The sequence below is a fragment of the Pseudomonas sp. 273 genome (assembly GCF_029201425.1).
In the GTDB taxonomy this organism is placed as follows: Bacteria; Pseudomonadota; Gammaproteobacteria; order Pseudomonadales; family Pseudomonadaceae; genus Pseudomonas; species Pseudomonas delhiensis.
Window position 1 is genome coordinate 223,957 of record NZ_CP116775.1, and the last position, 57,078, is coordinate 281,034.

The window sequence follows — 57,078 nt, forward strand, 5'->3', positions numbered from 1 at the left end:
TCCTGCCCTGGTGCTCGGCGAGCAAGGTGCTGGAAGCAAGCGAAACGGCGATGCGCGCCGAGCTCAGTGTGGCCAAGGGCAACCTGTCGCAGCGCTTCAGCACGCGCAACGTGCTGGTGCCCGGGCAGAGCATCGAGATGAACCTCGAGGACGGCCCGTTCTCCGAGCTGCACGGTGTGTGGACCTTCAAGGCTCTCGGCGACAAGGCCTGCAAGATCACCCTGGACCTGACCTTCGACTACGCCGGCGCCCTGGTCAAGGCGACCCTCGGGCCGCTGTTCACCCAGGCGGCCAACACCATGGTCGACGCCTTCTGCCAGCGCGCCAAGCAGCTGTATGGCTGAAGGGCGCAGCATCGCCGTCGAGGTGGTCTGCGCGCTGCCCGAGCGCCAGCGCCTGCTGCGCCTGAGCGTGCCCTACGGCACGCGGGTGCGCGAAGCGGTGAGGCTGTCCGGCATCGCGGCGCAGTTCCCCGAGTTGGACGTGCTCAACAGCCCGCTGGGCATCTTCGGCAAGGCGGTCGCCGATCCGGACGGCCGGGTGCTGGAGGAGGGCGAGCGGGTGGAAATCTACCGGCCGCTGATCGCCGACCCCAAGGAGGTGCGCAAGCAGCGCGCCGCCCGCGCCAAGGCGGGCAAGGCCTGAGGGAAACATGCGGACATGAAAAAGCCCGGTCGATGCCGGGCTTTTTCATGGGGGTACCTGTTACCGCGGGTTGGTTTCCAGCGGTTCCGGGGTGGGCACGGCGACCGGCTTGGCCTCGTCGACTTCGCGCTGCAGCTGTTCTTCCACCGAGCCCGGCTTGGCCGGCTCTTCCTTGGGCTGCTCCGGCTTCTGTTGCTGCGGCTGCTCGGGCGAGGCGGGGGTGGATTCCTTGCCGAGGATGGCCTCGTCGCGGCTGACGCCCGGGCGGAAGTCGCCGTTCAGGCCGATCAGCTGGTCGTTGCCGTTGAACATCAGGCTGACGCGCTCCTGCTGGCGCTGGCCGCCGCCGGGCTGGATGCTGTACAGGTAATCCCAGCGGTCGGCGTGGAAGGTATCCACGATCAGCGGGTTGCCCATGATGAAACGCACCTGCCGACGGGTCATTCCCGGCTTCAGTTGGTCTATCATGTCTTGTGTTACGACGTTGCCTTGCTGGATGTCGATCTTGTAGACCCCCGGGAACGAACAACCGGCGAGTGCGGCTAGTCCCATTGCGAATGCGAGACTGGTCAGCATGAGCTTGGTGTTTTGCATCGGGGGGTGACTTCCACTATCTTGGCTGGGCGACGAAACCCCGATCATACCCGCATTGAAGGATGCTGCGAAGCATTCCGCGCCGAGAAAGCACACATGGTTGAAAATAGCGAACTGCGCAAGGCCGGCCTGAAAGTCACCCTGCCGCGCGTCAAGATCCTGCAGATGCTCGATTCCGCCGAGCAACGCCACATGAGCGCCGAGGATGTCTACAAGGCGCTGATGGAGGCCGGCGAGGATGTCGGCCTGGCCACCGTGTACCGCGTGCTGACCCAATTCGAGGCAGCCGGCCTGGTGGTACGCCACAACTTCGACGGCGGCCACGCCGTGTTCGAGTTGGCTGACAGTGGCCACCACGACCACATGGTCTGCGTGGATACCGGCGAAGTCATCGAGTTCATGGACAGCGAGATCGAGAAGCGCCAGAAGGAGATCGTCAGGGAACGCGGCTTCGAACTGGTGGACCACAACCTGGTCCTGTACGTACGCAAGAAGAAATAAAGCCTTGCAACGAACGGAAAACGGCGGCCCTGGGGCCGCCGTTTTCATTTTCAGGGGGATTTCAGGTGAGATTGGCGTGTGGGAGAGGACCTTGTCCGCGATAGCCGGAGGTTCCGGCGCGATTCGCGGATGAGATCCGCTCCAGGTTGCCCATACGCCATGCCCTCGTAGGGCGCATAGCGCCTACGGAGTTATCCGCCGTTTTCATCGGGCAGCGGTGCGTTGGCCGGCGGCGGATAACCGCGAACGGTTATTCGCCCTACGCCCTGTGGCGCGCGAAATCGCGGACAGAGTCCGCTCCTGCAGTTCCAGGGAAGCACGGGTGTAGGAGCGGACTCCGTCCGCGATTGGCCGAGCCCCACGGCATTCCCGTGTTGGCGTTGCGTCAGCTGTGCAGCGCCCGGTCCACCATCTTGCGGGCGTGGGCCAGGGATTCCTTGGTCATGTCCACGCCGCCGAGCATGCGGGCGATTTCTTCTATGCGTTCGGCCTTCTTCAGGTTGGCCACCGCGGTGCGGGTTTCGCTGCTGCCGCGTTCCTTGTGCACGAACAGGTGCTGGTGGCCCTGGGCCGCGACCTGCGGCAGGTGGGTGACGGTCAGCACCTGGCCGCCTTCGCCGAGCCGGCGCAGCAGTTGGCCGACCACTTCCGCGGTGGGGCCGCCGATGCCGACGTCGACCTCGTCGAAGACCAGGGTGGGAACGCGCGAGGTCTGTGCGGTGATCACCTGGATGGCCAGGCTGATGCGTGACAGTTCGCCGCCGGAGGCCACCCGCGCCAGGCCCTTGAGCGGCTGCCCGGGGTTGGCGCTGACCAGGAATTCCAACTGCTCCAGGCCATTGGCCTGGGGTTCGGCGGCGGGGGTGTCGTCCAGTTCGATGGCGAAGCGCCCGCCGGGCATGCCCAGGCGTTGCATCTCGGTTTCCACCGAGGCGGCCAGCTGCGGGGCGGCCTGGCGGCGCAGGGTGCTCAGTTCCGCCGCCTTTTCCTGGTAGTGCCGCTGGTAGGCGGCCAGTTCCTCGGCCAGGCGCTCGGCGGCTTCGTCGTCGGCATTCAGCGCTTCCAGCTCTTCCAGCAGGCGTTGTTGCAGGGCCTGCAGGTCGTGGGGCTGTACGCGGTGCTTGCGGGCCAGGCCGTAGATGGCGTCCATGCGTTCTTCCAGTTGCTGCAGGCGGCCGGGGTCGGCGTCGAAGTTGTCGACGAAGCGGTTCAGCTCGCCCACCGCTTCCTCCACCTGGATCTGCGCGCTGGACAGCAGGTTGACCGCCTCGGCCAGCGCGGCGGGCTGGCTCTGGAAGGCGGTCAGGCGGTTGAGGCAGGCGGTCAGCACCGACAGCACGTTGCCGGCGTCGCTTTCGCTGCACATGTCCACCACCTGGCGGCAGGCGCCGAGCAGGGCGCCGGCGTTGCTCAGGGTCTTGTGCGCGGCCTCCAGCTCTTCCAGTTCGTTCTCGCCCAGGGCCAGGTTCTCCAGTTCGTCCAGCTGGTAGCTGAGCAACTGGTGGCGGGCGCGCTGCTCGTCGCCGCTGCGCGACAGGCGGTCGAGTTCGTGGCGCGTCTGCTTCCAGCGCTGCGCGGCCAGCTGTACCTGGCGCGCCAGGTCCTGGCTGCCGGCGTATTCGTCGAGCAGGCGGCGGTGGGTGTCGGCCTTGAGCAGCGACTGGTGCTCGTGCTGGCTGTGGATATCGATCAGCAGCTCGCCCAGGGCCTTGAGGTCGCCCAGGGTGCAGGGCGTGCCGTTGATGTAGCCGCGCGAGCGGCCCTCGGTGGTGATCACCCGGCGCAGGATGCACGGGCCGTCCTGCTCCAGGTCGCGCTCGGCGAGCCAGTCGCGGGCCTCGGCGATGGCGCCGACGTCGAAGCTGGCGAGGATGTCCGCCTTGTCCGCGCCGGGGCGCACCACGCCGCTGTCGGCGCGGTCGCCCAGGGCCAGGCCGAGGGCGTCGAGCATGATCGACTTGCCGGCGCCGGTCTCGCCGGTGATCACGGTCATGCCGGCGGCGAGCTCGAGATCGAGGTGCTCGACGATGGCGTAGTTGTGCACGGAGAGATGAACCAGCATGGAAGGCGGCTCCGGTGAAAAGGTCTGTTTATTTATACAGTATTTTTTGCCGCTGGCAATTCACCGCACCCCCTTGAACCCGCGCAAATGGCCCCCATATAGCCGGCAGAGCCGCGAGCCATTGGGTTCGCTTTGTTTTCAAAGGCTTTTTCTTTTTTAGGAGAGTGGCATGTCTGACGAGCAACAGACTCAGGGTTCGCACCTGAACGAGCAGCCGGAACCGGTTGCCGGCGACGACCTGAACGCCCGCGTGCTGGACCTCGAGGAACAGCTGGCCGCGGCCAAGGACCAGAGCCTGCGCGTCGCCGCCGAGCTGCAGAACGTGCGTCGCCGCGCCGAGCAGGACGTGGAGAAGGCGCACAAGTTCGCCCTGGAGAAGTTCTCCGGCGACCTGCTGCCGGTGGTCGACACCCTGGAGCGCGCGCTGGAGATGTCCAGCCCGGACGACGAGGCGATCAAGCCGATGCGCGAAGGCATCGAGCTGACCCTCAAGATGTTCCACGACACCCTCAAGCGCTACAACCTGGAGCCGGTCGACCCCCACGGCGAGCCGTTCAACCCCGAGCACCATCAGGCGATGGCGATGGAAGAGAGCGTGCACCTGGAGCCCGGCAGCGTGGTCAAGGTGTTCCAGAAGGGCTACCTGCTCAACGGTCGCCTGCTGCGCCCGGCCATGGTCGTGGTCAGCAAGGCACCCGAGCAAACCCCGCCTTCGATCGACGAGAAGGCTTGAAATCCGCCACCCGGTCCCCATCTGGGTAATCAACCGAGCACAAGGTCCGCAGCGGGATCAGCACGGAATCTAATTTCTGGAGAGTGAATATGGGCAAAATCATTGGTATCGACCTGGGGACCACCAACTCCTGCGTCTCCATCCTGGAAAACGGCAGCGTCAAGGTGATCGAGAACGCCGAAGGCGCTCGCACCACCCCGTCGATCATCGGCTACGCCAACGATGGCGAGATCCTGGTCGGCCAGCCGGCCAAGCGCCAGGCGGTCACCAACCCGAAGAACACCCTGTACGCGGTGAAGCGCCTGATCGGCCGTCGCTTCGAAGAAGACGTCGTGCAGAAAGACATCAAGATGGTGCCGTACAGCATCGTCAAGGCTGACAACGGCGACGCCTGGGTCGAAGCGAAAGGCCAGAAGATGGCCCCGCCGCAGGTCTCCGCCGAAGTCCTGAAGAAGATGAAGAAGACCGCCGAGGACTACCTGGGCGAGCCGGTCACCGAGGCGGTCATCACCGTGCCGGCCTACTTCAACGACAGCCAGCGCCAGGCCACCAAGGACGCCGGCCGCATCGCCGGCCTGGACGTCAAGCGCATCATCAACGAGCCGACCGCGGCCGCGCTGGCCTACGGCCTGGACAAGGCCAAGGGCGACCACACCATCATCGTCTACGACCTGGGCGGCGGTACCTTCGACGTCTCGGTGATCGAGATCGCCGAAGTCGACGGCGAGCACCAGTTCGAAGTGCTGGCCACCAACGGCGACACCTTCCTCGGCGGCGAAGACTTCGACCTGCGCCTGATCGACTACCTCGTCGACGAGTTCAAGAAAGAAACCGGCATGGACCTCAAGGGCGACCCGCTGGCCATGCAGCGCCTGAAGGAGGCTGCCGAGAAGGCCAAGATCGAGCTGTCCTCGACCCAGCAGACCGACGTCAACCTGCCGTACATCACCGCTGACGCCAGCGGCCCGAAACACCTGAACGTCAAGGTGTCGCGCGCCAAGCTGGAGTCCCTGGTGGAAGACCTGGTGACCCGCACCATCGAGCCCTGCCGCGTGGCCCTGAAGGACGCCGGCCTGGACGTGTCGAAGATCGACGAGGTGATCCTGGTCGGCGGCCAGACCCGCATGCCGCTGGTGCAGAAGACCGTCGCCGAGTTCTTCGGCAAGGAAGCGCGCAAGGACGTCAACCCGGACGAAGCCGTGGCCATGGGTGCTGCCATCCAGGGCGCCGTGCTGGCCGGTGACGTGAAGGACGTGCTGCTGCTCGACGTCACCCCGCTGACCCTGGGCATCGAGACCCTGGGTGGCGTGATGACCGCGCTGATCGACAAGAACACCACCATCCCGACCAAGAAGTCGCAGGTGTTCTCCACCGCCGACGACAACCAGGGCGCCGTGACCATCCACGTGCTGCAGGGCGAGCGCAAGCAGGCCGCGCAGAACAAGTCCCTCGGCAAGTTCGACCTGGCCGACATCCCGCCGGCCCCGCGCGGCGTGCCGCAGATCGAAGTGACCTTCGACATCGACGCCAACGGCATCCTGCACGTGGGCGCGAAGGACAAGGCCACCGGCAAGCAGCAGTCCATCGTGATCAAGGCCTCTTCGGGCCTGTCCGAGGACGAGATCCAGCAGATGGTGCGTGACGCCGAGGCCAACGCCGAGGAAGACCGCAAGTTCGAGGAGCTGGCCGCCGCCCGCAACCAGGGTGACGCGCTGGTCCACGCGACCCGCAAGATGGTCACCGAGGCTGGCGACAAGGCCACCGCCGAGGAGAAGGCTGCCATCGAGAAGGCGCTGGCCGACCTGGAAGCCGCCGTGAAGGGCGACGACAAGGCCGAGATCGAGGCGAAGATGAACGCGCTGTCCCAGGCGTCCACCCCGCTGGCGCAGAAGATGTACGCCGAACAGCCGCAGCCGGGCGCCGAAGCCCAGTCCGGCGAGGCTGACCACAAGGCCGGCGACGACGTGGTCGACGCCGAGTTCGAAGAGGTCAAGGAGAACAAGTAAGCCTCGTGCAAGCTTGCGCTCCGGCGCACCGACCAGCGTGTCGGTGCGCATGAAACGTCACGCGGGGGCTTGCTCCCGCGTCGGCGTGTCTGGGGGAGAGGTTTTCAAGGTGCAAAGAATTTATGGCCAAACGTGATTTCTATGAGGTACTGGGTGTCGAGCGTGGCGCCAGCGACGCGGACCTGAAGAAGGCCTACCGCCGGCTCGCCATGAAGTACCACCCGGACCGCAATCCCGGCGACAAGGCGGCCGAGGATAAATTCAAGGAGGCCAACGAGGCGTACGAGATCCTGTCCGACGCCAGCAAGCGCGCGGCCTACGACCAGTACGGCCATGCCGGCGTCGACCCGCAGATGGGCGGCGGCGCGGGGGCCGGCTTCGGCGGCGCGAGCTTCTCGGACATCTTCGGCGACGTCTTCAGCGACTTCTTCGGTGGTGGCGGCGGTGGCCGGGGCGGCCGCGGCGGCCCGCAGCGCGGCGCCGACCTGCGCTACACCCTCGACCTGGATCTGGAAGACGCGGTCCGCGGCACCACCGTGACCATCCGCGTACCGACCCTGGTCGGCTGCAAGACCTGCAGCGGCAGCGGCGCCAAGCCCGGCACCTCGCCGGTGACCTGCACCACCTGCGGCGGCATCGGCCAGGTGCGCATGCAGCAGGGCTTCTTCTCGGTGCAGCAGACCTGCCCGCGCTGCCATGGCAGCGGCAAGATGATCAGCGACCCCTGCGGTACCTGCCACGGCCAGGGCCGCGTGGAAGAGCAGAAGACGCTGTCGGTCAAGGTACCGGCCGGCGTCGACACCGGCGACCGCATCCGCCTCACCGGCGAGGGCGAGGCCGGGGCCCATGGCGGCCCGGCGGGCGACCTCTACGTGGTGGTCAACGTGCGCGAGCACGACATCTTCCAGCGCGACGGCAAGCACCTGTACTGCGAAGTGCCGATCAGCTTCGCCGATGCCGCCCTGGGCGGTGAGCTGGAAGTGCCGACCCTGGATGGCCGGGTGAAGCTGAAGATCCCCGAGGGCACCCAGACCGGCAAGCTGTTCCGCCTGCGCGGCAAGGGCGTGGCCCCGGTGCGCGGCGGCGGTGCCGGCGACCTGATGTGCCGCGTGGTGGTCGAGACCCCGGTGAACCTGGACAAGCGCCAGCGCGAACTGCTCGAGGAGTTCCGCAGCAGCCTGCAGGGCGACACCTCCCACTCGCCCCGCGCCAGTGGCTGGTTCGAAGGCATGAAGCGCTTCTTCGACGATCTCTAACCACGGCGGCAGGCGGCAGGCGGCAGGCTTCAGGAGCTGGTCGCCTGTAGCCTGCGGCCTGCAGCCTGGAGCTGTTTTTATGCGACGTATAGCCGTAATGGGCGCCGCCGGGCGCATGGGCAAGAACCTGATCGAGGCGGTGCAGCAGACCAACGGCAGTGCCGGCCTGACCGCCGCCATCGACCGTCCCGACAGCACCCTGGTGGGCGCCGACGCCGGCGAGCTGGCCGGCCTGGGCCGCATCGGCGTGCCGCTGTCGGGCGACCTGGCGAAGGTGGTCGACGAGTTCGACGTGCTGATCGACTTCACCCACCCCACCGTGACGCTGAAGAACCTGGAAGTCTGCCGCAAGGCCGGCAAGGCCATGGTCATCGGCACCACCGGTTTCTCCGTGGAAGAGAAGGCCCTGCTGGCCGAGGCCGCGAAGGACATCCCGATCGTCTTCGCCGCCAACTACAGCGTCGGCGTCAATCTCTGCCTGAAGCTGTTGGACACCGCCGCCCGCGTGCTGGGCGACGAAGTGGACATCGAGATCATCGAGGCCCACCACCGGCACAAGGTCGATGCGCCGTCCGGAACCGCCCTGCGCATGGGCGAGGTGGTGGCCAACGCCCTGGGGCGCGACCTGGAGAAGGTGGCGGTCTACGGTCGCGAGGGCCAGACCGGCGCGCGCGAGCGCGAGACCATCGGCTTCGCCACCGTGCGCGCCGGCGACGTGGTGGGCGACCACACCGTGCTGTTCGCCGCCGAGGGCGAGCGCGTGGAAATCACCCACAAGGCCTCCAGCCGCATGACCTTCGCCCGTGGCGCGGTGCGCGCGGCACTGTGGCTGGAAGGGCAGGGCAGCGGCCTGTACGACATGCAGGACGTGCTCGGCCTGCGCTGAGAGCCGGTCCGTGGGCGGCTGCGCATCGGCATGGCGAGGGTCGGATCGACCCGGTGGTAGCGCCATACGTCGTGCATAAGGTGGACCAATATGTCGCGTTTCTGTAAACTACAGATTTAGTGTGTCCACTAAAAGCAGCGCAGCATGAACCATACAAAAAGCGGGATGACCTCTTCTGATGTCATCCCGCTTTTTTACAACCTGCGCACGCCCAGCCAGGCTTGATTCACGGGAGGTCTTCTTGACTAAGCCAGCCATACTTGCACTTGCCGACGGCAGCATTTTTCGCGGTGAAGCCATCGGTGCCGACGGCCAGACCGTCGGAGAGGTGGTGTTCAACACCGCCATGACCGGCTACCAGGAAATCCTTACCGATCCTTCCTATGCCCAACAGATCGTCACCCTGACCTACCCGCACATCGGCAACACCGGGACCACCCCGGAAGACGCCGAGTCGAACAAGGTCTGGGCCGCCGGCCTGATCATCCGCGACCTGCCGCTGCTGGCCAGCAGCTGGCGCGACAAGCAGTCCCTGCCGGACTACCTGAAAGAGAACGGTACCGTCGCCATCGCCGGCATCGATACCCGCCGCCTGACGCGCATCCTGCGCGAGAAGGGCTCGCAGAACGGCTGCATCCTGGCCGGCGACGACGCCACCGAGGAAAAGGCGCTGGAACTGGCGCGCTCCTTCCCCGGCCTGAAAGGCATGGACCTGGCCAAGGTGGTGTCCTCCACCGAGCGCTACGAGTGGCGCTCCAGCGTGTGGAACCTGGAAACCGACAGCCACCCGGAAATCCCCGCCGCCGAGCTGCCCTACCACGTGGTCGCCTACGACTTCGGCGTCAAGCTGAACATCCTGCGCATGCTGGTCGCCCGCGGCTGCCGCCTGACCGTGGTGCCGGCGCAGACCCCGGCCAGCGAAGTGCTGGCGCTGAACCCGGACGGCATCTTCCTCTCCAACGGCCCCGGCGACCCCGAGCCGTGCGACTACGCCATCCAGGCCATCCGCGAGTTCCTCGACACCGAGATCCCGGTCTTCGGCATCTGCCTCGGCCACCAGCTGCTGGCCCTGGCCTCCGGCGCCAGGACCCTGAAGATGGGCCATGGCCACCACGGTGCCAACCACCCGGTGCAGGACCTGGATTCCGGCGTGGTGATGATCACCAGCCAGAACCACGGCTTCGCGGTGGACGAGGAAACCCTGCCGGGCAACCTGCGCGCCACCCACAAGTCGCTGTTCGACGGTACCCTGCAGGGCATCGAGCGCACCGACAAGGTGGCCTTCAGCTTCCAGGGCCACCCGGAAGCCAGCCCCGGCCCGCACGACGTGGCGCCGCTGTTCGACCGTTTCATCTCGGCCATGGCCGAGCGTCGCTGAGATCTGCGAAGAGGTAAGCGAAGATGATGCCGACCCTGGGAATCACCGACCTCTGGACCTACGTCCTGGGTACGCTGTTCATCGTCCTGCTGCCGGGCCCGAACTCGCTGTTCGTGCTGGCCACCGCCGCCCAGCGTGGCGTCGCCGGCGGCTACCGGGCGGCCAGCGCGGTGTTCCTGGGCGATGCCATCCTGATGCTGCTGTCGGCCCTGGGCATCGCCTCGCTGCTCAAGGCCGAGCCGATGCTGTTCCTCGGCCTGAAGTATGCCGGCGCCGCCTACCTGTTCTACCTGGGCCTGGGCATGCTCCGCGGCGGCTTGCAGAAGCTGCGCCAGCCGCTGGAACAGGCCGCCCCGGTGAAGGACGTGGACGTCGCCCAGCCGTTCCGCAAGGCGCTGCTGCTGAGCCTGTCCAACCCCAAGGCGATCCTCTTCTTCGTGTCCTTCTTCATCCAGTTCGTCGACCCCGGCTATGCCTACCCCGGCGTGTCGTTCCTGGTGCTGGGCACGATCCTCGAGGTCATCAGCGCCCTCTACCTCAGCTTCCTGATCTTTTCCGGTGTGCGCCTGGCGGCCTGGTTCCGCCGCCGGCAGCGGCTGGCGGCCGGCGCCTCGAGTGGCGTCGGCGCCCTGTTCGTCGGCTTCGGCGTGAAGCTGGCCAGCGCAACCCTTTCCTGAATATTGCAACGAGAGTCCCATGCCCAAGCGTACAGACATCAAGAGCATCCTGATCCTCGGTGCCGGCCCCATCGTCATCGGCCAGGCGTGCGAGTTCGACTACTCCGGCGCACAGGCCTGCAAGGCCCTGAAGGAAGAAGGCTTCCGCGTCATCCTGGTGAACTCCAACCCGGCCACCATCATGACCGACCCGGCCATGGCCGACGCCACCTACATCGAGCCGATCAAGTGGCAGACCGTGGCCAAGATCATCGAGAAGGAGCGCCCCGACGCGCTGCTGCCGACCATGGGCGGCCAGACCGCGCTGAACTGCGCGCTGGACCTCGAGCGCCACGGCGTGCTGGAGAAGTTCGGCGTCGAGATGATCGGCGCCAACGCCGACACCATCGACAAGGCCGAGGACCGTTCGCGCTTCGACAAGGCCATGAAGGCCATCGGCCTGGCCTGCCCGCGCTCGGGCATCGCCCACAGCATGGAAGAAGCCTACGGCGTGCTGGAGCAGGTCGGCTTCCCCTGCATCATCCGTCCGTCCTTCACCATGGGCGGCACCGGTGGCGGCATCGCCTACAACCGCGAGGAATTCGAGGAGATCTGCGCCCGCGGCCTGGACCTGTCGCCGACCAACGAGCTGCTGATCGACGAGTCGCTGATCGGCTGGAAGGAATACGAGATGGAGGTTGTCCGCGACAAGAAGGACAACTGCATCATCGTCTGCTCCATCGAGAACTTCGACCCCATGGGCGTGCACACCGGTGACTCCATCACCGTGGCCCCGGCGCAGACCCTGACCGACAAGGAATACCAGATCATGCGCAACGCCTCCCTGGCGGTGCTGCGCGAGATCGGCGTGGAGACCGGCGGTTCCAACGTGCAGTTCGGCATCTGCCCGGACACCGGGCGCATGGTCGTGATCGAGATGAACCCGCGGGTGTCGCGCTCCTCGGCCCTGGCCTCCAAGGCCACCGGCTTCCCGATCGCCAAGATCGCCGCCAAGCTGGCCGTCGGCTACACCCTCGACGAGCTGCAGAACGACATCACCGGCGGCCGTACCCCGGCCTCCTTCGAGCCGGCCATCGACTACGTCGTGACCAAGGTGCCGCGCTTCGCCTTCGAGAAGTTCCCGAAAGCCGACGCCCGCCTGACCACCCAGATGAAGTCCGTGGGCGAGGTCATGGCCATCGGCCGTACCTTCCAGGAGTCGGTGCAGAAAGCCCTGCGCGGCCTGGAAGTGGGCGTTGCCGGCTTCGATCCGAAGCTCGACCTGGCCGACCCGGAAGCCGAGGGCATCCTGCGCCGCGAGCTGACCGTGCCGGGCGCCGAGCGCATCTGGTACGTGGCCGACGCCTTCCGCGCCGGCAAGAGCATCGAGGAAGTCTTCGCCCTGACCAAGATCGACGAGTGGTTCCTGGTGCAGATCGAGGACCTGATCAAGGAAGAAGAGAAGGTCAAGACCCTCGGCCTGTCCGGCATCGACGCCGACCTGATGCGCAAGCTCAAGCGCAAGGGCTTCTCCGACGCGCGCCTGGCCAAGCTGCTCGGCGTGACCGAGAAGAACCTGCGCAACCACCGCCACAAGCTGAAGGTGCTGCCGGTCTACAAGCGCGTGGACACCTGCGCCGCCGAATTCGCCACCGACACCGCCTACATGTACTCGACCTACGAGGAAGAGTGCGAGGCCAACCCGTCCGGCCGCGACAAGATCATGATCCTGGGCGGAGGTCCGAACCGCATCGGCCAGGGCATCGAGTTCGACTACTGCTGCGTGCACGCCGCGCTGGCGATGCGCGAAGACGGCTACGAGACCATCATGGTCAACTGCAACCCGGAGACCGTCTCCACCGACTACGACACTTCCGACCGCCTGTACTTCGAGCCGGTGACCCTGGAAGACGTGCTGGAGATCGTCCGCGTCGAGCAGCCCAAGGGCGTGATCGTCCAGTACGGCGGCCAGACCCCGCTGAAACTCTGCCGCGCCCTGGAAGAAGCCGGCGTGCCGATCATCGGCACCAGCCCCGACGCCATCGACCGCGCCGAGGACCGCGAGCGCTTCCAGCAGATGGTCCAGCGCCTGAACCTGCGCCAGCCGGCCAACGCCACCGCGCGCAGCGAAGACGAGGCCCTGAGCCTGTCGAAGAACATCGGCTACCCGATGGTGGTGCGCCCGTCCTACGTGCTGGGCGGCCGGGCGATGGAAATCGTCTACCAGGAAGAAGAGCTCAAGCGCTACATGCGCGAGGCTGTGAAGGTCTCCAACGACAGCCCGGTGCTGCTGGACCGCTTCCTGAACTGCGCCATCGAAGTCGACATCGACGCGGTCTGCGACGGCGAGAACGTGGTGATCGGCGCCATCATGCAGCACATCGAGCAGGCCGGCGTGCACTCCGGTGACTCCGCGTGCTCGCTGCCGCCGTACTCGCTGCCCAGGCACATCCAGGACGAGATCCGCGAGCAGGTCAAGAAAATGGCCCTGGAGCTGGGCGTCGTCGGCCTGATGAACGTGCAGATGGCCGTGCAGGGCGAAGACATCTACGTCATCGAGGTGAACCCGCGCGCCTCGCGTACCGTGCCGTTCGTCTCCAAGTGCATCGGCGAGTCCCTGGCCAAGATCGCGGCCCGCGTCATGGCCGGCAAGAGCCTTGCCGAAGTCGGCTTCACCGAAGAGGTGATCCCGCCGTACTATAGCGTCAAGGAAGCGGTGTTCCCGTTCGCCAAGTTCCCTGGCGTCGACCCCATCCTCGGCCCGGAGATGAAGTCCACCGGCGAGGTCATGGGCGTGGGCGACAGCTTCGGCGAGGCTTTCGCCAAGGCCCAGCTGGGCGCCAGCGAAATCCTGCCGAACGCCGGTTGCGCCTTCATCAGCGTCCGCGAGGACGACAAGCCGCAGGCCGTCCAGGTCGCCCGTGACCTGGTCGCGCTGGGCTTCGAGGTGGTCGCCACCGCCGGTACCGCCAAGGTGATCGAAGCGGCCGGCCTGCCGGTCCGCCGGGTGAACAAGGTGACCGAAGGCCGTCCGCACGTGGTCGACATGATCAAGAACGACGAAGTCACCCTGATCATCAACACCACCGAAGGTCGCCAGTCGATCGCCGACTCCTATTCGATCCGTCGTAACGCCCTGCAGCACAAGATCTACTGCACCACCACCATCGCGGCGGGGCAGGCGATCTGCGAGGCGCTCAAGTTCGGTCCCGAGAAGACCGTTCGCCGGCTGCAGGATCTGCATGCAGGAATCAACGCATGAGCAAATTCCCGATGACCGTCCAGGGCGCCCGCGCCCTGGAAGAAGAACTGAAACACCTGAAGACCGTTCTGCGCCCGCAGATCACCCAGGCCATCGCCGAGGCGCGTGAGCTGGGCGACCTCAAGGAGAACGCCGAGTACCACGCGGCCCGCGAGCAGCAGGGCATGTCCGAGGCGCGCATCCGCGACATCGAGGCCAAGCTGTCCAACGCGCAGATCATCGACGTGACCACCATCCCGCATACCGGGAAGGTGATCTTCGGGACCACCGTGGACATCGCCAACGTCGAGACCGACGAGACCGTGACCTACCAGATCGTCGGCGACGACGAGGCCGACATCAAGCGCAGCAAGATCTCGGTCAACTCGCCGATTGCCCGTGCGCTGATCGGCAAGACCGAGGGCGACGCGGTGCTGGTCAGGACCCCTGGCGGCGACGTCGAGTACGAGATCGTTGAAGTCCGCCACGCCTGAGTCGCGTCCGCTGAAAGCCGCCGCAGCCAGCTGGTTGCTGGCCCAGACCTTCTGGGTCGGCGGCCTCTGGCTGTTGCGTTTCGTGGTCCTGCCGGCGCTGCAGAAGGTCGGCCTGGCGCCGCTGCTGGTGCAGTCGGTGGCCGATGCGCTGACGCCGCTGCTGGTCGGCTTCGCCGGTTTCTGCGCGCTGCTGCAGGCGCTGGTGCTGGTGACGGCGCAGGGCCTGGGCAGCCTCTGGCGCGAGATGCGCGGGCAGCTGCTGCTGACCGTGCTGGCGATGGTGGCGAGCTACCTGGTGGTGAACCAGTTGGCGCCGGATGCCCAGCGCTGGCTGCTGTTCAACTACCTGGTGCTGGCCCTGTGCGGCGTGCTGCTGGTGCTGCAACCGGTGCCGGGGCGGGACGCGGCGCGCTGAGCGCCGGCCGGCGGGGCCTTGGCCAGGGCGCCTGGGCGCCCGGCCTGCACTGTCACAGGCCGCTGTAGCGGCTGACGTTCGACAGGTTGCGGTTCGGCTTGGGATTGCGGCGGTAGACCAGGGCCATCTTGCCGATGGCCTGGACCAGCTCGCAGCTGCCGTTGCTGCACAGTTCGTCGATCAGCGCGCGGCGGTCGTCGCGCTCGGTGATGCGGAACTGTACCTTGATCAGTTCGTGATCGTTGAGCGCACGCTCGAGCTCGGCCATGACGCCTTCGGTAAGGCCGTTTTCGGCAACGGTCAATACAGGCTTCAGGTGGTGGCCGATAGATTTGAACTGTTTCTTCTGCTCCTGAGTGAGCGCCATAATCAGACCCCTGGGGAAAAAAGGCGGATATCTTACCCGAATTACGATTCGACCGGGTGCCGCTCAGACGAGGTAATACGTGGCCCGTTCCAAGACTAGCCATCGCTGGCTGAAAGAACACTTCGACGATCCTTACGTGAAGATGGCGCAACGCGACGGCTACCGCTCGCGCGCCAGCTACAAGCTGCTGGAGATCCAGGAGAAGGATCGCATCCTGCGCCCGGGCATGACCGTGGTCGACCTCGGCGCCGCGCCGGGCGGCTGGTCGCAGGTCACCAGCCGGGTGATCGGCGACAAGGGCACGCTGATCGCCTCGGACATCCTGCCGATGGACAGCATCCCGGACGTCACCTTCATCCAGGGCGACTTCACCGAGGATGCGGTGTTCGCCCAGCTGCTCCAGGCCATCGGCGAAAATCCGGTGGACCTTGTGATTTCCGATATGGCCCCCAATATGAGTGGACTGCCCGCCGTGGACATGCCCCGGGCCATGTTCCTCTGCGAGCTGGCGCTGGACCTGTGCACCCGGGTGTTGCGCCCGGGTGGCGATTTCCTGATCAAGATCTTCCAGGGCGAGGGCTTCGACGCTTACCTGAAGATGGTCCGCGAGAATTTCGAGAAGGTGCAGATGCGCAAGCCGCTGTCCTCCCGCGACCGTTCCCGCGAGCAATATCTGCTCGCGCGGGGCTTCCGCGGAGCCTAGACTGCGACGAATGGGCCGTCTGCCCGTCCACTCCACGCAAGTAGGGCTTGTACCGGCTTGCGCCGGGGTTCATAAAGGGTTACAGACGCCTCCTACGTCGCTAGGGGTTGTGTAGTAATTTGGCCGGAAGGAGTCTGGCCGTCGTGTGAAGCGGTTTCCAGGGCGGAGCCGGCTTCAGAGGGTAATCAATTGAACGACATGGCAAAGAACCTGATCCTGTGGTTGATCATCGCGGCGGTGCTGGTCACCGTGATGAACAACTTCTCCAGTCCGAGCGAGCCGCAGACGCTCAACTATTCGGACTTCATCCAGCAGGTGAAGGAAGGCAAGGTCGAGCGGGTTACCGTCGACGGCTACGTGATCACTGGCAAGCGCCAGGACGGGGATACCTTCAAGACCGTCCGCCCGGCGATCCAGGACAACGGCCTGATCGGCGACCTGGTCAACAACAACGTGGTCATCGAGGGCAAGCAGCCCGAGCAGCAGAGCATCTGGACGCAACTGCTGGTGGCGAGCTTCCCGATCCTGGTGATCATTGCCGTGTTCATGTTCTTCATGCGCCAGATGCAGGGCGGCGGCGGTGGCCGCGGCGGCCCGATGAGCTTCGGCAAGAGCAAGGCGCGCCTGCTGTCCGAGGACCAGGTCAAGACCACCTTCGCTGACGTCGCCGGCTGCGACGAGGCCAAGGAAGAGGTCAGCGAGCTGGTCGAGTTCCTCCGCGATCCGGGCAAGTTCCAGCGCCTGGGCGGCCGTATCCCGCGTGGCGTGCTGATGGTCGGCCCGCCCGGTACCGGCAAGACCCTGCTCGCCAAGGCCATCGCCGGCGAGGCCAAGGTGCCGTTCTTCACCATCTCCGGTTCCGACTTCGTCGAGATGTTCGTCGGCGTGGGCGCCTCCCGCGTGCGTGACATGTTCGACCAGGCCAAGAAACACGCACCCTGCATCATCTTCATCGACGAGATCGACGCCGTCGGCCGCCATCGTGGCGCCGGCCTGGGCGGCGGTCACGACGAGCGCGAGCAGACCCTCAACCAGCTGCTGGTGGAGATGGACGGCTTCGAGATGAACGACGGCATCATCGTCATCGCCGCGACCAACCGTCCGGACGTGCTCGACCCGGCGCTGCTGCGCCCGGGCCGCTTCGACCGCCAGGTGGTGGTCGGCCTGCCGGACATCCGCGGCCGCGAGCAGATCCTCAAGGTGCACATGCGCAAGGTCCCGCTGGGCGACAACGTCGACGCCGCGGTGATCGCCCGCGGTACCCCGGGCTTCTCCGGCGCCGACCTGGCCAACCTGGTCAACGAAGCCTCGCTGTTCGCCGCCCGTTCCAACAAGCGCATCGTCGACATGCGCGAGTTCGAGCTGGCCAAGGACAAGATCATGATGGGCGCCGAGCGCAAGACCATGGTCATGTCCGAGAAAGAGAAGAAGAACACCGCCTTCCACGAGGCCGGCCACGCCATCGTCGGCCGCCTGGTGCCGGAGCACGACCCGGTCTACAAGGTTTCCATCATCCCCCGCGGCCGCGCCCTGGGCGTGACCATGTTCCTCCCCGAGGAGGACCGCTACAGCCTGTCCAAGCGCGCCCTGGAAAGCCAGATCTGCTCGCTGTTCGGCGGCCGTATCGCGGAAGAGATGACCCTCGGCTTCGAAGGCGTCACCACCGGTGCCTCCAACGACATCATGCGTGCCACCCAGCTGGCGCGGAACATGGTCACCAAGTGGGGCCTGTCCGAGAAGCTCGGCCCGCTGATGTACGCCGAAGAGGAGGGCGAGGTGTTCCTCGGCCGCAGCGCCGGCAGCCAGCATGCCAACGTCTCTGGCGAGACTGCGAAGCTGATCGACCAGGAAGTGCGGCGCATCATCGACGACTGCTACGGCACCGCCAAGCGCCTGCTGGACGAGAACCGCGACAAGCTGGACATGATGGCCGACGCGCTGATGAAGTACGAGACCATCGACGCCGACCAGATCGAGGACATCATGGCCGGCCGCGTGCCGCGTGAGCCGCGCGACTGGCAGGGCGGCGGTTCCGGTTCCTCCGGTTCGGCGAGCGCCAGCCGCGACGAGGGGGGCCGCAAGGAAAACCCCATCGGGGGCCCCGCCGGCGAGCACTGAGAGCACCAGATGAGTTTCGAGCTGTACCCGACCCGGTTGCCTTGCGGCAACCGGGTTCTTGATTTAGGGCGTACCCATGTCATGGGTATCCTCAACGTCACCCCGGACTCCTTCTCCGATGGCGGCCGCTTCAGCCAGCGCGACGTCGCGTTGCGCCATGCCGCCGAGATGGTCGAGGCCGGCGCCAGCCTGATCGATGTGGGTGGCGAGTCGACCCGCCCGGGGGCGCGCCTGGTGTCGCCGACCGAGGAACTGGAGCGCGTGGCGCCGGTGGTGGAAGCCATCGCCCGCGAACTGGACGTGGTGATTTCCGTCGATACCTCGACGCCCGCCGTGATGCGCGAGACCGCGCGCCTGGGCGCCGGGCTGATCAACGACGTGCGCTCGCTGCAGCGCGATGGCGCATTGGATGCCGCGGTGGATGCCGGCCTGGCCGTGTGCCTGATGCACATGCGCGGCGAGCCGAGCACCATGCAGAACGACCCGCGCTACCCCGACATCCTGGCCGAGGTGCATGATTTCCTCGCCGAGCGCATCGCCGTCTGCGAGGCGGCGGGGATCGCGCGCGAGCGCCTGGTGCTCGACCCCGGCTTCGGCTTCGCCAAGACCCAGGCGCACAACCTGGTGTTGTTCCAGCGCATGGAGCGTCTGCTGGAACTGGGCTGCCCGCTGCTGGTCGGAGTGTCGCGCAAGAGCATGATCGGCCGCGCCCTGGGGCGCGAGGTCGGTGACCGCCTGTATGGCAGCCTGGCGCTGGCGGCGCTGGCCGTGGCCAAGGGTGCGCGGATCATCCGCGTGCACGACGTTGCCGAAACGGTGGATGTGGTCCGCATGATCGATGCGGTGGAACAAGCTAAGGAAGAAGGACAGACAGCATGAGCAGGAAATATTTCGGTACCGATGGCATCCGTGGCCGCGTCGGCACGCCGCCGATCACGCCGGACTTCGTGCTCAAGCTGGGCTGGGCGGTGGGTATGGCCTTCCGCCAGCAGGGCAAGTGCCGCGTGCTGGTGGGCAAGGACACGCGGATTTCCGGCTACATGTTCGAATCGGCCCTGGAGGCCGGCCTGTCGGCCGCCGGCGCCGACGTGATGCTGCTGGGCCCCATGCCGACCCCGGGCATCGCCTACCTGACGCGCACCTTCCACGCCGAGGCGGGCATCGTCATCAGCGCCTCGCACAACCCCCACGACGACAACGGCATCAAGTTCTTCTCCGGCCAGGGCACCAAGCTGCCGGATGAAGTCGAACTGATGATCGAGGAACTCATCGACACCCCCATGACCGTGGTGGATTCCGCGCGCCTGGGCAAGGTCTCGCGGATCAACGACGCCGCCGGCCGCTACATCGAGTTCTGCAAGAGCAGCGTGCCCACCAGCACCGATTTCTCCGGCCTGCGCTTGGTCGTCGACTGCGCCCACGGCGCCACCTACAAGGTCGCGCCCAGCGTGTTCCGCGAGCTGGGTGCCCAGGTCTCGGTGATCGGCGTGCAGCCCAACGGCCTGAACATCAACGACAACTGCGGTTCCACCCACGTCGCCGCGGTGCAGGCGGCGGTCATCGCCGAGCAGGCCGACATGGGCATCGCCTTCGACGGCGACGGCGACCGCGTGATGATGGTCGACCACACCGGCGCGGTGGTGGACGGCGACGAGATCCTCTTCCTGATCGCCCGCGACATGCAGGAGCGCAACCGCCTGCAGGGCGGCGTGGTCGGCACGCTGATGAGCAACCTGGGCCTGGAGCTGGCCCTGGCCGACCTGCAGATCCCCTTCACCCGGGCCAAGGTCGGTGACCGCTACGTGATGGCGGAAATGCTGGGGCGCGGCTGGCAACTGGGCGGCGAGAACTCCGGCCACGTGGTCTGCGCCCAACACACCACCACCGGGGATGCCATCATCGCCGCGCTGCAGGTGCTGATGGCGCTGAAGAGCCGCGGCCAGACCCTGGCCGAGGCGCGCCAGGGCATCCGCAAGTTCCCGCAGGTGCTGATCAACGTGCGCTACCAGGGCAAGGACGTCGATCCCATCGAGCATCCGGCGGTCAAGGAAGCCTGCGCGCGCGTCACCGAAAGCATGGCTGGCCGCGGCCGCGTGCTGCTGCGCAAGTCCGGCACCGAGCCGCTGGTGCGGGTGATGGTCGAGGGCGACGAAGAGAGCAGGGTGCGTGCCTACGCCGAACAGCTGGCGAAGGTCGTTACCGAGGTATGTGCTTGATTTCTCTTGTCAGTCTGATTTTTGTCGAGTAACATCTGCGCCCACTTTGCTCAGCGAGGTACAGCATGCGTCGACCCTTAGTGGCCGGGAACTGGAAAATGCACGGTACCCGCTCCAGTGTTGCGGAGCTGATCAAAGGCTTGCGACAACTGGCTCTGCCTACAGGTGTCGATGTGGCGGTTCTGCCGCCTTGTCTGTACATCAACCAGGTCCTGCAAGGGCTGGATGGCAAGTCGGTTGCGGTTGGTGCGCAGAATTGCGCAGTCGAGCCGATGCAAGGTGCCCTCACGGGTGAGGTTGCAGCCAGTCAGCTGGTCGATGCCGGTTGTTCCCTGGTTCTGGTGGGGCACTCCGAGCGCCGCCAGGTTCTGGGCGAAAGCGACGAGGTCATCGGTCGCAAGTTCGCGGCGGCGCAATCCTGTGGCCTGGTTCCGGTGTTGTGCGTGGGTGAGACCCGCGAGCAGCGCGAAGCCGGCAAGACCCTCGAGGTCGTGGGGCGCCAGCTGGGTTCGGTGATAGAGGATTTGGGCGTCGGGGCTTTCTCCCGCGCCGTAGTGGCTTACGAGCCCGTGTGGGCCATCGGGACGGGGCTGACCGCTTCGCCCGAGCAGGCTCAGGAAGTACATGCGGCCATCCGTGCGCAATTGGCGGCGGAAAATGCCGAGGTCGCCCGCGGGGTTCGCCTGCTTTATGGCGGTAGCGTCAAGGCGGCGAATGCGGTCGAGCTGTTCGGCATGCCGGACATCGATGGGGGGCTGATTGGTGGTGCCTCCCTGAATGCGGATGAGTTCGGTGCGATCTGTCGCGCCGCGGGAAGCTGAAGATGCTGGAAACAGTTGTAATCGTGATTCACCTGCTGATGGCGCTGGGTCTGGTTGTACTGGTCCTGCTTCAGCATGGCAAGGGTGCGGATGCCGGTGCCTCCTTTGGTTCCGGTGCCTCGGGTACCGTTTTCGGTAGCCAGGGTTCTGCAACCTTCCTCAGTCGTTTTACTGCTGTACTGGCTGCAGTTTTTTTCATTACCAGCTTGGGTTTAGCGTATTTCGCTAAAGAAAAAGCTGATATGATACGTCACATCGGACTTCCTGATCCGGCAGTGATGGAGCAGAAGCAGGAGAAGGTCCCGGCAACCTCCGACGTGCCGGCGACCCAGGGGCAGCAACAAGTCCCGGCAGCTGGCAACGGTGACGTGCCCGCAGCTCCTGAGCAGAAGTAAGGCAAAGGTTTTTGCCGAGGTGGTGGAATTGGTAGACACGCTACCTTGAGGTGGTAGTGGCCATAGGCTGTAGGGGTTCGAGTCCCCTCCTCGGTACCATATACGAAGCCCCGCACGCGGGGCTTTCGTTTCCGGTGCGTTGGTTGACCTGGATAAGGTGTAACCGTATAATTTCGCACCAGCTTTGACGCGGGATGGAGCAGTCTGGTAGCTCGTCGGGCTCATAACCCGAAGGTCGTTGGTTCAAATCCAGCTCCCGCAACCAGTTATGGCAGAGCCCCTTTTCAGGGGCTTTTTGCTAGCTGGACAGTCCGCGCCGCCGATGCAGGGCGGCCCTTTAGGGATGGGCGTTTCGCCCATTTTTCGTTTCTACGGCATACGCGAGGCGATCAGGTGTCGAGCAAGCTAGAACAGTTGCAGGCCTTGCTGGCCCCTGTGGTAGAGGCGCTCGGCTACGAGTGCTGGGGCCTCGAGTTCCTGTCCCAGGGACGTCATTCCCTGCTGAGGGTCTATATCGACAAGGCCGACGGCATCCTGATCGAGGACTGCGAAACCGTCAGTCGTCAGGTCAGCGGCGTGCTGGATGTCGAAGACCCGATCAGCGGCGAATACACCCTGGAGGTTTCCTCCCCGGGCATGGACCGTCCGCTGTTCACCCTCGAGCAGTTCGCCCGCTACGTTGGCGAGCAAGTGAAGATCAAGCTGCGCGTGCCCTTCGAGCGGCGGCGCAACTTCCAGGGCATCCTCCGCGGTGTGGAGGAGCAGGACGTGGTGGTCCTGGTGGAGGACCACGAATACCTGCTGCCGATCGATTCGATCGATAAGGCCAACATCATTCCCCGATTTGAGTGAGCCGCGGATCAAGCGGATTCCAATGGATTGAAAGGCGAGGCGTACGATGAGCAAAGAAGTACTGCTGGTTGTTGAGTCGGTGTCCAACGAGAAGGGCGTACCGCCCGGCGTGATTTTCGAAGCGCTGGAACTGGCTCTGGCGACCGCCACCAAGAAGCGTTTCGAGGACGAGGTCGACCTGCGCGTGCAGATCAACCGCGCCAACGGCAACTACGACACCTTCCGCCGCTGGACCGTGGTCGAAGACGAGGACTACTCCAACCCGGCCGCCGAGCTGACCGTCGAGGACGTGCAGGAAAGCCATCCGGGCACCAAGGCCGGCGACGTCATCGAAGAGAAGATCGAGTCCATCGAGTTCGGCCGCATCGCCGCCCAGACCGCCAAGCAGGTCATCGTGCAGAAGGTCCGCGAGGCCGAGCGCGCCCAAGTGGTCGACGCCTACCGCGAGAAGGTCGGCGAGATCATCTCCGGCACCGTCAAGAAGGTCACCCGCGACAACGTCATCGTCGACCTGGGCAACAACGCCGAAGCGCTGCTGGCCCGCGACCAGATCATCCCGCGCGAGACCTTCCGCGTCGGCACCCGCGTGCGTGCCCTGCTCAAGGAAATCCGCAGCGAGAACCGCGGCCCGCAACTGGTCCTCTCGCGCACCGCGCCGGAGATGCTGATCGAGCTGTTCCGCATCGAGGTGCCGGAAATCGCCGAGCAGCTGATCGATGTCATGGCCGCCGCCCGGGACCCGGGTTCGCGCGCCAAGATCGCGGTACGCTCCAAGGACAAGCGCATCGACCCGCAGGGTGCCTGCATCGGCATGCGTGGTTCGCGCGTTCAGGCCGTATCCGGCGAGCTGGGTGGTGAGCGCGTGGATATCGTGCTCTGGGACGACAACCCGGCGCAGTTCGTCATCAACGCCATGGCCCCGGCCGAAGTGGCGGCGATCATCGTCGACGAAGATACCCACACCATGGATATCGCCGTCGCCGAGGACAACCTGGCCCAGGCCATCGGCCGCAGCGGCCAGAACGTCCGCCTGGCCAGCCAACTGACCGGCTGGACGCTGAACGTGATGACCGAGGCCGACATCCAGGCCAAGCAGCAGGCCGAGACCGGTGACATCCTGCAGCGCTTCGTCGACGAGCTGGATGTCGACGAGGAGCTGGCCCAGGTGCTGGTCGAGGAAGGCTTCACCACCCTGGAAGAAATCGCCTACGTACCGATGGAAGAGATGCTCAACATCGACGGCTTCGACGAAGACATCGTCAACGAGCTGCGCTCGCGCGCCAAGGACCGTCTGTTGACCAAAGCCATCGCGACCGAGGAAAAACTTGCCGACGCGCAACCGGCCGAAGACCTGCTCAGCCTCGATGGCATGACCAAAGAGCTGGCCTTGGACCTGGTGCTGCGTGGCGTAACCACCCGTGAAGATCTTGCCGAGCAGTCGATCGACGACCTGCTCGACATCGACGGCATGGACGAAGAGCGTGCCGGCAAGTTGATCATGGCCGCCCGGGCCCATTGGTTCGAGTAAGCATTCGCGGCCTGAGGAGAGAAATGCATGACGCAAGTCACGGTGAAAGAACTGGCCAAAACGGTCGATACGCCGGTCGAGCGCCTGCTGCAGCAGATGCGCGAGGCGGGCCTGCCGCACAGCAGTGCCGAGCAGGTAGTGACCGACAACGAAAAGCAGGCTCTGCTGGCGCACCTCAAGGGTAGCCATGGCGACCGCCTGGAAGAACCGCGCAAGATCACCCTGCAGCGTAAGACCACTTCCACCCTGCGGGTGGCTGGCAGCAAGACGGTGAGCGTCGAGGTTCGCAAGAAGAAAACCTACGTCAAGCGCAGCCCCGACGAGATCGAGGCCGAGCGTCAGCGCGAGCTGGAAGAGCAGCGCGCAGCGGAAGAAGCTGCTCGCCTGAAGGCCGAGGAAGAAGCCCGTCAGAAGGCCGAGGCCGAAGCCCGCCGTCAGGCCGAGGAAGCGTCCCGTCGCCAGCCTGAACAGGCTCCGCAGCCGGCGGCGCCCGCAGTCGCTGCCGAGGCGCCGGCCGTTGCCGCTGCAGCTGCCGTTCCTGCTGCTCCCGCCGCCGCCGCTGCGGCTGCCGGCGATGAGCGCAAGAAGGAAGCCGAAGTGCGCCGTCCGCCGAAGCGTGGCGAGGAAGACGAGCGTCGTGATCGCAAGCATGCCCAGCATCGCCCGTCGATCAAGGAAAAGGAAAAGACCACTGCTCCGCGCGTTGTCCGCTCCGGCGTGGATGACGATGACAGTTTCGGTCGTCGTGGCGGCGGTCGCGGCAAGTCGAAGCTGAAGAAGCGTAACCAGCACGGGTTCCAGAGCCCGACAGGACCGATTGTGCGCGAAGTGAGTATCGGCGAGACCATCACAGTTGCTGAGCTGGCTCAGCAGATGTCGGTGAAGGGCGCCGAAGTCGTCAAGTTCATGTTCAAGATGGGCACCCCGGTGACCATCAACCAGGTACTCGACCAGGAGACCGCCCAGCTGATCGCCGAAGAACTCGGCCACAAGGTCAAGCTGGTCAGCGAGAACGCCCTGGAAGAGCAACTGGCCGAGTCGCTGAAGTTCGAAGGCGAGGCGGTATCACGTGCGCCGGTGGTGACCGTGATGGGCCACGTCGACCACGGCAAGACCTCGCTGCTCGACTACATCCGTCGTGCCAAGGTGGCCGCGGGCGAAGCCGGTGGCATCACCCAGCACATCGGCGCCTACCACGTGGAAACCGATCGCGGCATGGTCACCTTCCTCGACACCCCCGGCCACGCCGCGTTCACCGCGATGCGTGCCCGTGGTGCCCAGGCGACCGACATCGTCATCCTGGTGGTGGCGGCCGACGACGGCGTGATGCCGCAGACCCAGGAAGCCGTCCAGCACGCGAAAGCCGCTGGCGTGCCGATCGTGGTCGCGATCAACAAGATCGACAAGCCCGACGCCAACCCGGACAACATCAAGAACGGCCTGGCCGCGCTCGACGTGATCCCGGAGGAGTGGGGCGGCGACGCACCCTTCGTGCCGGTCTCGGCGAAGATGGGTACCGGTGTCGACGAACTGCTCGAAGCCGTACTGCTGCAGGCCGAAGTCCTGGAGCTCAAGGCCACCCCGTCGGCCCCCGGCCGTGGCGTGGTGGTCGAGTCGCGCCTGGACAAGGGCCGTGGCCCGGTGGCCACCGTGCTGGTCCAGGACGGTACCCTGCGCCAGGGCGACATGATCCTCTGCGGCGTCAACTATGGCCGCGTGCGCGCCATGCTCGACGAGAACGGCAAGCCGATCAAGGAAGCCGGCCCGTCCATCCCGGTCGAGATCCTCGGCCTGGACGGCACCCCGGATGCCGGTGACGAAGTGACCGTGGTCGCCGACGAGAAGAAGGCCCGCGAAGTCGCGCTGTTCCGCCAGGGCAAGTTCCGCGAGGTCAAGCTGGCCCGCCAGCAGTCGGCGAAGCTGGAAAACATCTTCGAGAGCATGGGCCAGGAAGAGAAGAAGACCCTCAACATCGTCCTCAAGGCCGACGTTCGGGGTTCCCTGGAAGCCCTGCAGGGCTCGCTCAGCGGCCTGGGCAACGAAGAAGTGCAGGTCCGCGTGGTCGGCGGCGGCGTCGGTGGCATCACCGAGTCCGATGCCAACCTGGCGCTGGCCTCCAACGCGGTGCTGTTCGGCTTCAACGTCCGTGCCGACGCCGGTGCGCGCAAGATCGTCGAGGCCGAAGGCCTGGACATGCGTTACTACAACGTGATCTACGACATCATCGAAGACGTCAAGAAAGCCCTCACCGGCATGCTCGGCAGCGATGTCCGCGAGAACATCCTGGGTATCGCCGAAGTGCGTGACGTGTTCCGTTCGCCGAAGTTCGGCGCGGTCGCCGGCTGCATGGTCACCGAGGGCCTGGTGCACCGCAACCGTCCGATCCGCGTACTGCGCGACGACGTGGTGATCTTCGAGGGCGAGCTGGAATCGCTGCGCCGCTTCAAGGACGACGTTGCCGAAGTCCGTGCCGGCATGGAGTGCGGTATCGGCGTGAAGAGCTACAACGACGTCCGCGTCGGCGACAAGATCGAAGTGTTCGAGAAGGTCGAAGTCGCTCGTACCCTGTAAGGGCAGACGAGCGTAATCGCAGCGCCCGGGCCGGCTATCCGCTGTCCCGGGCGTTTGCCGCTTATTCGTCCGGTGCCTTCGGGCTGCCGGAAGCAGGTTAGGAAAATGGCCAAAGAGTACAGCCGTACCCAGCGTATCGGCGATCAGATGCAGCGCGAACTGGCGCTGCTCATCCAGCGCGAGGTCAAGGACCCGCGCCTGGGCCTGGTGACCATCACCGGCGTCGACGTGGCGCGCGACCTGTCCCACGCCAAGGTGTTCATCACCGTGATGGGGCAGGACGACAATGCCGAGGTGATCAAGCAGAACACCTCGATCCTCAACGACGCCGCCGGTTTCCTGCGCATGCACCTGGGCAAGGCGATGAAGCTGCGCACCGTGCCGCAGCTGCATTTCAGCTACGACGCCAGTATCCGTCGCGGTGCCGAGCTGTCGGCGCTGATCGAGCGGGCGGTGGCCGAAGACCGTCGCCATGGTGGCGGTTCCGAGGAGTAAGGCGTGGCCCAGGTGAAACGTATCCGCCGTGCGGTCGACGGCGTGCTGGTGCTCGACAAGCCGCGCGGCATGAGCTCCAACCAGGCCCTGCAGAAGGTGCGCTGGCTGCTCAACGCCGAGAAGGCCGGGCACACCGGCAGCCTTGACCCCCTGGCCACCGGCGTGCTGCCGCTGTGCTTCGGCGAGGCGACCAAGTTCTCCCAGTACCTGCTCGATGCCGACAAGGGCTACGAGACCGTAGCCCGGCTGGGCGTCACCACCACCACCGGCGACGCCGAGGGCGAGGTGCTCGAGGAGCGCCAGGTGACCGTCGGTCGGGAGGCCCTGGAGGCCGTGCTGCCGCGGTTCCGCGGCGAGATAGAGCAGGTGCCGCCGATGTATTCGGCACTGAAGAAGGACGGCCAGCCGCTGTACAAGCTGGCCCGTGCAGGAGAGGTAGTGGAGCGCGAGGCGCGTTCTGTTACTATTGCGCGCCTGGAACTGCTGGCCTTCGAGGCGCCCTGCGCCACCCTGGCCGTTTCCTGCAGCAAGGGCACCTACATCCGCACCCTGGTCGAGGACATCGGCCGCGAGCTGGGCTGCGGTGCCCATGTGGCCGCGCTGCGCCGTACCCAGGCGGGCCCCTTCGGGCTGGCCCAGGCGGTGACGCTGGATGAGCTGGTGCAGGCCCACGCCGAGGGCGGCAACGAGGCCCTCGACCGCTTCCTGCTGCCGGTGGATGCCGGCCTGGAACACTGGCCGCTGCTGCAGCTGTCCGAGCACAGCGCCTACTACTGGCTGCATGGGCAGCCGGTACGCGCACCCGAGGCACCGAAGTTCGGCATGCTGCGGGTACAGGATCACGAGGGTCGCTTCATCGGTATCGGTGAGGTGACCGACGACGGGCGTATCGCGCCGCGTCGACTGATTCGGTCGTAAGGCCGGAAACCCGAGGGTGGCTGTCAACAGGCACGGTCACACCTCCTTTATGAACACAGGGAAAAGTCCCTGGCCTGTTACCTCAGAGGAAAGCCCATCATGGCACTGAGCGTCCAAGAGAAAGCCCAGATCGTAAACGAGTACAAGCAAGCTGAAGGCGACACCGGTTCCCCGGAAGTGCAGGTTGCCCTGCTGTCCGCCAACATCAACAAGCTGCAGGACCACTTCAAGGCCAACGGCAAAGACCACCACTCCCGTCGTGGCCTGATCCGCATGGTCAACCAGCGCCGCAAGCTGCTGGACTACCTGAAGAACAAGGACACTGCTCGTTACAGCGCCCTGATCGGTCGCCTGGGCCTGCGTCGCTAAGACGGCAAGCCTGAAGTGGGAAGCTGGGAGTCTGGAGTTGATGGGCGGTGCGAACCGGCCTTCGGCTTCGGGCTCCCGGCTTCTCGCTTTTTAGGGAATGTAATCGGGTCCGACTCCCGGCATTTCCACGATTTCCCCCAAGGCAACTAAGTGAAGGTAAAGACACCGTGAACCCGGTAACCAAGAAATTCCAGTTCGGTCAATCGACCGTAACCCTCGAGACTGGCCGCATCGCCCGCCAGGCCACCGGCGCCGTGCTGGTCAGCATGGACGACGTCACCGTGCTGGTCACCGTCGTGGGCGCCAAGCAGGCCGACCCGAACAAGGGCTTCTTCCCGCTGTCCGTCCACTACCAGGAGAAGACCTACGCAGCCGGCCGCATCCCCGGCGGCTTCTTCAAGCGTGAAGGCCGTCCTTCCGAGAAGGAAACCCTGACCTCGCGCCTGATCGACCGTCCGATCCGCCCGCTGTTCCCCGAAGGCTTCATGAACGAAGTGCAGGTCGTCTGCACCGTCGTTTCCACCGGCAAGAAGACCGATCCGGACATCGCCGCCATGATCGGCACCTCCGCCGCCCTGGCGATCTCCGGCATCCCCTTCGCCGGCCCGATCGGTGCCGCCCGCGTGGGCTTCCACCCGGAAGTCGGCTACATCCTCAACCCGACCTACGAGCAACTGCAGAGCTCCAGCCTCGACATGGTCGTGGCCGGTACCTCCGACGCCGTGCTGATGGTCGAGTCCGAAGCCGACGAGCTGACCGAAGACCAGATGCTGGGCGCCGTGCTGTACGCCCATGAAGAATTCCAGGCGGTCATCCGCGCCGTCGCCGAACTGGCGACCGAAGCCGGCAAGCCGACCTGGAACTGGAGCGCCCCGGCCGAGAACACCGCCCTGGTCAACGCCATCAAGGCCGAGTTCGGTGCTGCGATCTCCGAGGCCTACACCGTTACCATCAAGCAGGACCGCTACGCCGCCCTGGACGCCCTGCGCGAGGAAATCGTCGCCAGGTTCGCCGGCGAAGGCGAAGGCCAGTACCCGGCCAGCGAAGTCAAGGACGTGTTCGGCCTGCTGGAATACCGCACCGTTCGCGAGAACATCGTCAACGGCAAACCGCGTATCGACGGCCGCGACACCCGCACCGTGCGTCCGCTGAAGATCGAAGTCGGCGTGCTCGGCAAGACCCACGGTTCGGCCCTGTTCACCCGCGGCGAAACCCAGGCCCTGGTCGTCGCCACCCTCGGCACCGCCCGTGATGCGCAGCTGCTCGACACCCTCGAAGGCGAGCGCAAGGACCCCTTCATGCTGCACTACAACTTCCCGCCGTTCTCGGTGGGCGAGTGCGGCCGCATGGGCAGCCCGGGCCGTCGCGAAATCGGCCACGGCCGCCTGGCCCGCCGTGGCGTCGCCGCCATGCTGCCGGCGCAGGACGAGTTCCCCTACACCATCCGCGTGGTTTCCGAGATCACCGAATCCAACGGTTCCAGCTCCATGGCTTCCGTGTGCGGCGCTTCCCTGGCGCTGATGGACGCCGGCGTGCCGGTCAAGGCGCCGGTTGCCGGTATCGCCATGGGCCTGGTGAAGGAAGGTGACAAGTTCGCCGTCCTGACCGACATCCTGGGTGACGAAGACCACCTGGGCGACATGGACTTCAAGGTCGCCGGTACCGACAAGGGCGTCACCGCCCTGCAGATGGACATCAAGATCAACGGCATCACCGAAGAGATCATGGAGATCGCCCTGGAGCAGGCACTGGAAGCGCGCCTGAACATCCTCGGCCAGATGAACCAGGTCATCGCCCAGCCGCGCGCCGAGCTGTCGGAAAACGCCCCGACCATGCTGTCGATGAAGATCGATCCGGACAAGATCCGCGACGTCATCGGCAAGGGCGGCGCCACCATCCGCGGCATCTGCGAAGAGACCAAGGCCTCGATCGACATCGAGGACGACGGCAGCGTGAAGATCTACGGCGAGACCAAGGAGGCTGCCGAGGCCGCCAAGCAGCGCGTCCTGGGCATCACCGCGGAAGCCGAGATCGGCAAGATCTACGTCGGCAAGGTCGAGCGCATCGTCGACTTCGGCGCCTTCGTCAACATCCTGCCGGGCAAGGACGGCCTGGTGCACATCTCGCAGATCAGCGACAAGCGCATCGACAAGGTCACCGACGTGCTCAAGGAAGGCGAGGAAGTCAAGGTCTTGGTGCTGGACGTGGACAACCGCGGCCGCATCAAGCTGTCCATCAAGGACGTTGCCGCTGCCGAAGCTTCCGGCGTCTGAGGAACCCCGTCCACGATCTGCCGCGCACCGCGCGAGATCGTGAACAGGTTCCAAGCGGTAGCAAAATGAAAAGAGGGCCCCTTGCGGGCCCTCTTTTTTTGCCTGGACAATGGCGCCTCGCCAGCACGCAAGGAAAGCCAGGCCGATGGACAAGCACTACTGCCACTACCACCAGGCGCAGCCCGCCACCTGGTTCTGCCTGCCGTGCCAGCGCCACTACGGCGACTGCTGCGTGCCGTTGAACGCCGACGTGCCGGAATACGCCCCGGCCTGCCCGCTGTGCCGCAACGGCCTGCAGTACCTGGGCGCGGCCAACAGCGCCCAGCCGTTCTGGGAGCGCCTGCCGAAGTTCTTCGCCTACGCCCTGCAGCCGGGCCCGCTGATGTTCGCCGCGGCGCTGGCCCTGGCCAGCCTGTTCATGCCCAGCATGCTGCTGCTGTGGCTGGCCCTGCTGAGCGTGGCCACCAAGTACCTGCACAGCGTTATCGAGGCGGTCAGCCTGGGCAGCAACGACGCGCCCGGCCTGGGCGAGGCCTTCGACCTCTCCAGCCTGGGCGCCTTCCTGCGCCAGCTGGCGGTGTTCGTCGTGGCCGCGGTGCTGCTCTGGCTGGCCGCGGACTTCGACAATCCCTCGCTGTTCTGGGTGGTGAACGTCGCCCTGGTGCTGGTGCTGCCGGCCAGCGTCATCCGCCTGGCCCTGGACAAGAGCCTGGGCTCGGCGCTCAGCCCGGTGGAAGTCGGCCAGGTGATCGGCGCCATGGGTTGGCGCTACCTGATCCTCTGCGTCTTCCTGTTCATCCTCTGGCAATCGCCGAACTACCTGGCCTGGCTGCTCGGCTTCGGCCTGCCCAAGGTGGTGCTGATGCCGGTGCTGGTGGCGCTGCTCGGCTACTTCGGCGTGGTGATGTGCGCGATGATGGGGTACGCCGTGTTCCAGTACCAGGGCGCGCTGGGCTACGCGGTGGCCGGCGACGACGTCGTGGAAGGCTTCCCCGAGGCCGAATGGCGTCGGCGCCGGGCCCTGGCCGAAGCCGAGGTGCGGGTGAAGGAAGGGCAGGGCGGTGCTGCCATGGAGACCCTGGCGGCGGCCCTGCGCCAGGACCCCGAGGACCTGCGCCTGAACGAGCGCTACCACCAGTTGCTGTACGGGCTGAACGAGCGCGACGCCTGCCTGGCCCACCTGGCCCTCTACCTGCCCCTGGCGACGCGGCTGAACCCGCAGCTGGCGGCCAGCGCCCTGCTCAACGCCCGGCAGTTGCAGGCCGACTACCTGCCGGACGACCCGCTGGTGTGCGAGCGCATCGCCGAGGTGCTGCTGCAGCGCCACAAGGCCCGCGAAGCCCTCAGCCTGTTGCGCAACCTGCACCAGCGCTTCCCGCAGTACCCGCAGATTCCGCGGGCCTACCTGATGGCCGCGCGCGGCTTCGCCGAAGGCCTGGGGCAACTCGAGCCGGCCGGCAAGCTGCTGGCGTTCATCCGCCTGCGCTACCCGGACTCGCCGCTGCTCGCCGAGGTGGCCAGCCTGGAACAGGTGCTGGAGAAGATGGCCCGCCAGGGCGGCTAGGGCCATGCAGTTTGCACGGCCAGGCGGGGCCTACTGTGCAAATTGCCCATGTTCCGGTGTCGGTCTTTATATCCAACTGATTGAATAATAAGGAATTTATCTTTCCGCAAAAGCTGGCCCGGAGCTTGCGATATCCCTTGTGAAACTGCCGCCAGGCATGGTCGCAGTTCCTTGCAAAGTACAGGAGAGATCGCCATGAAACACCGTTTCAGCAAACTGGCCCTTGCCGCTGCCACCGCTTCCGCCCTGAGCTTCTCGCTCGCCAGCCCGGTGTTCGCGCAACCGACGACCCTCGCTGCGAATGACACCGTGCAGAAGACCGAGGAGGCGGTTTCCGATACCTGGATCACCAGCAAGGTGAAATCCAGCCTGATCGCCAACAAGGACATCAGCGGCACCAGCATCAAGGTGGAAACCAACAAGGGCGTGGTGGCCCTGTCCGGCACGGTCAAGACCGAGGCCGAACGCGACCTGGCGATCCAGACCGCGAAGGGCATCAAGGGCGTCACGGCGGTCTCCGCCGATGGCCTGAAGGCCGTGGACTGATTCATGTGGGCCCGGGTCGCCCCGGGCCCCCCGCGAACGGGAGTCCCCCATGAACACCGATGTGATCAAAGGCAAGTGGAAGCAGCTGTCCGGCACCCTCAGGGAGAAGTGGGGCAAGCTGACCGACGACGACCTGAAGGTGGCGGACGGACATGCCGAATACCTGGTCGGCAAGCTGCAGGAGCGTTACGGCTGGAGCCGTGACCGCGCCGAGCAGGAAGTGCGCGACTTCAGCGACCGCCTGTAACGCCGGGCGGCTTCGCACCAGGCCCCGTCGGCGCAAGCCGGCGGGGCCTTTTTCGTCAGCGCGCCAACTGCTCCTGGTAGAGCGCCAGCTGGCGCGTCTGTTCGGCCTCGGGGTAGCGCTGGCGAAGGAACTGCGCCAGTTCGCGCAGGCCCTGGCTGTCGCGCTGGGCGCCGAGGCGCTTGGCCAGTTGCAGCGTCATCTGCGGCAGTTGCGCCGGGTGCTGGCCGTTCTTCGCCAGGCGCCGCCAGGCCCCCAGGGCCCGCGGCCCGTCCTCCAGCTGCAGGAGCCTCTGCAGCAGGTGCAGTTGCACCACGGGGTGGGCCAGCTGGCGCTGTTTCTCCCCGGCGCTGTCGTCGGCCAGGCGGCGCAGCAGGCCGGCGGCCTCGTTCGGCGGCAGGGCGAACAATTGCTTGAGCACGGCGCCGAGCAGCGCGGCGTCCTGGCGGGACAGGGCCACGCCGTACAGGCGCTCGACCAGCAGCAGGCGCCCGGGGTGGCGCAGCAGCAGCTCCTGGCCGCGGCTCGCCGCCTGGTCCAGGGCGAAGCGGCCGATCAGCGCGTCCAGCGCCGCCAGGTCGCGCTTGAAGGCGGCGTCCGGGTCTTCCTTGGCCAGGTAGGCCTCGTCCACCTCCAGGCGCCCGAAGCGGCGCGGCAGCCACACCAGCAGGAAGCCCGAGGCCAGGCCGCCGAGGTGGGCGTAGTAGTTGACGTGGTCGGCGGCGCGCAGCAGGCCGTAGAGCTCCTTGCCCATCCACAGCGGCAGTATCCACAGCGCCGGCGCGCTGAAGTAGCCGAGCAGCGGCCCCAGCCAGTAGAAGAAGCGGATGCGCCGCAGCCCGTACACGCCGATGTACATGCCCATGAGCCCGGAGATGGCGCCGGAGGCGCCGATGCCGGTGACCCACACCGGGTCCAGCGCCCACCACAGCAGGCCGGAGCAGAGCCCGCTGACCAGGTACAGGGCCAGGTACTTGAGACGGCCCAGGGCGATTTCCAGGGCGAAGCCGAAGATGAACAGGAACACCATGTTGCCGGCCAGGTGCCAGAAGTCGCCGTGCAGGAACATGGAGCCGAACAGCCCCTGCAGGCTGAACTGCGCGGGGATGAAGCCGAAGCGCAGCGAACTCAGGCGGTCGCGCGCGGCCTCGGCGCTGGCCCGCGCCGATTGCCAGGCCGGGTCCTGCTGGAAGGCCGGCAGGCCGCGCAGCTCATGGCCGAACTCCAGGTCGCGGAGGATCAGCCAGGCCAGGTCCTGGCGGCGCAGGCCCTCGATGGCGCGCTTCTGGTTGTCGTCCAGCTTCTCGCGGCGCGCCAGCGCCTCGCCGAACAGCGCACGCTCGCGGCCCAGCAGGTCCAGCTCCAGGTAGACGCCCACGGCCTGTTCCTGGCGGGCCCGGTCGCCACCCTGGTAGACGAAGAAGATCAGGCAGTTGAGCAGGATCAGCAGCAGCGTCACCAGCGGCGGCTTCTTCCAGTCCAGCGGGTGTTCGGCGGGCACGATGAGCATGGGCGACCTGTCCTTGGCGGTGATGGCGCGAGACTATCACCGGCATCGGGCGCTGTCTGTCAGTTGCTGCGCTTGCTCTGGATGGCGTCGATGCGGTTGCCGCGCAAGCGCACGAAATACAGCATGCCGTTCCAGGGGCCGTAGATCCATTCCTCCACCCGCACCTCCTCGCGCTGGCCCCAGTCGCCGACGACGATGCGGTTGCCCAGGTAGGAGCGGTCCACTGGCTGGCCGCAGCGCTCGAGCACGTCGCCGGTGGTGTCGCCGCTGCTGATCAGGCGGCTGCCGCAGCGCAAGCTGTCGGCCTGCGCCGTGGCGGCGAGCAGCAGCAGGGGGAGGGCGAGGAGGCTGGGGCGCATGCGGGCTCCGCGGGTCAGTCGCGCTTGAATTCGATGCGCTTGAGGCGGTTGGCTTCGAAGGTGAGGATGTAGGTGGCGCCGTTGCGCGGGCCGTACACCCATTCCTCGACCTTGAACTCGCGGCGATCGTAGCCGCCCAGGGTGTAGCCGACGTCGTCGCGGTGGTCCGGCGCGCCGCACTTCTGCTCCACTTCCCAGGCGCGGTCGCCGACGCTGACCAGGGCGCTGCCGCAGCGCATGCTGTCGGCCCGGGCGGTGGCGCTGGCCAGCAGCAGGGCGGCGGCCAGCAGGGGCAGGAACTTCATCGGGGCTCGCCTCATTCGCTGTCGAGATGGAGCTGGGTGACGACCTCGCCGCCCTTTTCCACCTCGGCCTGGCTGACGTCGATCAGGTAGATGCGATCATCCCCCAGGCCGCCCTTGGTGACCAGATAGTCCTTGATGTGCGCGCCGCGCTCCTGGGCCAGCTTGCGCAACAGCAGCTGGCTGCCGCTCCAGGAGTCGAGCACCGCCTGGCGCAGCTTGGCGGTGCGCTCGTCCTTGTCCAGCTGCTGCCACTCGGCTGGCGGCTGTTTCTTCAGGCGCGTGCGGTAGATGCCTTCGAGCAAGGCCGGCTGCAGGTCTTCCGGCACCTCCAGTTGGCTGGCGTCGCTGGGCACCTTGTCGCCGCGGCGCTGCAGCATCTTGTAGTAGTTGCTGCGGAATTCCTGCTGCAGGCGCTGCTCGGCCAGCAGCGGGCCGTCGGCCGCGGCGGCGCTGACCCCTTCGACTTCCAGTTTCAGCGCCGGGCGCTGCTTGAGCGCGCCGGCGAGCTTGTCGAGGTTGCCCTGGGCGGCGGGCGTCAGCTCGCTGGAGCCGGCGGCGAAGGGCACGTTGCCCAGGTCCTCGTCGCCACCGCCGGCGGCCAGGCCGGCGATGAACTTGAAGGGCGCCTGCACGGCGCGCAGAACCAGGTTGCGCAGGGTCTGCCAGACGATGGGCATGACGCTGAACTGCGGGTTGTTCAGGTCGCCTTCCACCGGCAGCTGGATGTCGATGTTGCCGTTGGTGTCCTTGAGCAGGGCCACCGCCAGTTTCACCGGCAGGTCGACGGCGTCGGGGCTGTCGACCTTCTCGCCCAGCTGCAGGTGTTCCACCAGCACCTTGTTGTCGGCCTTCAGCTGGCCCTTGGTGATCTGGTAGTGCAGGTCGAGGTTGAGCCGGCCCTTGCGGATGCGGTAGCCGGCGAACTTGCCGGAGTAGGGCGTCAGGGTGGTCAGCTCGACGCGCTTGAAGCTGGTGGCGATGTCCAGTTTCTCCAGCGGCGAGAAGGGGTTGAGGCTGCCCTTGATGGTCACCGGGGCGTACTTGTCGACCTTGCCCTTGATGTCGACGCTGGCCGGCTGCGGGTTGCGGTTGTCGAGGGTGCCGATCTCGCCGCCCAGCTGCTGGATGGCGGTGGCGAAGTCCGGGCGCAGGGTCAGGTCGGCGAAGTTGGCCGAGCCGTCGTTGATGCGGATGCCGCCGATGTGGATGCCCAGGGGCTTGTCGCTGCCAGCCTTGGCCGGGCTGGCGGGGCCCTTGGCCGTCGGCTGTTCGGGCTGGGCGATGATCAGCTCGCTGACGTTGGTGCTGCGGTCCTCGTTGATGATGAAGCGCGCGTAGGGCTGCTCGAAGGACAGGCTCTGGATCACCAGGCTGTCGCCATGCTTGTAGGCCAGCCCGTCGAGGGTGAGCTTCTGCCATTTGACGAAGTCGCGGCTCTTGAGGGTGTCCAGGGTGTGCAACTGGCTGACCTCGGCGCTGCCGCCGACGCTGAAGGCCAGCGGCTCGGTGCTCTTGAGGTCGACGTCGAGCTTGCTGGCGAGGAAGCCGCTGCGCAGTTCCAGGCGGATGAAGGGCTCGAGGTACGACTGCGCCAGGCGCAGGTCGATGTCGCGGGTGGCGACCTTGAGTCTGGCGCTGACCGGGTTGGGGGTGACGCTGCCGCTGGCCTCGATCTGCCCGCGGTTGCCGATGCCGGTCTTCAGGCGCAGTTGCAGGGCCTGGGTCAGCGAGCTGTCGACGTCCTGCAGGTCGAGGTCCAGCGGGCCGACGTCCAGGGCCACCGGCTTGGCCGGCACGCGGTCGGCCAGGTGCACCTTGTAGCCGCGCAACTGGGTGTCGCGCAGCACCACGTGCCAGGGTTTCTGCGGCTCGGTCGGCTTGGCCGGCTCCGGCGGCGGGCTTGCCGGCTTGTCGGCGGCGGCCGCAGCCTGGTCGGCTTGGGCTTGGGCTTGGGCTTGGGCTTGGGCTTGGGCTTGGGCTTGGGCTTGGGCTTGGGCTTGGGCTTCAGGCTTGGTCTCGGGTTTCGCCGCGGCCCGGGTTTCGGTTTTCTCCGCCGGGGCCGTTTCGACCTTGGCGGGCGCCGGGCTGGCCGCAGCCGCTACGGGCGTGGCGGCCGGGGCGGCGGGCTCGGGTTTCGCCGCGGCATCGGCCGCGGGCGCCGGCGGTTCGGCGGGGGCCGGGCTCGGCGCCGGCTTGCGCGCGGGCTTCTGGAAGTCGGCGAAGAGCTTCTGCCAGTCGAGCTGGCCGTCCTTCTCGCGGGCGGCCCAGGTTTCCAGGCCCTGGCTGCGGATCTGGCCGACCACCACTTCGCGCTTGGCCAGGTCCATGCTGGTCTCGGCCACGTCGAGGCTGGCCAGGGTGACCAGCGGCTTGCCGGCCGGGCTCTTCAGGTCGAGGTCGCGCAGGTTGGCGCTGGTCTTCTCCAGCAGCAGCTGGGTGTCCTTGCTCAGGTCGAGCTTGTAGTCGGTGGCGACGCTGAGGATGCCTTTCTGCAGTTCCAGCGGAACGTTGTCGCGCACATAGGGCCACCAGGCCTTGAGCGGGATGCCCTGGATCGACAGGCTGCCGCTGGAGGCGAGCGGGGTCAGGCTGAGGTCGCCCTTCCAGTCGAGCTTGCCACCGTGCGGGCCGGTGCCGCTGAGGGTCATCTGCGCGCCGCTGTCGGGCAGGGTGCTGAGGTTGTTCAGCTCGAAGCCCAGCGGGTCGAAGACGAAGTCCACCTGCTCGCTCGGGCGGTTGTCCTGGAAGTGCACGCTGCCCTGGCTCAGGGCGATGCGCTGGATGCGCAGCGGGAAGGGCTTGCTGTCCGGCTGCTCGGGCTGCGGCTGGCTGGGCGGCAGCTTGAACAGGCGGGTGAGGTTGAGGCTGCCGTCCTCGGCGAACACCACTTCGCCATGGGGCTTGTCCAGTTGCACGTCGGCCAGGTGCAGCTGGCGCGTCCACAGGCTGTCCAGCTCGAGGTTGGCGTAGAGCCGCTCGAAGGCCACCTGCTCCTGGCCCGGCGCGCCGATGCGCAGGCCCCAGACGTTCAGCTCCAGGCTGAAGGGGTTCAGTTCGATGCGCTCGATGTGCGCCGGCACGGTGGCGTACTGGGCCAGTTGCTGGTTGGCCACGCGCAGGGCGATGCCGGGGAGTATCAGGAAGCCCAGCAGGCAATAGAGGAGGAACAGCAGCACCAGGGTGCCGATCGCGCGAATCAATCCTTTGGGCATAGCGGGAGTCGTCTTCCGTCGTGGCGTACCCTCGGAGTATGGCACGCGTGCAAAGTTCAAAATCCTGAGCCGTGGCAGTCGGTCGCGGCGATCAGGCCTGCAGGTTGTGCTGGCGGGCGAACTCCACCAGGTCCACCAGGCTGCTCAGCTGCAGTTTCTCGAGGATGCGCGTCTTGTAGGTGCTGACGGTCTTCTGGCTGAGGAACAGCTCCTCGGCGATCTGCTTGTTGCTCAGGCCGCGCACCAGGCTGCGCAGCACCACCAGCTCGCGCGGGGTGAGCATCGCCACCGGGTCGTCGCCGGGCTGCCCGGGCGCGCCCAGGGGGCGCTCGGGGAAGCAGCGGTAGCCGGCGACCAGCATGCGCGCGGCATTGAGGATGGCGGCGGTGTCCTTGTTCTTGCTGACGAAGCCGTGCCCGCCGGCGGCCTCCACGCGCCCGGCGTAGAGGCGCTCGTCCTGGGAGCTGAGCACCAGCAGGCGGATGTTCTCGTCGAAGATGTGCACCCGCGCCAGCAGGTCCATGCCGTCCATGCCCGGCAGGTTGAGGTCGAGGATGACCAGGTCGGGCTTTTGCTGGCGCACCAGGTTGAGCCCGGCGTTGCCGTCGTCGGCCTCGCCGACGATTTCGAACTGGGGGTCCTGGGCGAGCAGCGAGCGGATCGCCAGGCGCATGGCCGGGTGATCCTCCACCACGATGACGCGTTTGTTCATGGGCAATCCTTGAAGGCGCGATCCGCCCAATGAAGATAGCCCAGTTGGCGCGACCGTGCGGCCGCGCCCGGCGAGGTTCAGCGCTCCAGGGCCAGCGCGACGCCCTGGCCGCCGCCGATGCAGAGGGTGGCCAGGCCCTTCCTGGCATCGCGGCGGAGCATTTCGTGCAGCAGGGTGACCAGCACGCGGCAGCCCGAGGCGCCGATGGGGTGGCCCAGGGCGATGGCGCCGCCGTTGACGTTGACCCTGGCGGCGTCCCAGCCCAGCTCCTGGCCCACCGCCAGGGCCTGTGCGGCGAAGGCTTCGTTGGCCTCGATCAGGTCCAGCTCGGCGATCTGCCAGCCGGCCTTGTCCAGGCAACGGCGGGTGGCGGACACCGGGCCGATGCCCATGATCGCCGGGTCGACGCCGGCATTGGCGTAGGCGGCGATACGCGCCAGCACTGGCAGGCCCAGCTCGGCGGCCTTGGCGGCACTCATCAGCAGCACGGCGGCGGCGCCGTCGTTGAGCGTGGACGCATTGCCGGCGGTGACGCTGCCGTCCTTCCTGAAGGCCGGCTTGAGCTTGCCCAGGGCCTCGGCGCTGGTGCCGGCGCGGACCTGCTCGTCGACGGCGAAGCGCAGCGGCTCGCCCTTGCGCTGGGGAATCTCGATGGGGGTGATCTCCGCCTCGAAGCGCCCGGCGGCGATGGCCTCGGCGGCCTTGCGCTGGGACTCGGCGGCGAAGGCGTCCTGCGCTTCGCGGCTGATGCCGTACTTGTCCACCAGGTTCTCGGCGGTGATGCCCATGTGGTAGTCGTTGAAGGCGTCCCACAGGCCGTCGACGATCATGCTGTCGAGCAGCTGCGCATGGCCCATGCGCAGGCCGGTGCGGGCCTTGGGCAGCACGTAGGGCGACAGGCTCATGTTCTCCTGGCCGCCGGCGATGACCACCTCGGCATCACCGCAGCGGATGGCCTGGGCCGCCAGGTGCAGGGCCTTCAGGCCCGAGCCGCAGACCTTGTTGACGGTCATCGCCGGTACGCTGTTCGGCAGGCCGGCGGCGATGGCGGCCTGGCGCGCGGGGTTCTGCCCGGCGCCGGCGGTGAGGGTCTGGCCGAGGATGACTTCGTCGACCGCCTCGGGGGCCACGCCGGTCTGCTCGAGCAGGCGGCGGATCACCGCGGCGCCCAGTTCATGGGCCGGCAGGGCCGACAGGGAACCCTGGAAGCTGCCGATGGCGGTGCGGGTGGCAGCGACTATGACGACATCTTGCATGACACGAATCCTCAGCATGGGGCGGCGCGGGCCGCGGCGAACGAACCGGCATGGTTGCACAGCCCGTGCGTGGCGGGCCACTCCTCGAACCGGGTGGTCAGGCGCCGACCCCGAGGGTCAGCGCAGCGGCGGCAGGCCCATGCGCCGGCGCGCGCGGTGCAGCGAGCCGTTGCGCACCGCCCAGCGCAGCAGCGGCACGCTGCGCTTCACGCTGGCGCGGATCAGCTGGCGCTGCAGCGGGCGCAGGGAGAAGCCGAGCATGTCGGCGGCCCAGTCCGGCAGCAGGTCGATGCCGGCGCGCATCATCAGGGCGCTGAAGGGCCTGGCCAGGGAGCTGGGCGCCGGGGCGTCGAGCAGTACCTCGACCACGTCGCGGGTGCGCTCGTTGTAGCGCAACCGGGGGCGCATGCGTTCCAGGTACTCGGCCACCTCCTGGCGCGAGCGCGGCACGTCGCGGGCGCCCAGGCGCTCGGCGACCAGGGCGATCTCGTCGTAGTAGCGGTCCTGCTCGCTGCCGGGCAGGTCGGGGTTCAGGTAGCGCAGGTGCGACTTGAGGAAGCAGCTGACCTCGGCGACGTGCACCCAGGTCAGCAGGTCCGGGTCGCTGGCCGCGTAGGTCGTGCCGTCGGGCAGGGTGCCGCTGACGCCGTCGTGGATGCGCCGCACCCGGGCGATCAGCTTCTCGGCGTCGGCCACCGAGCCGTAGGTGGTGGTGGAGATGAACTGGCCGGTGCGGCGCAGGCGCCCGAGCATGTCGGCGCGGAAGTTGGAGTGGTCCCACACGCCGCCCAGGGCGGCGGGGTGGAGCATCTGCAGGAGCAGGGCGCTGATGCCGCCGATGAGCATGGAGCTGAAGTCGCCATGGACCTTCCAGCAGGCCGAGTCGGGGCCGAACAGCCCCGGGTCGCCCTTGGGGGATTCGAAGTCGACGCCCCCGAGGGCGAGTCCGGTCAGGCTCAGGACCTGGCTTTCGATATGACGGCGAACGGTTTCCATGGCGACGAGCTGCAAGCCTCAAGCGTCAAGCTACAAGTGGTGCACGCCATAAGCTTAACCGCAGGCACCCTGCCTTGCAGCTTGCAGCTTGCAGCTTGCAGCTTGCAGCTTGCAGCTTGCAGCTTGCAGCTGCTCCTCACCTATTGATGCGATTGTCGATCAGCCCCTGGACCACGCCGGGGTCGGCGAGGGTCGAGGTGTCGCCGAGGTTGTCCAGCTCGTTGCAGGCGATCTTGCGCAGGATGCGCCGCATGATCTTGCCCGAACGGGTCTTCGGCAGGCCCGGCGCCCACTGCAGCACCTCCGGCTTGGCGAAGCTGCCGATCTCCTTGCTGACCAGCGCCAGCAGCTCCTGCTTCAATTCGTCGCTGGGCTCGGTGCCGTTCATCGGCGTGACGAAGGCGTAGATGCCCTGGCCCTTGAGGTCGTGGGGGTAGCCCACCACCGCGGCCTCGGCGATGCCGTCGTGCAGCACCAGGGCGCTTTCCACCTCGGCGGTGCCGATGCGGTGGCCGGAGACGTTGATCACGTCGTCGACGCGCCCGGTGATCCAGTAGTAGCCGTCCTCGTCGCGGCGTGCGCCGTCGCCGGTGAAGTAGTAGCCGGGGTAGGGCTTGAAGTAGGTGTCGACCATGCGCTGGTGGTCGCCGTAGATGCTGCGGATCTGGCTCGGCCAACTGGCCTTGATGGCCAGCACGCCGGCGCCGGGGCCGTCGATCTCCTTGCCCTGTTCGTCCAGCAGCACCGGCTGCACGCCGAAGAACGGCAGGGTCGCCGAGCCGGGCTTGAGGGAGGTGGCGCCGGGCAGCGGGGTGATGAGGATGCTGCCGGTCTCGGTCTGCCACCAGGTGTCGACGATCGGGCAGCGCGTCTCGCCGACCACGTGGTAGTACCACTCCCAGGCCTCGGGGTTGATCGGCTCGCCCACCGAGCCGAGCAGGCGCAGGCTGGCGCGCGAGGTTTTCTTCACCGGTTCCTCGCCTTCGCGCATCAGGGCGCGGATGGCGGTGGGCGCGGTGTAGAAGATGTTCACCTGGTGCTTGTCGATCACCTGCCAGAAGCGCGAGGCGTCCGGGTAGCTGGGCACGCCCTCGAACATCAGGGTGGTGGCGCCGTTGGCCAGCGGGCCGTAGACGATGTAGCTGTGCCCGGTGACCCAGCCGACGTCGGCGGTGCACCAGTAGATGTCCCCCTCGTGGTAGTCGAACACGTACTTGTGCGTCATGGCAGCGCCCAGCAGGTAGCCGCCGGTGGTGTGCAGCACGCCCTTGGGCTTGCCGGTGGAGCCGGAGGTGTAGAGGATGAACAGCGGGTCCTCGGCGTCCATGGGCTCCGGCGGGCAGTCCTCGCTGGCGCCGTGCAGGGCCTCGTGGTACCAGAGGTCGCGGCCCTCGACCCAGGGCACCTTGCCCTGGGTGCGCTGCACCACCACCACGCTGGAGACGTTCGGGCAGTCCTGCAGGGCCTTTTCCACGTTCTGCTTGAGCGGGATGTACTTGCCGCCGCGCACGCCCTCGTCGGCGGTGATCACGGTGCGGCAGTCGGCGTCGAGGATGCGGTCGCGCAGGGAATCCGGCGAGAAGCCGCCGAACACCACCGAGTGGATGGCGCCGATGCGCGCGCAGGCCAGCATGGCGTAGGCCGCCTCGGGGATCATCGGCATGTAGATGCACACCCGGTCGCCCTTCTCCACGCCGCGGCTCTTGAGCACGTTGGCCAGGCGGCAGACGTGGCTGTGCAGCTTGCGGTAGGTGATGTGGGCGGACTCGGCGGGGTTGTCGCCTTCCCAGATGATGGCGACCTGTTCGCCGCGCTGTTCCAGGTGGCGGTCGATGCAGTTGTAGGCGACGTTGAGCTGGCCACCCTTGAACCAGCTTGCCTGGCCACGGGCCAGGTCGCCGTGGTGCACGGAGTGCCAGGGCTTGAACCAGTCGAGCAGGGCCCTGGCCTGTTCGCCCCAGAACACGTCCGGTTGTTCGATGGATTGGCGGTAGAGGCGCTGGTAGCCCTCCGCGTCGAGGTAGGCACGCTGGCGAACGGCGTCCGGCACCGGGTGAGCGGTGATTTCGAACATGACGATATCCTTGTTGTTGTGATGTCTTGGTAAGGCGTCTGGCTCAAGACTGGGCCAATGCGCGGCCCGGTTCAAGCCTTGGAGGGATGGCCGGCATTTCGGCCGGGGGCGTAGGGCGGATAACGCCTACGGCGTTATCCGCCGTTTGGCCTTGGTTCCCGGCGGCCCCGGGGTTGACCTGGGCGTTGGCTGTGGCCTCGGTGCATTGGCGGATAACCGCGAACGGTTATGCGCCCTACGGGATATGCCATGCCTCCCGGCGCGCTCCAACTGCGCCGAGGTACTTTGCGTAGGATGGGTATCGCTTCGCTCCACCCATCCTACGAGAAGCCATGCCTCCCGGCAGGTTGTAGGAGCGGGCCCTGCCCGCGATTTCGCGCGCAGGGCGCGCTCCTACAGGGGAGTGGCGCGGGTGGGGCGGCGTAGGAGCAACTGTCTCGCGCCCGCGCCGAGATGCTCTTCGTAGGAGCGAGCTTGCTCGCGAACTCTGGCCTCTCGCTCCTCCCTTAACCTTGCCATTCCCGCGAACGCGGGACGCGGCTCCATCGCGAACAGCGCTTGCGCTGGCCTGAAGGGGAATAACCCAATGATGTCGGGTTTGGGTGTAGCGCGCCGCTCCGAGTGTTCGGATATCTCTTGTTTCGCCCCCTCGGGCGAGTCACTTTGGCAATCGGTGGAAGGCCACCCCCGCCCAAAGTAACCAAAACGCTTGCCCCGACATACGGGCCCGATGGAGCCGGGCTACCCTCACGAATTCCCCCGCCACGGAGGCCCGCCCCGACAACACGTCCCTGTGCTGATCGGGGCTCTCGCGACATCCATGTCGCATGACCTCCTGAGCGCCGGTTTCGCTCGGCCTTCTGAAGGGGCGTTCCGGTGCGCTCGGATATTTCTCTGGAAACCCGTAGGGCGCATAACGCCTACGGCGTTATCCGCCATCGTCGTCGGGCATCGGTGTTTGGGCTAACGGCGGATAACCGCGAACGGTTATTCGCCCTACGAGTATGCCGGCTGACGCTGTGTTATCCGCTTGCTCGGGACAGCCCCCTCTCCCTTCAGGGCGGGGCGCGCAGCCGAGGGTTGGGGAGAGGGAGCGGACTTCGCCCACGCACCTCTGCCAACCCTGACGCCGCCCCCCCTCCCTAACCCTCCCCCGCAAGCGGGAGAGGGAACCGTCCGGCGTGATGCAAAACCGCGAAGCTCCCGGGCTCCCCGTAGGGCGGATAACGCCTATGGCGTTATCCGCCATGATCGCGGACAAGGTCCGCTCCTACGGTTCCAGGAGGCACGGGCGTAGGAGCGGACTCCGTCCGCGATCCGCGGCGGAAATGAAAACGCCGTTTCCCCTTGCGGAGGAAACGGCGCTTTTCCCAAGGCGGGAACTCAGCCGCGGTGACGGCCGCGGAAGTAGTCGATCAGGCCCTGGGTGGAGGCGTCCTCGGCGGGGCTCTCCTCGCTGCCGACCAGGCGCCCGTAGACGGCCTTGCCCAGCTCCTTGCCCAGCTCCACGCCCCACTGGTCGAAGGCGTTGATGCCCCAGAGGATGCTCTGCACGTAGACCTTGTGCTCGTACATGGCGATCAGCGCGCCCAGGCGGCGGGCGCTGATGCGTTCCAGCACCAGGGTGTTGCTCGGGCGGTTGCCGGGGATCACCTTGTGCGGCGCCAGGCGCTGCACCTCGGCCTCGTCCAGGCCCTTGGCGCGCAGCTCGGCCTCGGCCTCGGCGCGGGTCTTGCCCTGCATCAGCGCCTGGCTCTGCGACAGGCAGTTGGCGTACAGCCACTGGTGGTGGTCGGCCACCGGGTTGTAGCTGGACACCGGGACGATGAAGTCCGCCGGGATCAGCTGGGTGCCCTGGTGCAGCAACTGGTGGTAGGCGTGCTGGCCGTTGCAGCCGACGCCGCCCCAGATCACCGGGCCGGTGCCGGCGCTGACCGGGGTGCCGTCCTGGCGCACGCTCTTGCCGTTGGACTCCATGTCCAGCTGCTGCAGGTGGTCGGTGATGTTCCGCAGGTAGTAGTCGTAGGGCAGGATGGCGTGGCTGTGGGCGCCCCAGAAGTCGCCGTACCAGACGCCGAGCAGGCCCAGCAGCACCGGGATGTTGCGGGCGAAGGGCGCGCTCTGGAAGTGCTGGTCCATGCTGTGGGCGCCGGACAGCAGTTCCTTGAAGTTGTTGATGCCCACCGACATGGCGATCGGCAGGCCGATGGCCGACCACAGCGAGTAGCGCCCGCCGACCCAGTCCCACATGGGGAAGACGTTCTCTTCGCGGATGCCGAAGGCCACCGCCGCTTCCTTGTTGCTGGAAACCGCGATGAAGTGGCGGTACAGCTCTGCCTCGTTGCCGCCCTGGGCCAGGTACCAGGCGCGCGCGGCCTGGGCGTTCTTCAGCGTCTCCAGGGTGCCGAAGGACTTGGAGGAGACGATGAACAGGGTGGTCTCGGCGTTCAGCTTGCTGGTCAGCTCGCGGAACTCGCTGCCGTCGATGTTCGCCAGGTAGTGGCAGCGCACGCCCTTCTGGGCGAAGGGCAGCAGGGCCTCGGAGACCAGTTGCGGGCCGAGGAAGGAGCCGCCGATGCCGATGTTCACCACGTCGGTGATGGGCTTCTCGGTGTAGCCGCGCCACAGCCCGTTGTGCACGTAGGCGACCAGCTCGGTCATCTGGTGCAGCACGCGGTGTACTTCCGGCATCACGTCCACGCCGTCCACCAGCACCTTGTCGCCGATCGGCCGGCGCAGCGCGGTGTGCAGCACCGGGCGGCGCTCGGAGGCGTTGATCACCTCGCCGCGGAACATCGACTGGATGGCTTCGCCCAGCTGCGCCTCTTCCGCCAGCTTGACCAGCAGGCCGAGGGTGTCCTCGCGGATCAGGTTCTTCGAGAAGTCGAGGAACAGGCCGCAGGCGCTCAGGGAGAAGCGCTCGAAACGCTTCGGATCGCTGGCGAATGCCTGGCGCATGCTGAAGTTCTGCAGATCCTTGCGGTGCTCGGCCAGTGCCTGCCAGCTCTGCAGGCGGGTGGCATCCAGCGGGGTGAGGTGGTGTTCCATGCTTTACCTTCGGGGGTGTGACGTGCGTTGGAGCGTGAAAAAGCCCGGGGGTTCCGGGCTTTGACGGGTCAGGCGAGCTGCACCGGGATGGCGTTGCTGGTGTGGCTGAGCTGGTTGCCCGGGGCCATGTAGAGCATGCGCGGCTGGTAGTTGGCGAGCTCGGCGTCGCTGTATTGAGCATAAGCGCAGATGATCACCCGGTCACCCACCTTGGCCTTGTGCGCGGCGGCGCCGTTGACCGAGATCATCCGCGAGCCTTCCTCGCCGCGGATGGCGTAGGTGGTGAAGCGCTCGCCGTTGTCGACGTTGTAGATCTGGATCTGTTCGTACTCGCGGATACCGGCAAGGTCCAGCCACTCGCCATCGATGGCGCAGGAGCCTTCGTAGTCGAGGACGGCGTGGGTGACTTCGGCGCGGTGCAGCTTGGCCTTGAGCATGATGCTGTGCATGGCGGGCGCTCCTGTTGTGGTGGGGCTTGGCGCGAACGGCGGCAGAGTATGCCCAACCTGTTACCCGGCCTCAAGCCGCGTGCGGCGCGGCCTGGGGCAGGCAACGGCGGGTCAGTCGAGCTGCAGCGGCAGGTTGTCGATCAGGCGGGTGTTGCCGAGGAAGGCGGCGGCCAGGACCACCACCTGCTTGTCGCCGGCATTGGCCGGGCGCAGGCCCAGGGCCTCGCGGATTTCCAGGTAGTCCACGCGCAGGCCGGCGGCCTCGATCTGCCGGCGGCCTTCTTCCAGCAGCGCCGGGAAATCGCGCGAGCCGCCGCGCAGAGCGTCGGCGAGCTGCCGGAGGGTGCGCTGGATGACCGGCGCCCGGGCGCGCTCGTCCTCGTTCAGGTAGCCGTTGCGCGAGGACAGCGCCAGGCCGTCCTCGGCGCGCACGGTGGGTTCGCCGAAGATCTGCACGGGGATGTTCAGGTCGCGCACCAGCTTGCGGATCACCGCCAGTTGCTGGAAGTCCTTCTCGCCGAACAGCGCCATGTCTGGCTGCACCATGTTCAGCAGCTTGCAGACCACGGTGGCGACGCCGTCGAAGTGGCCCGGGCGGCTGCCGCCGCACAGCCCCTCGGAAACGCCGGGCACGCTGACCTTGGTCTGGCCTTCCATGCCGTCGGGGTACATCTCTTCCACGCCCGGGGCGAACAGCAGGTGGCAGCCGGCTTCCAGCAGCCTGGCCTGGTCGGCGGCGAGGGTGCGCGGGTACTTGTCCAGGTCCTCGCTGGGGCCGAACTGCAGCGGGTTGACGAAGATGCTGGCGACCACGAAGTCGGCACGCTGGCCGGCCTTGGCCACCAGGGCGGCGTGGCCGGCGTGCAGGTTGCCCATGGTCGGCACCAGGGCGATGCGCTTGCCTTCGCCGCGGGCACGGGCGACGGCGGCGCGCAGTTCGCGGACGGTCTTGACGGTGTTCATGCGGAGAATCCGTGTTCGGGGCCGGGGAAGGAGCCGTCTTTCACGGCCTTGACGTAGGCGGCGAAGGCGCCCTGGATGCTGTCCTGGCCCTGCATGAAGTTCTTCACGAACTTGGGCGCGCGGCCGGACAGCGACAGGCCGAGCATGTCGTGCATCACCAGTACCTGGCCGTCGGTGCCGGGGCCTGCGCCTATGCCGATCACCGGGATCTTCACCGCCTCGCTGATTTCCTGGCCCAGGGCACTGGGCACGCATTCCAGCAGCAGCATGGCGGCGCCGGCCTGCTCCAGGGCGATGGCATCGGCGCGCAGCTGGCGGGCCTGGGTTTCCTGGCGGCCCTGCACCTTGAAGCCGCCGAACAGGTTGACCGACTGCGGGGTGAGGCCCAGGTGCGCGCACACCGGCACGCCCATCTGCGCCAGGCGCACGATGGGCTCGGCCAGCCAGGCGCCGCCTTCGAGCTTGACCATGTGGGCGCCGGCCTGCATGACCTTGACCGAGTCGTCCAGCAGGCGCTGCAGCGAGGTGCCGGAGGCGAAGGGTAGGTCGGTGACTATCATCGCGCCCTGGTTGCCGCGTTTCACGCAGGCGGTGTGATAGGCCATTTCCTCGACCGTGACCGGCAGCGTGCTGTCGTGGCCTTGCAGCACCATGCCGAGGGAGTCGCCGATCAGCAGCATCTCCGCTCCCGCGGCGCTGGCCGCCTGGGCGAAGGTGGCATCGTAGGCTGTGAGCATCGCGATCTTCTCGCCGCTTTGCTTCAGGCCTTGCAGGGTGGTCAGGGTGACATCAGGCATGAAAACGGTCCTCGTTGGGCCGGCTGGCGCCGGCGCGGGGCACCTATAGTCCGTATGGGGGGAAGCGAAGTCAATCGCAGGTGTTACCGGACTGTTACGGCGTTACCGCCAACTGGGGTGACGATCAGGATAGCCGTTCGAGGCCCGCGAATGGGCAATCCGCCAGCAGTTCCGACAGGCTGCGGCCGCCGGGCAGGCGCAGCTGCGGCGCCAGGTCCGCCAGGGGGTAGAGGACGAAGGCGCGGGCGTGCATGTGGTAGTGCGGCACGGTCAGGCGCGGTTCGTCGAGCTGGCGCTCGCCGAACAGCAGGATGTCCAGGTCGAGGGTGCGTGGGCCCCAGCGCTCGTCCTTGCGCACGCGGCCCTGTTCCAGCTCGATGGCCTGCAGGGCGTCGAGCAGGGCGAGGGGGCGAGGTCGGTGTCCAGCGCGGCGACGGCGTTGACGTAGCGCGGCTGGTCCGGCGGGCCCAGCGGGTCGCTGATGTAGAAGGGCGAGACCGCGGCCACCGTGGTCTGCGGGATGGCCCGCAGGGCCTCGATGGCGGCGCGCAGCTGGCCCAGGGGATCGGAGAGGTTGCTGCCCAGGCCGAGATAGACGCGCTCGCTCACTCGTTGCCCGCCCCCTCGCTGCGCGGACCACGGCGCCGGCGGTTGCCACCGCCGCGGCGACGCTTGCGCGGGGCGGCGCCGCCATCGTCCTGGCTGGCCGCCAGGTTACGGATCATGCCGCGGCGTTCGCCGTCGCTGGCGTCCTGGTAGTCCGTCCACCAGTCGCCGAGGCCGCCGGTTTCCTCGCCGGCGCTCTCGCGCAGCAGCAGGAAGTCGTAGCCGGCGCGGAAGCGCGGGTTTTCCAGCAGCAGGTCGGCGCGCTTGCCCTGGCGTCGCGGCAGGCGTTCCTGCATGTCCCAGATCTCGCGGATCGGGATGGTGAAGCGCTTGGGCACGGCGGTGCGCTGGCACTGCTCGCTGATCAGTTCGTGGGCGGCTTCCTGCATCGCCGGGATCGGCGGCATGCCGCGGTCCTGCAGTTGCGCCACGCGCGCCGGCAGGGCCGGCCAGAGCAGGGCGGCGAAGAGGAAGGCGGGGGTGACCGGCTTGCCCTGGTGGATGCGCGCATCGGTGTTGGCCAGGGCCTGGCGGATCAGCTTGCCGGTGTAGTCCGGGTCGCGGGCCAGGGCCTTGGCGCTGGCCGGGAACAGCGGGGCGAACAGCTCGTATTCGAGCAGCAGCTCGAAGGTGCGCTCGCCGCGGCCGCTGAGGAACAGCTTGAGCACTTCGTCGAACAGCCGCGCCGAGGGAATCTCGCGCAGCGCCGGCGCCAGCTTGCGGATGGGCGCGGCGCTGTGTTTCTCGATCTCGAAGTCCAGCTTGGCGGCGAAGCGCACCGCGCGCAGCATGCGCACCGGGTCCTCGAGGTAGCGCTGCTCGGGGTCGCCGATCAGGCGCACCAGGCGGTTGCGGATGTCGTGCACGCCGTGGGCGTAGTCGAGGATGCGCTCGTCGCTGCAGTCGAAGTACAGGGCGTTGATGGTGAAGTCGCGGCGCTGGGCGTCGTCTTCCAGGGTGCCGTAGACGTTGTCGCGCAGGATGCGCCCGGCTTCGTTGCGCGAGGCCTGGTTGCTGTCGCCTTCGCCTTCTTCCTGGGGTGGTGGGCACGGAAGGTGGCCACCTCGATGATCTCGCGGCCGAAATGCACGTGCACCAGCTTGAAGCGCCGGCCGATGACCCGCGCGTTGCGGAATTCGGCACGGACCTGCTCGGGGGTGGCGCTGGTGGCCACGTCGAAGTCCTTGGGGGTGATGCCCAGCAGTTGGTCACGCACGCCGCCACCGACGATGTAGGCCTGGTATCCCGCCTTCTGCAGCCGGTCCACCACGCTCACCGCATGCCGGCTGAACTGCTCGCGACGCAGCGGATGCTGGTTGCTGCCGACGATTTCCGGGGTGGTGCGGATTGCGCGCTTGCGGCGCAAGGGAGAGCGAAGGGAGGAGATCAGCTTTTTCAGCATGGAGGCACTATTAACCGGTTGGGGTGGATTGCGTCGCGCAACGCAGCATGCCCTGGCCGGCGATCGCAGTCGGCGGGCAGCCCATCATGCTTGAAAAGCATGGTCAGCGGAAACAATCGTCAGTAAATCTGATGCGTTGTGTGTCCGAATGGGCTCGGATTCTAGCATCGGGGGCGGGAGATAGGGAGCGGGGAACAGCGAAGGGAGCAGGGGAGAGCGGGGAAAGCTACTGGGGGAGCCGAAGCTCCCCCCAAGTAGGTGCGTGCTTTGTTCTTGTTATGATGCCGGGCTTGTTGTTTTTGTTTGTAGACCCGTCCTCGAGGCCAGTCGCTTCGAGGTATTCCCATTCGGGATCGACAAGAGCAAACGGATTGCTTTGGTCGCTGAGTGAGCAGTGATCTTTCGATCCAACCGATTCCGCCGCTGCCTCGGGGCAGTTTTATTGTTCTTCGATCGGTTGCGGGATTTCTCCCACCAGCTACTCTCCTCCAAAAGAATCAGTTAGCTGCGCCTCCGCGATTTTGTTTTTGTTGTGCTGGAGTCGTTACGTGTTGTTTTTGTTCTGTGGTTTCGTGCTTGTTATTGTTGTTGTACCAATAACAAAGCAGATGCCGTGCCAACTTTTGAGAATCCTTATTTTTCAAGGGTTTAGCTGTAGGAAGGGGTTTCGGGCAGGCACAAAAAAGCCGGGTTATCGTTACCGATGAACCCGGCTTTTGTTACGCGGGATGTCCGCGGTAACAGCCGCGCCCCACTCAGGAGTCGGCCGAGGCCCCCGATTTGCGCCGCGGAATGCCCAGGCGCTGGCGCCGTTCCCACAGGCATTTGCGGCTGATGCCCAGCTTGCGGGCCAGTTCGGTCTCGGTCATGTGGTCCTGGTGCTCGAGGACGAAATGCTGGAAGTAGTCCTCCAGCGACAGGTCCTCGGTGGGCTCGTGGTTGTTGGCCGCCACGGCGCTGCGCATCTCCGCCTCGTCGACGAAGTCGTCCTCCAGGTCGTCCAGCTCGATGTCGATGCCCAGCAGGTCGGCGGGGATTTCCTGGCCCTCGCTGAGGATCACCGCGCGCTCGATGGCATTCTCCAGCTCGCGCACGTTACCCGGCCACGGGTAGTGGCGGATGGCCTGCTCGGCCTCGTGGGAGAAGCTCAGCGGGGCGCGCCCCATCTGCGAGCACTGACGCGCCAGGAAGGCGCGGGCGATCTCCATCACGTCGGTACCGCGCTCACGCAGCGGCGGCAGTTTCAGCGAGATGACGTGCAGGCGGTAATAGAGGTCTTCGCGGAACTGGCCGGTCTTGGCCAGCATCTTCAGGTCGCGGTGGGTGGCGGCGATCAGGCGCACGTCGACCTTCTGCGACTGCACCGAGCCGACGCGGCGGATCTCGCCTTCCTGCAGCACGCGCAGCAGGCGGGCCTGGGCCTCCAGCGGCAGTTCGCCGATCTCGTCGAGGAACAGGGTGCCGCCGTCGGCGGCTTCCACCAGGCCGGCGCGGCCGGCGCTGGCGCCGGTGAAGGCGCCCTTCTCGTGGCCGAACAGTTCGGATTCGATCAGGGTTTCCGGGATGGCCGCGCAGTTCACCGAGATCAGCGGCGCCTTGGTGCGCTTGGACAGGTTGTGCAGGGCGCGCGCCACCAGTTCCTTGCCGGTGCCCGACTCGCCCTGGATGAGGACGTTGGAGTCGGTGGGGGCGACCTTGCGGATCTTCGAATAGAGCTCGAGCATCGGCGGGCAGGAGCCGATGATGCCGATCTCGCCGTCGGCCGGGGCGGCGTTACCGTTACCGCGCTCGCCCGCGGGGCGGGCGTTACCGCGTGCCTCGGCAGTGGCGCCGCGGCCTTCCTGGCGGTCCTTGAGGATACGCGCCACGGCCTGGAGCATCTCGTCGTGGTCGAAGGGCTTGGCGATGTAGTCCACCGCGCCCATCTTCATCGAGTCGACCGCCGAGCGCAGGCTGGCGTAGCTGGTCATGATCAGCACCGGGGTGCCCTGGGCCAGCTTGATCAGTTCGGTGCCGGGGGCGCCGGGCAGGCGCAGGTCGCTGACGATCATGTCGAAGGACGGGATGCTGTAGCGCTCCTGGGCCTCCTGGACCGAGCCGGCCTCGCTGACCTGGTACTGGTTGCGCTCGAGCAACCGTCGCAGGGCGGAACGGATGATGGTTTCGTCTTCGACGATGAGGATATGTGCCATGTATTCAGCTCTCTCGACGTGCTCGTCTACTGCTCGGCCGTCGGGCCAGGATGCCGCGGCAAGGTCACGCGGATGCGGGTGCCGCATTCGCGTTCCGGATCGGCCGGGCTGTCGATGGTGATCTGCCCATAATGCTCTTCCACGATCGAATAGACCAGTGCGAGGCCCAGGCCAGTCCCCTTGCCGGGGTCCTTGGTGGTGAAGAAGGGCTCGAACAGGCGGTCGATGATGGACTTGGGAATGCCGCTGCCTTCGTCTTCGACGATGAGATCGACGGTGTTCTCCGAGGCTTCGCTGCGCACCCGTATGGCGCCACCGGGGGGGAGGCGTCGCGGGCGTTGGACAGCAGGTTGATGAGTACCTGGGCGAGGCGCTGGGCATCGCCTTCCACCCAGTGGTCCGGGTCGCACAGGTTGAAGAACTGCACTTCGACGCTGCGCCGGTTCAACGATAGCAAACTGATGGCTTCGCGGGCGACGTCGGCCAGGCACACCGGCTCGGCGGCCACCTGCTTGCCGCCGGCGTGGGCGAAGCTCATCAGCGACTGGACGATGCGCGAGACGCGCTTGGTCTGCTCGAGGATCTGCCCGCTGATCTCGGTCAGCTCGCCGTCGCCCTCGCGTTCCTCGCGCAGGTTCTGCGCAAGGCAGGCGATGCCGGTGATGGGGTTGCCGATCTCGTGGGCCACGCCGGCGGCCAGGCGGCCGATGGAGGCCAGGCGCTCGGAGTGGATCAGCTTGTCTTCCAGGGACTGCGTCTCGGTGAGGTCCTCGACCAGCAGGACCAGGCCGCTGTTGCCCGGCGCCAGGGGTTCCTCGATGGCTGCCTTGTGCAGGTTCAGCCAGCGCGTCTGGCCGTCGATCGCCAGGCGCTGCTTGTGCAGGTGCTGGTCGGGGGCCTCGATGAAGCCTTCCAGCAGGCCCTTCCAGGGTTCCGGCAGGGCCGACAGGCGCGAGCCCACCACGCGCTGCGCGGGCACCCCGGTGAGTTCCTCGATGGCGCGGTTCCACATCAGCACTTCCTGGTCCTTGGCCAGCGAGCACACGCCCATCGGCAGGTCCTGCAGGGTCTGGCGGTGGTAGCGGCGCAGGGCGTCCAGCTCGGCGGCCAGGCCGGTGAGCCGCGAGTGGTAGTCCTCCAGGCGGCTCTCGATGAAGTGGATGTCCTCGGTGACGTAGCTCTCGCTGTTGGCCTTGTAGGGCAGGAAGGTCTCGACCATGTCCTGGGCCACGCTTGGGCCCATCAACCCGGAGAGGTTGGCCTCGATGCGGTCGCGCAGGCGGCGCAGGGCGTAGGGGCGGCGCTCGTCGAAGGGCAGGTGCAGGTCGCGCAGGGCCTGTTCCACTTCCTTCTGCGCGGTCTTGGCGCCCAGCGGCCTGGCCAGCTGGCTGGCGAACTCCTGGGGCGAGACGGCGAGCAGTTCGCGGCGCTGCGGGCGGCGCACGTTGTCCACCGCGCAGGCTTCGGCGGCGCCCTTCTCCTCGTCGCTGGGCTCGCTGAACAGCGATACCAGGGTGAACACCAGCACGTTGGCCGCCAGCGAGGCGAGGGCGGCCAGGTGCCAGCTGGCCTCGTCGAGCACGTACAGCGAGTCGAACAGCGGGATGTGCAGGCTCTGCACGTTGCCCATCAGCGGCACCAGCATGGTGGCGCCCCACACCAGCATGCCGGCGACCAGGCCGGCGATGAAGCCGCGGCGGTTGGCGGCCGGCCAGTAGAGCACCGAGAGCGCGCCGGGGAGGAACTGCAGGGTGGCGACGAAGGAGACGATGCCCAGGTTCGACAGTTCCTGCTCGGAGCCCAGCAGCAGGTAGAAGCCGTAGCCCAGCAGGATGATGGTGGCGATCAGCGCCCGCCGCGTCCATTTCAGCCAGCGGTAGATGTTGCCCTCGGCCGGCGGCTGGTACAGCGGCAGCACCAGGTGGTTGAGGACCATGCCCGACAGCGCCAGGGTCATCACGATGATCAGCCCGCTGGCCGCCGAGATGCCGCCGATGAAAGCGGCCAGCGCCAGGGCCGGGCTGTCCACCGCCATGCCCAGGCCGAGGGTGAAGTATTCCGGGTTGGTCGAGGCGCCCAGGTGCAGGCCGGCCCAGAGGATCGGCGGCACCGCCAGGCTCATCGGCAGCAGGAACAGCGGCAGGCCCCAGCTGGCGCTGAGCAGGGCGCGCGGGTTGAGGTTCTCGGTGAAGGTCATGTGGTACATGTGCGGCATGACGATGGCCGAGGCGAAGAACACCAGCAGCAGGGTGCGCCAGGGGCCCTCGGCCAGCGGCGTGTGCAGGGTGCTCAGGGCCTCCTGGTTCTGCAGCAGCCAGACCTCCAGGCCGTCGGGGCCGCCGAACACGCCGTAGAGGGCGAACAGGCCGATGGAACCCAGGGCGACCAGCTTGACCAGCGACTCGAAGGCGATGGCCATCACCAGCCCCTCGTGGCGTTCGCGGGTGGCGATGTGGCGGGCGCCGAAGAGGATGGCGAACAGGGTGATCAGCGCGCAGAACGCCAGCGCCGCGCTGTTGGCGTCGGCGCCGTGGGTCAGCAGGCTGATCGAGTTGGTCACCGCCTCGATCTGCAGGGCCAGCATCGGCAGCACGCCGATCAGCATGAACAGCGTGGTCAGCGCGCCGGCCCAGGTGCTGCGGAAGCGGAAGGCGAACAGGTCGGCCAGCGACGACAGCTGGTAGGCGCGGGTGATGCGCAGGATCGGGTAGAGCAGCACCGGGGCCAGCAGGAAGGCCCCGGACACACCCAGGTAGATGGCCAGGAAGCCGTAGCCGTACTGGTAGGCCAGGCCGACGGTGCCGTAGAAGGCCCAGGCGCTGGCATAGACGCCCAGCGACAGGGTGTACACCAGCGGGTGGCGCACCAGGCGGCGCGGCACGTAGCCGCGCTCGGTGATCCAGGCGACACCGAACAGGGTGGTCAGGTAGGCGGCGCTGATCAGGATCAGCTGGGTGAGGCTAAAGCTCGTCAGCATCGCGCTGGCTCTGCAGGATGAAGGTCACGACTATGAGAATCAGCCACAGCAGGTAAGGGCGATACCAGGCGCCGTTGGGGTCGATCCACCAGTCCATGATGGCGGGCGAGAACAGGTAGATGCCCACGACCAGGAGCAGCACCAGTCGGTAGATGTACATGTCATGCCTCTCGTTGTGCGGACGGCAGGCTACAGGCAGCCGATGGGCGCCTGCAAGCCGGGGCGCATGGCCCCACCCTCCATCTTAGAGCCGGGCGTCTTCCAGCGTCAGCACGCGGGGTATGCGCGTGGCGTCCCAGTGCGCCACGCCCCAGGCCAGCACCTCGGCCGGGGTGGCGCCGGCCAGCTCCGCCGGCGTGGCGTGGCCCAGGGCCCTGAGGGCGCGCAGCAGCAGCGGTGCGGCCTGCTCGGCGGCCAGCGGCGGCGAGCGGTAGGACTTGCCCAGCTTGTGGCCGTCGGGCTGGACGATCAGCGGCACGTGCAGGTAGCGCGGGTGGGCCACCCCGAGCAGCTCCTGCAGGTACAGCTGGCGCGGGGTGTTGTCCAGCAGGTCGGCGCCGCGGACGATGTCGGTCATGCCCTGCCAGGCGTCGTCCAGCACCACCGCCAGCTGGTAGGCGTAGAGGCCGTCGCGGCGGCGGATGACGAAGTCGCCGACCTCGCGGCCCAGGTGCTGGCGGAACTCGCCCTGGACGCGGTCGACGAAGGCGTATTCCAGTTCCGGCACGCGGATGCGGATGGCGACGTCGCCGTGCCAGTCGTGCCCGGCGTTGCGGCAGGTGCCGGGGTAGATGCCGCCGCTGCCTTCGAGCTGCTTGCGCGAGCAGGTGCAGGCGTAGGCCAGGCCGCTGCGCAGCCACTGCTGGACCACCGCCGCGTAGGCATCGCCACGCTCGCTCTGGCGTACGACCGGGCCATCCCACTCGAAGCCGTAGCGTTCCAGTGTCTGCAGGATGGCGGCCTGGGCCCCGGGCATTTCCCGCGGCGGGTCGAGGTCTTCCATGCGCACCAGCCAGCGGCCGCCGGCGGCACGGGCGTCCAGGTAGGAGGCGACGGCGGCGACCAGCGAGCCGAAGTGCAGGTAGCCACTGGGGGTGGGGGCGAAACGGCCGATGTAGCGGGAGTCGGACATGGCGCAGGCTGGGGGTCGGGAGGCGGGGCGCCGCACAAACGCGACGGGGCGCCTAGGCGCCCCGTTCGCGAAAAGCCGCAGGCGTCAGGAGCCGAGCTGCTTTTCCTTGATTTCCGCGAGGGTCTTGCAGTCGATGCAGAGGGTCGCGGTGGGGCGGGCTTCCAGGCGGCGGATACCGATCTCCACGCCGCAGGAGTCGCACCAGCCGTAGTCGTTGTCTTCGATCAACTGCAGTGTCTCG

Annotated in this window: 47 protein-coding genes, 2 tRNA genes and 3 pseudogenes (2 of these 52 cut by a window edge); 30 read left to right on the top strand and 22 right to left on the bottom strand. The window is 66.9% G+C overall.

All coding sequences use genetic code 11. The features are described 5' to 3' along the window. Both PKO50_RS01075 and PKO50_RS01080 read left to right on the top strand, forming a co-directional pair. Nucleotides 1-344 carry the 3' portion of a type II toxin-antitoxin system RatA family toxin gene (locus PKO50_RS01075; protein ID WP_058488394.1) on the top strand. It extends 91 nt beyond the left edge of the window, so the window shows 344 of its 435 coding nt (coding positions 92-435); its start codon lies off the left edge, out of view; its stop codon occupies nt 342-344. Then, complete coding sequence (locus PKO50_RS01080) at nt 337-645, top strand: RnfH family protein (RefSeq protein WP_109934555.1); 309 nt, start codon at nt 337-339, stop codon at nt 643-645. Before PKO50_RS01075 ends, PKO50_RS01080 begins: the two co-directional genes overlap by 8 nt. Nucleotides 646-705: 60 nt before the next feature. On the opposite strand, the gene PKO50_RS01085 is transcribed toward PKO50_RS01080, so the two are convergent. After that, nucleotides 706-1,239, bottom strand: coding sequence for an outer membrane protein assembly factor BamE (locus tag PKO50_RS01085; RefSeq protein ID WP_109934556.1), 534 nt, complete (start codon nt 1,237-1,239; stop codon nt 706-708). A gap of 96 nt (nt 1,240-1,335) precedes the next feature. Here PKO50_RS01085 and fur point away from each other — a divergent pair, with 96 nt between their 5' ends. Next, a complete protein-coding gene (fur, locus tag PKO50_RS01090) occupies nt 1,336-1,740 on the top strand; it encodes a ferric iron uptake transcriptional regulator (RefSeq protein WP_015478949.1) in 405 nt (134 codons plus the stop codon). 385 nt (nt 1,741-2,125) lie between these two features. Here fur and recN read toward each other — a convergent pair whose 3' ends face one another. Further along, on the bottom strand, nt 2,126-3,802 hold the full coding sequence (recN, locus tag PKO50_RS01095; protein ID WP_109934557.1) for a DNA repair protein RecN: 1,677 nt from the start codon (nt 3,800-3,802) through the stop codon (nt 2,126-2,128). 169 nt (nt 3,803-3,971) lie between these two features. Here recN and grpE point away from each other — a divergent pair, with 169 nt between their 5' ends. From grpE to PKO50_RS01140, 9 genes are all read left to right on the top strand, one after another. Continuing rightward, the gene (grpE, locus tag PKO50_RS01100; RefSeq protein ID WP_109934558.1) at nt 3,972-4,535 is read left to right on the top strand and encodes a nucleotide exchange factor GrpE; all 564 of its coding nucleotides are present in this window, start codon (nt 3,972-3,974) and stop codon (nt 4,533-4,535) included. An 89-nt stretch (nt 4,536-4,624) separates the two neighbouring features. Continuing rightward, nucleotides 4,625-6,541 carry a molecular chaperone DnaK gene (dnaK, locus tag PKO50_RS01105; protein WP_109934559.1) on the top strand — a complete coding sequence of 639 codons (1,917 nt, stop codon included), beginning with the start codon at nt 4,625-4,627 and terminating at the stop codon, nt 6,539-6,541. Nucleotides 6,542-6,663: 122 nt separating this feature from the next. Further along, nucleotides 6,664-7,797 carry a molecular chaperone DnaJ gene (gene dnaJ, locus PKO50_RS01110; protein WP_089390224.1) on the top strand — a complete coding sequence of 378 codons (1,134 nt, stop codon included), beginning with the start codon at nt 6,664-6,666 and terminating at the stop codon, nt 7,795-7,797. 79 nt (nt 7,798-7,876) lie between these two features. Continuing rightward, a complete protein-coding gene (gene dapB, locus PKO50_RS01115; protein WP_009613065.1) occupies nt 7,877-8,683 on the top strand; it encodes a 4-hydroxy-tetrahydrodipicolinate reductase in 807 nt (268 codons plus the stop codon). Between the two features lie 241 nt (nt 8,684-8,924). Then, a complete protein-coding gene (gene carA, locus PKO50_RS01120) occupies nt 8,925-10,061 on the top strand; it encodes a glutamine-hydrolyzing carbamoyl-phosphate synthase small subunit (protein WP_275628573.1) in 1,137 nt (378 codons plus the stop codon). Nucleotides 10,062-10,087: 26 nt separating this feature from the next. Further along, nucleotides 10,088-10,738 (top strand): leucine efflux protein LeuE, encoded by a 651-nt coding sequence (leuE, locus tag PKO50_RS01125; protein ID WP_109934691.1) that lies wholly within the window; start codon nt 10,088-10,090, stop codon nt 10,736-10,738. A 19-nt stretch (nt 10,739-10,757) separates the two neighbouring features. Further along, entirely contained in the window at nt 10,758-13,979 is a 3,222-nt protein-coding gene (gene carB, locus PKO50_RS01130; RefSeq protein ID WP_275628574.1) for a carbamoyl-phosphate synthase large subunit, read from the top strand. Then, on the top strand, nt 13,976-14,452 hold the full coding sequence (gene greA, locus PKO50_RS01135) for a transcription elongation factor GreA (protein ID WP_089390228.1): 477 nt from the start codon (nt 13,976-13,978) through the stop codon (nt 14,450-14,452). The genes carB and greA overlap by 4 nt, the downstream gene beginning before the upstream one ends. Before the next feature lie 10 nt (nt 14,453-14,462). Then, nucleotides 14,463-14,867 carry a DUF4149 domain-containing protein gene (locus PKO50_RS01140; RefSeq protein ID WP_109934692.1) on the top strand — a complete coding sequence of 135 codons (405 nt, stop codon included), beginning with the start codon at nt 14,463-14,465 and terminating at the stop codon, nt 14,865-14,867. A gap of 52 nt (nt 14,868-14,919) precedes the next feature. On the opposite strand, the gene PKO50_RS01145 is transcribed toward PKO50_RS01140, so the two are convergent. After that, the gene (locus tag PKO50_RS01145; protein WP_109934562.1) at nt 14,920-15,234 is read right to left on the bottom strand and encodes a YhbY family RNA-binding protein; all 315 of its coding nucleotides are present in this window, start codon (nt 15,232-15,234) and stop codon (nt 14,920-14,922) included. A gap of 79 nt (nt 15,235-15,313) precedes the next feature. Here PKO50_RS01145 and rlmE point away from each other — a divergent pair, with 79 nt between their 5' ends. The 18 genes from rlmE to PKO50_RS01235 all read left to right on the top strand — a co-directional run bounded on the left by rlmE (nt 15,314) and on the right by PKO50_RS01235 (nt 32,850). Next, complete coding sequence (gene rlmE, locus PKO50_RS01150; protein ID WP_089390230.1) at nt 15,314-15,937, top strand: 23S rRNA (uridine(2552)-2'-O)-methyltransferase RlmE; 624 nt, start codon at nt 15,314-15,316, stop codon at nt 15,935-15,937. Nucleotides 15,938-16,135: 198 nt separating this feature from the next. Then, nucleotides 16,136-18,055 (top strand): ATP-dependent zinc metalloprotease FtsH, encoded by a 1,920-nt coding sequence (ftsH, locus tag PKO50_RS01155; RefSeq protein ID WP_275630412.1) that lies wholly within the window; start codon nt 16,136-16,138, stop codon nt 18,053-18,055. Between the two features lie 9 nt (nt 18,056-18,064). Next, nucleotides 18,065-18,934 carry a dihydropteroate synthase gene (gene folP, locus PKO50_RS01160; RefSeq protein WP_089390231.1) on the top strand — a complete coding sequence of 290 codons (870 nt, stop codon included), beginning with the start codon at nt 18,065-18,067 and terminating at the stop codon, nt 18,932-18,934. After that, nucleotides 18,931-20,271: a phosphoglucosamine mutase gene (gene glmM / locus PKO50_RS01165; RefSeq protein WP_109934565.1), complete on the top strand. Its 1,341-nt coding sequence runs from the start codon at nt 18,931-18,933 to the stop codon at nt 20,269-20,271. Before folP ends, glmM begins: the two co-directional genes overlap by 4 nt. Before the next feature lie 65 nt (nt 20,272-20,336). Then, the gene (tpiA, locus tag PKO50_RS01170) at nt 20,337-21,092 is read left to right on the top strand and encodes a triose-phosphate isomerase (protein ID WP_109934566.1); all 756 of its coding nucleotides are present in this window, start codon (nt 20,337-20,339) and stop codon (nt 21,090-21,092) included. Nucleotides 21,093-21,094: 2 nt separating this feature from the next. After that, complete coding sequence (gene secG / locus PKO50_RS01175) at nt 21,095-21,487, top strand: preprotein translocase subunit SecG (protein ID WP_275628575.1); 393 nt, start codon at nt 21,095-21,097, stop codon at nt 21,485-21,487. A 13-nt stretch (nt 21,488-21,500) separates the two neighbouring features. Beyond that, nucleotides 21,501-21,586: transfer RNA gene (locus PKO50_RS01180), tRNA-Leu, on the top strand. Nucleotides 21,587-21,675: 89 nt separating this feature from the next. Continuing rightward, nucleotides 21,676-21,752, top strand: a tRNA-Met gene (locus PKO50_RS01185). Nucleotides 21,753-21,880: 128 nt separating this feature from the next. Beyond that, nucleotides 21,881-22,339: a ribosome maturation factor RimP gene (rimP, locus tag PKO50_RS01190; RefSeq protein WP_275628576.1), complete on the top strand. Its 459-nt coding sequence runs from the start codon at nt 21,881-21,883 to the stop codon at nt 22,337-22,339. Between the two features lie 46 nt (nt 22,340-22,385). Then, nucleotides 22,386-23,867, top strand: coding sequence for a transcription termination factor NusA (gene nusA / locus PKO50_RS01195; RefSeq protein WP_089390235.1), 1,482 nt, complete (start codon nt 22,386-22,388; stop codon nt 23,865-23,867). Nucleotides 23,868-23,894: 27 nt separating this feature from the next. After that, entirely contained in the window at nt 23,895-26,438 is a 2,544-nt protein-coding gene (infB, locus tag PKO50_RS01200; protein WP_275628577.1) for a translation initiation factor IF-2, read from the top strand. A 105-nt stretch (nt 26,439-26,543) separates the two neighbouring features. Further along, nucleotides 26,544-26,933: a 30S ribosome-binding factor RbfA gene (rbfA, locus tag PKO50_RS01205; RefSeq protein ID WP_089390237.1), complete on the top strand. Its 390-nt coding sequence runs from the start codon at nt 26,544-26,546 to the stop codon at nt 26,931-26,933. Between the two features lie 3 nt (nt 26,934-26,936). Beyond that, complete coding sequence (gene truB, locus PKO50_RS01210; RefSeq protein ID WP_089390238.1) at nt 26,937-27,851, top strand: tRNA pseudouridine(55) synthase TruB; 915 nt, start codon at nt 26,937-26,939, stop codon at nt 27,849-27,851. A gap of 99 nt (nt 27,852-27,950) precedes the next feature. Further along, entirely contained in the window at nt 27,951-28,220 is a 270-nt protein-coding gene (rpsO, locus tag PKO50_RS01215; RefSeq protein WP_009613036.1) for a 30S ribosomal protein S15, read from the top strand. A gap of 167 nt (nt 28,221-28,387) precedes the next feature. Then, the gene (gene pnp / locus PKO50_RS01220; RefSeq protein WP_275628578.1) at nt 28,388-30,493 is read left to right on the top strand and encodes a polyribonucleotide nucleotidyltransferase; all 2,106 of its coding nucleotides are present in this window, start codon (nt 28,388-28,390) and stop codon (nt 30,491-30,493) included. Nucleotides 30,494-30,638: 145 nt separating this feature from the next. Then, the gene (locus tag PKO50_RS01225) at nt 30,639-32,057 is read left to right on the top strand and encodes a hypothetical protein (protein ID WP_275628579.1); all 1,419 of its coding nucleotides are present in this window, start codon (nt 30,639-30,641) and stop codon (nt 32,055-32,057) included. A 195-nt stretch (nt 32,058-32,252) separates the two neighbouring features. Further along, on the top strand, nt 32,253-32,603 hold the full coding sequence (locus PKO50_RS01230; protein WP_275628580.1) for a BON domain-containing protein: 351 nt from the start codon (nt 32,253-32,255) through the stop codon (nt 32,601-32,603). A 49-nt stretch (nt 32,604-32,652) separates the two neighbouring features. Then, nucleotides 32,653-32,850, top strand: coding sequence for a CsbD family protein (locus PKO50_RS01235; protein ID WP_089390242.1), 198 nt, complete (start codon nt 32,653-32,655; stop codon nt 32,848-32,850). Between the two features lie 55 nt (nt 32,851-32,905). Here PKO50_RS01235 and PKO50_RS01240 read toward each other — a convergent pair whose 3' ends face one another. The 19 genes and pseudogenes from PKO50_RS01240 to dksA all read right to left on the bottom strand — a co-directional run. Then, entirely contained in the window at nt 32,906-34,357 is a 1,452-nt protein-coding gene (locus tag PKO50_RS01240; RefSeq protein WP_275628581.1) for a rhomboid family intramembrane serine protease, read from the bottom strand. Between the two features lie 59 nt (nt 34,358-34,416). Continuing rightward, nucleotides 34,417-34,716, bottom strand: coding sequence for a DUF2845 domain-containing protein (locus PKO50_RS01245; protein WP_275628582.1), 300 nt, complete (start codon nt 34,714-34,716; stop codon nt 34,417-34,419). A gap of 14 nt (nt 34,717-34,730) precedes the next feature. After that, on the bottom strand, nt 34,731-35,021 hold the full coding sequence (locus PKO50_RS01250; protein ID WP_089390245.1) for a DUF2845 domain-containing protein: 291 nt from the start codon (nt 35,019-35,021) through the stop codon (nt 34,731-34,733). Nucleotides 35,022-35,032: 11 nt separating this feature from the next. Then, nucleotides 35,033-38,233, bottom strand: a complete 3,201-nt coding sequence (locus PKO50_RS01255; RefSeq protein WP_275628583.1) for a DUF748 domain-containing protein — start codon at nt 38,231-38,233, stop codon at nt 35,033-35,035. A 91-nt stretch (nt 38,234-38,324) separates the two neighbouring features. After that, a complete protein-coding gene (locus PKO50_RS01260; protein WP_089390247.1) occupies nt 38,325-38,945 on the bottom strand; it encodes a response regulator transcription factor in 621 nt (206 codons plus the stop codon). Nucleotides 38,946-39,022: 77 nt separating this feature from the next. Beyond that, nucleotides 39,023-40,201, bottom strand: a complete 1,179-nt coding sequence (locus PKO50_RS01265; protein WP_275628584.1) for an acetyl-CoA C-acetyltransferase — start codon at nt 40,199-40,201, stop codon at nt 39,023-39,025. Between the two features lie 117 nt (nt 40,202-40,318). Continuing rightward, nucleotides 40,319-41,197, bottom strand: a complete 879-nt coding sequence (locus PKO50_RS01270; protein ID WP_109935392.1) for an oxygenase MpaB family protein — start codon at nt 41,195-41,197, stop codon at nt 40,319-40,321. A 136-nt stretch (nt 41,198-41,333) separates the two neighbouring features. Then, a complete protein-coding gene (acs, locus tag PKO50_RS01275; RefSeq protein WP_275628585.1) occupies nt 41,334-43,271 on the bottom strand; it encodes an acetate--CoA ligase in 1,938 nt (645 codons plus the stop codon). Between the two features lie 1,383 nt (nt 43,272-44,654). Next, a complete protein-coding gene (pgi, locus tag PKO50_RS01280) occupies nt 44,655-46,319 on the bottom strand; it encodes a glucose-6-phosphate isomerase (RefSeq protein WP_275628586.1) in 1,665 nt (554 codons plus the stop codon). 68 nt (nt 46,320-46,387) lie between these two features. Beyond that, nucleotides 46,388-46,768, bottom strand: coding sequence for an aspartate 1-decarboxylase (panD, locus tag PKO50_RS01285; protein ID WP_009613020.1), 381 nt, complete (start codon nt 46,766-46,768; stop codon nt 46,388-46,390). Between the two features lie 111 nt (nt 46,769-46,879). After that, nucleotides 46,880-47,731, bottom strand: a complete 852-nt coding sequence (panC, locus tag PKO50_RS01290; protein ID WP_275628587.1) for a pantoate--beta-alanine ligase — start codon at nt 47,729-47,731, stop codon at nt 46,880-46,882. Continuing rightward, nucleotides 47,728-48,528, bottom strand: a complete 801-nt coding sequence (panB, locus tag PKO50_RS01295) for a 3-methyl-2-oxobutanoate hydroxymethyltransferase (protein ID WP_275628588.1) — start codon at nt 48,526-48,528, stop codon at nt 47,728-47,730. The genes panC and panB overlap by 4 nt, the downstream gene beginning before the upstream one ends. 124 nt (nt 48,529-48,652) lie before the next feature. Further along, a pseudogene (folK, locus tag PKO50_RS01300) lies at nt 48,653-49,137 on the bottom strand (2-amino-4-hydroxy-6-hydroxymethyldihydropteridine diphosphokinase). Further along, nucleotides 49,134-50,536, bottom strand: a pseudogene (locus PKO50_RS01305) (polynucleotide adenylyltransferase PcnB). Before PKO50_RS01305 ends, folK begins: the two co-directional pseudogenes overlap by 4 nt. A gap of 755 nt (nt 50,537-51,291) precedes the next feature. Then, nucleotides 51,292-52,728 (bottom strand): sigma-54 dependent transcriptional regulator, encoded by a 1,437-nt coding sequence (locus PKO50_RS01310; protein ID WP_109932564.1) that lies wholly within the window; start codon nt 52,726-52,728, stop codon nt 51,292-51,294. Between the two features lie 26 nt (nt 52,729-52,754). After that, a pseudogene (locus PKO50_RS01315) lies at nt 52,755-55,705 on the bottom strand (ATP-binding protein). Next, entirely contained in the window at nt 55,689-55,865 is a 177-nt protein-coding gene (locus PKO50_RS01320; RefSeq protein WP_003095129.1) for a hypothetical protein, read from the bottom strand. Before PKO50_RS01320 ends, PKO50_RS01315 begins: the two are co-directional and overlap by 17 nt. Nucleotides 55,866-55,949: 84 nt before the next feature. Continuing rightward, nucleotides 55,950-56,837: a tRNA glutamyl-Q(34) synthetase GluQRS gene (gene gluQRS / locus PKO50_RS01325; RefSeq protein ID WP_275628589.1), complete on the bottom strand. Its 888-nt coding sequence runs from the start codon at nt 56,835-56,837 to the stop codon at nt 55,950-55,952. Between the two features lie 84 nt (nt 56,838-56,921). After that, nucleotides 56,922-57,078, bottom strand: the 3' end of a protein-coding gene (dksA, locus tag PKO50_RS01330; protein ID WP_109934727.1) for an RNA polymerase-binding protein DksA. 287 nt of this gene lie beyond the right edge of the window; only the last 157 of its 444 coding nucleotides appear in the window; its start codon lies off the right edge, out of view; the stop codon is at nt 56,922-56,924.

What these genes read in the sequence shown, in the direction of transcription:
- PKO50_RS01250 (WP_089390245.1), bottom strand. Translation starts at nt 35,021, where the DNA reads ATGAAGTTCCTGCCCCTGCTGGCCGCCGCCCTGCTGCTGGCCAGCGCC.
- leuE (WP_109934691.1), top strand. Translation starts at nt 10,088, where the DNA reads ATGCCGACCCTGGGAATCACCGACCTCTGGACCTACGTCCTGGGTACG.
- folP (WP_089390231.1), top strand. Translation starts at nt 18,065, where the DNA reads ATGAGTTTCGAGCTGTACCCGACCCGGTTGCCTTGCGGCAACCGGGTT.
- gluQRS (WP_275628589.1), bottom strand. Translation starts at nt 56,837, where the DNA reads ATGTCCGACTCCCGCTACATCGGCCGTTTCGCCCCCACCCCCAGTGGC.
- PKO50_RS01245 (WP_275628582.1), bottom strand. Translation starts at nt 34,716, where the DNA reads ATGCGCCCCAGCCTCCTCGCCCTCCCCCTGCTGCTGCTCGCCGCCACG.
- pgi (WP_275628586.1), bottom strand. Translation starts at nt 46,319, where the DNA reads ATGGAACACCACCTCACCCCGCTGGATGCCACCCGCCTGCAGAGCTGG.
- glmM (WP_109934565.1), top strand. Translation starts at nt 18,931, where the DNA reads ATGAGCAGGAAATATTTCGGTACCGATGGCATCCGTGGCCGCGTCGGC.
- acs (WP_275628585.1), bottom strand. Translation starts at nt 43,271, where the DNA reads ATGTTCGAAATCACCGCTCACCCGGTGCCGGACGCCGTTCGCCAGCGT.
- panC (WP_275628587.1), bottom strand. Translation starts at nt 47,731, where the DNA reads ATGAACACCGTCAAGACCGTCCGCGAACTGCGCGCCGCCGTCGCCCGT.
- PKO50_RS01320 (WP_003095129.1), bottom strand. Translation starts at nt 55,865, where the DNA reads ATGTACATCTACCGACTGGTGCTGCTCCTGGTCGTGGGCATCTACCTG.
- greA (WP_089390228.1), top strand. Translation starts at nt 13,976, where the DNA reads ATGAGCAAATTCCCGATGACCGTCCAGGGCGCCCGCGCCCTGGAAGAA.
- PKO50_RS01265 (WP_275628584.1), bottom strand. Translation starts at nt 40,201, where the DNA reads ATGCAAGATGTCGTCATAGTCGCTGCCACCCGCACCGCCATCGGCAGC.
- PKO50_RS01085 (WP_109934556.1), bottom strand. Translation starts at nt 1,239, where the DNA reads ATGCAAAACACCAAGCTCATGCTGACCAGTCTCGCATTCGCAATGGGA.
- rpsO (WP_009613036.1), top strand. Translation starts at nt 27,951, where the DNA reads ATGGCACTGAGCGTCCAAGAGAAAGCCCAGATCGTAAACGAGTACAAG.
- PKO50_RS01080 (WP_109934555.1), top strand. Translation starts at nt 337, where the DNA reads ATGGCTGAAGGGCGCAGCATCGCCGTCGAGGTGGTCTGCGCGCTGCCC.
- PKO50_RS01230 (WP_275628580.1), top strand. Translation starts at nt 32,253, where the DNA reads ATGAAACACCGTTTCAGCAAACTGGCCCTTGCCGCTGCCACCGCTTCC.
- recN (WP_109934557.1), bottom strand. Translation starts at nt 3,802, where the DNA reads ATGCTGGTTCATCTCTCCGTGCACAACTACGCCATCGTCGAGCACCTC.
- nusA (WP_089390235.1), top strand. Translation starts at nt 22,386, where the DNA reads ATGAGCAAAGAAGTACTGCTGGTTGTTGAGTCGGTGTCCAACGAGAAG.
- panB (WP_275628588.1), bottom strand. Translation starts at nt 48,528, where the DNA reads ATGCCTGATGTCACCCTGACCACCCTGCAAGGCCTGAAGCAAAGCGGC.
- PKO50_RS01235 (WP_089390242.1), top strand. Translation starts at nt 32,653, where the DNA reads ATGAACACCGATGTGATCAAAGGCAAGTGGAAGCAGCTGTCCGGCACC.
- panD (WP_009613020.1), bottom strand. Translation starts at nt 46,768, where the DNA reads ATGCACAGCATCATGCTCAAGGCCAAGCTGCACCGCGCCGAAGTCACC.
- infB (WP_275628577.1), top strand. Translation starts at nt 23,895, where the DNA reads ATGACGCAAGTCACGGTGAAAGAACTGGCCAAAACGGTCGATACGCCG.
- ftsH (WP_275630412.1), top strand. Translation starts at nt 16,136, where the DNA reads ATGGCAAAGAACCTGATCCTGTGGTTGATCATCGCGGCGGTGCTGGTC.
- carB (WP_275628574.1), top strand. Translation starts at nt 10,758, where the DNA reads ATGCCCAAGCGTACAGACATCAAGAGCATCCTGATCCTCGGTGCCGGC.
- dapB (WP_009613065.1), top strand. Translation starts at nt 7,877, where the DNA reads ATGCGACGTATAGCCGTAATGGGCGCCGCCGGGCGCATGGGCAAGAAC.
- PKO50_RS01310 (WP_109932564.1), bottom strand. Translation starts at nt 52,728, where the DNA reads ATGGCACATATCCTCATCGTCGAAGACGAAACCATCATCCGTTCCGCC.
- fur (WP_015478949.1), top strand. Translation starts at nt 1,336, where the DNA reads ATGGTTGAAAATAGCGAACTGCGCAAGGCCGGCCTGAAAGTCACCCTG.
- PKO50_RS01255 (WP_275628583.1), bottom strand. Translation starts at nt 38,233, where the DNA reads ATGCCCAAAGGATTGATTCGCGCGATCGGCACCCTGGTGCTGCTGTTC.
- PKO50_RS01270 (WP_109935392.1), bottom strand. Translation starts at nt 41,197, where the DNA reads ATGGAAACCGTTCGCCGTCATATCGAAAGCCAGGTCCTGAGCCTGACC.
- dnaK (WP_109934559.1), top strand. Translation starts at nt 4,625, where the DNA reads ATGGGCAAAATCATTGGTATCGACCTGGGGACCACCAACTCCTGCGTC.
- PKO50_RS01240 (WP_275628581.1), bottom strand. Translation starts at nt 34,357, where the DNA reads ATGCTCATCGTGCCCGCCGAACACCCGCTGGACTGGAAGAAGCCGCCG.
- tpiA (WP_109934566.1), top strand. Translation starts at nt 20,337, where the DNA reads ATGCGTCGACCCTTAGTGGCCGGGAACTGGAAAATGCACGGTACCCGC.
- PKO50_RS01225 (WP_275628579.1), top strand. Translation starts at nt 30,639, where the DNA reads ATGGACAAGCACTACTGCCACTACCACCAGGCGCAGCCCGCCACCTGG.
- grpE (WP_109934558.1), top strand. Translation starts at nt 3,972, where the DNA reads ATGTCTGACGAGCAACAGACTCAGGGTTCGCACCTGAACGAGCAGCCG.
- secG (WP_275628575.1), top strand. Translation starts at nt 21,095, where the DNA reads ATGCTGGAAACAGTTGTAATCGTGATTCACCTGCTGATGGCGCTGGGT.
- PKO50_RS01145 (WP_109934562.1), bottom strand. Translation starts at nt 15,234, where the DNA reads ATGGCGCTCACTCAGGAGCAGAAGAAACAGTTCAAATCTATCGGCCAC.
- rbfA (WP_089390237.1), top strand. Translation starts at nt 26,544, where the DNA reads ATGGCCAAAGAGTACAGCCGTACCCAGCGTATCGGCGATCAGATGCAG.
- dnaJ (WP_089390224.1), top strand. Translation starts at nt 6,664, where the DNA reads ATGGCCAAACGTGATTTCTATGAGGTACTGGGTGTCGAGCGTGGCGCC.
- PKO50_RS01260 (WP_089390247.1), bottom strand. Translation starts at nt 38,945, where the DNA reads ATGAACAAACGCGTCATCGTGGTGGAGGATCACCCGGCCATGCGCCTG.